This window comes from Kribbella sp. NPDC048837, from assembly GCF_055586945.1.
The window spans coordinates 278,725-335,881 of sequence record NZ_JBVJHF010000009.1 but is presented as its reverse complement, the minus strand read 5'-3'; the positions used below and the strand labels follow the sequence as shown (position 1 = coordinate 335,881).

The 57,157-nt window shown below is 69.5% G+C and carries 53 protein-coding genes (2 of these 53 running past the window's edge); 23 read left to right on the top strand and 30 right to left on the bottom strand.

Annotation, left to right across the window (positions count from 1 at the left end):
• The 6 genes from ACZ6O0_RS36300 to ACZ6O0_RS36275 form a co-directional block, all read right to left on the bottom strand.
• A protein-coding gene (locus ACZ6O0_RS36300; protein ID WP_465769576.1) for a TetR/AcrR family transcriptional regulator crosses the window boundary here: on the bottom strand, positions 1-577 show its 5' portion. The gene continues 167 nt to the left of window position 1, outside the view; only the first 577 of its 744 coding nucleotides appear in the window; the start codon lies at positions 575-577; its stop codon lies beyond the left edge, outside the window.
• A gap of 9 nt (positions 578-586) precedes the next feature.
• On the bottom strand, positions 587-2,233 hold the full coding sequence (locus tag ACZ6O0_RS36295) for a (2,3-dihydroxybenzoyl)adenylate synthase (protein ID WP_465769575.1): 1,647 nt from the start codon (positions 2,231-2,233) through the stop codon (positions 587-589).
• The gene (locus ACZ6O0_RS36290; RefSeq protein WP_465769574.1) at positions 2,230-3,771 is read right to left on the bottom strand and encodes an FAD-dependent monooxygenase; all 1,542 of its coding nucleotides are present in this window, start codon (positions 3,769-3,771) and stop codon (positions 2,230-2,232) included. The genes ACZ6O0_RS36295 and ACZ6O0_RS36290 overlap by 4 nt, the downstream gene beginning before the upstream one ends.
• Entirely contained in the window at positions 3,768-6,083 is a 2,316-nt protein-coding gene (locus tag ACZ6O0_RS36285) for a hydantoinase B/oxoprolinase family protein (RefSeq protein WP_465769573.1), read from the bottom strand. Before ACZ6O0_RS36285 ends, ACZ6O0_RS36290 begins: the two co-directional genes overlap by 4 nt.
• A 2-nt stretch (positions 6,084-6,085) precedes the next feature.
• On the bottom strand, positions 6,086-8,197 hold the full coding sequence (locus ACZ6O0_RS36280; protein ID WP_465769572.1) for a hydantoinase/oxoprolinase family protein: 2,112 nt from the start codon (positions 8,195-8,197) through the stop codon (positions 6,086-6,088).
• A gap of 83 nt (positions 8,198-8,280) precedes the next feature.
• On the bottom strand, positions 8,281-9,663 hold the full coding sequence (locus tag ACZ6O0_RS36275; protein WP_465769571.1) for an FAD-dependent monooxygenase: 1,383 nt from the start codon (positions 9,661-9,663) through the stop codon (positions 8,281-8,283).
• Positions 9,664-9,727: 64 nt separating this feature from the next.
• On the opposite strand from ACZ6O0_RS36275, the gene ACZ6O0_RS36270 reads away from it, so the two are divergent.
• Genes ACZ6O0_RS36270 through ACZ6O0_RS36260 form a run of 3 tightly spaced genes read left to right on the top strand, consistent with a single transcriptional unit; the run spans position 9,728 to position 12,165 of the window.
• A complete protein-coding gene (locus ACZ6O0_RS36270) occupies positions 9,728-10,357 on the top strand; it encodes a TetR/AcrR family transcriptional regulator (RefSeq protein ID WP_465769570.1) in 630 nt (209 codons plus the stop codon).
• A 20-nt stretch (positions 10,358-10,377) separates the two neighbouring features.
• Positions 10,378-11,145: an SDR family NAD(P)-dependent oxidoreductase gene (locus tag ACZ6O0_RS36265; RefSeq protein WP_465769569.1), complete on the top strand. Its 768-nt coding sequence runs from the start codon at positions 10,378-10,380 to the stop codon at positions 11,143-11,145.
• 15 nt (positions 11,146-11,160) lie between these two features.
• Entirely contained in the window at positions 11,161-12,165 is a 1,005-nt protein-coding gene (locus ACZ6O0_RS36260; protein ID WP_465769568.1) for a Gfo/Idh/MocA family protein, read from the top strand.
• On the opposite strand, the gene ACZ6O0_RS36255 is transcribed toward ACZ6O0_RS36260, so the two are convergent.
• Both ACZ6O0_RS36255 and ACZ6O0_RS36250 read right to left on the bottom strand, forming a co-directional pair.
• Positions 12,162-12,950 carry an XdhC family protein gene (locus tag ACZ6O0_RS36255; protein ID WP_465769567.1) on the bottom strand — a complete coding sequence of 263 codons (789 nt, stop codon included), beginning with the start codon at positions 12,948-12,950 and terminating at the stop codon, positions 12,162-12,164. The two genes, ACZ6O0_RS36260 and ACZ6O0_RS36255, sit on opposite strands and share 4 nt — an antisense overlap.
• On the bottom strand, positions 12,947-13,261 hold the full coding sequence (locus ACZ6O0_RS36250; RefSeq protein WP_465769566.1) for an XdhC family protein: 315 nt from the start codon (positions 13,259-13,261) through the stop codon (positions 12,947-12,949). Before ACZ6O0_RS36250 ends, ACZ6O0_RS36255 begins: the two co-directional genes overlap by 4 nt.
• Before the next feature lie 172 nt (positions 13,262-13,433).
• On the opposite strand from ACZ6O0_RS36250, the gene ACZ6O0_RS36245 reads away from it, so the two are divergent.
• Genes ACZ6O0_RS36245 through ACZ6O0_RS36210 form a run of 8 tightly spaced genes read left to right on the top strand, consistent with a single transcriptional unit; the run spans position 13,434 to position 21,467 of the window.
• Positions 13,434-14,324, top strand: coding sequence for an FAD binding domain-containing protein (locus ACZ6O0_RS36245; protein ID WP_465769565.1), 891 nt, complete (start codon positions 13,434-13,436; stop codon positions 14,322-14,324).
• Positions 14,325-14,326: 2 nt separating this feature from the next.
• Positions 14,327-14,845: a (2Fe-2S)-binding protein gene (locus tag ACZ6O0_RS36240; protein WP_465769564.1), complete on the top strand. Its 519-nt coding sequence runs from the start codon at positions 14,327-14,329 to the stop codon at positions 14,843-14,845.
• Positions 14,842-17,235, top strand: coding sequence for an aerobic carbon-monoxide dehydrogenase large subunit (locus ACZ6O0_RS36235; RefSeq protein WP_465769563.1), 2,394 nt, complete (start codon positions 14,842-14,844; stop codon positions 17,233-17,235). The genes ACZ6O0_RS36240 and ACZ6O0_RS36235 overlap by 4 nt, the downstream gene beginning before the upstream one ends.
• A gap of 7 nt (positions 17,236-17,242) precedes the next feature.
• Positions 17,243-18,130: an XdhC family protein gene (locus ACZ6O0_RS36230; protein ID WP_465769562.1), complete on the top strand. Its 888-nt coding sequence runs from the start codon at positions 17,243-17,245 to the stop codon at positions 18,128-18,130.
• A gap of 5 nt (positions 18,131-18,135) precedes the next feature.
• Entirely contained in the window at positions 18,136-18,702 is a 567-nt protein-coding gene (locus ACZ6O0_RS36225) for a nucleotidyltransferase family protein (protein WP_465769741.1), read from the top strand.
• Positions 18,699-19,577, top strand: a complete 879-nt coding sequence (locus tag ACZ6O0_RS36220) for an AAA family ATPase (RefSeq protein ID WP_465769561.1) — start codon at positions 18,699-18,701, stop codon at positions 19,575-19,577. Before ACZ6O0_RS36225 ends, ACZ6O0_RS36220 begins: the two co-directional genes overlap by 4 nt.
• The gene (locus ACZ6O0_RS36215) at positions 19,574-20,293 is read left to right on the top strand and encodes an SRPBCC family protein (protein WP_465769560.1); all 720 of its coding nucleotides are present in this window, start codon (positions 19,574-19,576) and stop codon (positions 20,291-20,293) included. The genes ACZ6O0_RS36220 and ACZ6O0_RS36215 overlap by 4 nt, the downstream gene beginning before the upstream one ends.
• Positions 20,283-21,467, top strand: coding sequence for a vWA domain-containing protein (locus tag ACZ6O0_RS36210; RefSeq protein WP_465769559.1), 1,185 nt, complete (start codon positions 20,283-20,285; stop codon positions 21,465-21,467). Before ACZ6O0_RS36215 ends, ACZ6O0_RS36210 begins: the two co-directional genes overlap by 11 nt.
• On the opposite strand, the gene ACZ6O0_RS36205 is transcribed toward ACZ6O0_RS36210, so the two are convergent.
• Complete coding sequence (locus tag ACZ6O0_RS36205; RefSeq protein WP_465769558.1) at positions 21,451-22,404, bottom strand: LysR family transcriptional regulator; 954 nt, start codon at positions 22,402-22,404, stop codon at positions 21,451-21,453. The two genes, ACZ6O0_RS36210 and ACZ6O0_RS36205, sit on opposite strands and share 17 nt — an antisense overlap.
• Positions 22,405-22,644: 240 nt before the next feature.
• Between ACZ6O0_RS36205 and ACZ6O0_RS36200 the strand changes: the two genes are divergently transcribed.
• A complete protein-coding gene (locus tag ACZ6O0_RS36200) occupies positions 22,645-23,019 on the top strand; it encodes a hypothetical protein (RefSeq protein ID WP_465769557.1) in 375 nt (124 codons plus the stop codon).
• 46 nt (positions 23,020-23,065) lie between these two features.
• Here the strand turns inward: ACZ6O0_RS36200 and ACZ6O0_RS36195 are convergent, their stop codons facing one another.
• Positions 23,066-23,644 carry a CGNR zinc finger domain-containing protein gene (locus tag ACZ6O0_RS36195; RefSeq protein ID WP_465769556.1) on the bottom strand — a complete coding sequence of 193 codons (579 nt, stop codon included), beginning with the start codon at positions 23,642-23,644 and terminating at the stop codon, positions 23,066-23,068.
• 99 nt (positions 23,645-23,743) lie between these two features.
• On the opposite strand from ACZ6O0_RS36195, the gene ACZ6O0_RS36190 reads away from it, so the two are divergent.
• The 5 genes from ACZ6O0_RS36190 (at position 23,744) to ACZ6O0_RS36170 (ending at position 29,564) form a co-directional block, all read left to right on the top strand.
• A complete protein-coding gene (locus ACZ6O0_RS36190) occupies positions 23,744-24,649 on the top strand; it encodes a pyridoxamine 5'-phosphate oxidase family protein (RefSeq protein WP_465769555.1) in 906 nt (301 codons plus the stop codon).
• Between the two features lie 173 nt (positions 24,650-24,822).
• Positions 24,823-25,680 carry an alkaline phosphatase family protein gene (locus ACZ6O0_RS36185; RefSeq protein ID WP_465769554.1) on the top strand — a complete coding sequence of 286 codons (858 nt, stop codon included), beginning with the start codon at positions 24,823-24,825 and terminating at the stop codon, positions 25,678-25,680.
• A 64-nt stretch (positions 25,681-25,744) separates the two neighbouring features.
• On the top strand, positions 25,745-27,001 hold the full coding sequence (locus ACZ6O0_RS36180; protein ID WP_465769553.1) for an MFS transporter: 1,257 nt from the start codon (positions 25,745-25,747) through the stop codon (positions 26,999-27,001).
• Positions 26,998-27,981 (top strand): TolB family protein, encoded by a 984-nt coding sequence (locus ACZ6O0_RS36175; RefSeq protein WP_465769552.1) that lies wholly within the window; start codon positions 26,998-27,000, stop codon positions 27,979-27,981. The genes ACZ6O0_RS36180 and ACZ6O0_RS36175 overlap by 4 nt, the downstream gene beginning before the upstream one ends.
• Positions 27,982-28,043: 62 nt before the next feature.
• Positions 28,044-29,564, top strand: coding sequence for a carboxylesterase/lipase family protein (locus ACZ6O0_RS36170; RefSeq protein ID WP_465769551.1), 1,521 nt, complete (start codon positions 28,044-28,046; stop codon positions 29,562-29,564).
• Positions 29,565-29,578: 14 nt separating this feature from the next.
• Here ACZ6O0_RS36170 and ACZ6O0_RS36165 read toward each other — a convergent pair whose 3' ends face one another.
• Entirely contained in the window at positions 29,579-29,956 is a 378-nt protein-coding gene (locus tag ACZ6O0_RS36165; RefSeq protein WP_465769550.1) for a hypothetical protein, read from the bottom strand.
• 234 nt (positions 29,957-30,190) lie between these two features.
• Between ACZ6O0_RS36165 and ACZ6O0_RS36160 the strand changes: the two genes are divergently transcribed.
• Complete coding sequence (locus tag ACZ6O0_RS36160; protein ID WP_465769549.1) at positions 30,191-31,651, top strand: alpha/beta fold hydrolase; 1,461 nt, start codon at positions 30,191-30,193, stop codon at positions 31,649-31,651.
• A 4-nt stretch (positions 31,652-31,655) separates the two neighbouring features.
• Here ACZ6O0_RS36160 and ACZ6O0_RS36155 read toward each other — a convergent pair whose 3' ends face one another.
• The 16 genes from ACZ6O0_RS36155 to ACZ6O0_RS36080 form a co-directional block, all read right to left on the bottom strand.
• A complete protein-coding gene (locus tag ACZ6O0_RS36155) occupies positions 31,656-32,246 on the bottom strand; it encodes a hypothetical protein (RefSeq protein WP_465769548.1) in 591 nt (196 codons plus the stop codon).
• Positions 32,246-33,280, bottom strand: coding sequence for a PASTA domain-containing protein (locus ACZ6O0_RS36150; RefSeq protein WP_465769547.1), 1,035 nt, complete (start codon positions 33,278-33,280; stop codon positions 32,246-32,248). Before ACZ6O0_RS36150 ends, ACZ6O0_RS36155 begins: the two co-directional genes overlap by 1 nt.
• Before the next feature lie 104 nt (positions 33,281-33,384).
• Positions 33,385-34,845 (bottom strand): NAD-dependent succinate-semialdehyde dehydrogenase, encoded by a 1,461-nt coding sequence (locus ACZ6O0_RS36145; RefSeq protein WP_465769546.1) that lies wholly within the window; start codon positions 34,843-34,845, stop codon positions 33,385-33,387.
• Positions 34,842-35,654 carry a 2-oxo acid dehydrogenase subunit E2 gene (locus ACZ6O0_RS36140; protein ID WP_465769740.1) on the bottom strand — a complete coding sequence of 271 codons (813 nt, stop codon included), beginning with the start codon at positions 35,652-35,654 and terminating at the stop codon, positions 34,842-34,844. The genes ACZ6O0_RS36145 and ACZ6O0_RS36140 overlap by 4 nt, the downstream gene beginning before the upstream one ends.
• Before the next feature lie 5 nt (positions 35,655-35,659).
• Positions 35,660-36,637, bottom strand: a complete 978-nt coding sequence (locus ACZ6O0_RS36135; protein ID WP_465769545.1) for an alpha-ketoacid dehydrogenase subunit beta — start codon at positions 36,635-36,637, stop codon at positions 35,660-35,662.
• Positions 36,625-37,689 (bottom strand): thiamine pyrophosphate-dependent dehydrogenase E1 component subunit alpha, encoded by a 1,065-nt coding sequence (locus ACZ6O0_RS36130; protein ID WP_465769544.1) that lies wholly within the window; start codon positions 37,687-37,689, stop codon positions 36,625-36,627. Before ACZ6O0_RS36130 ends, ACZ6O0_RS36135 begins: the two co-directional genes overlap by 13 nt.
• Positions 37,686-39,062, bottom strand: a complete 1,377-nt coding sequence (locus ACZ6O0_RS36125; RefSeq protein ID WP_465769543.1) for a M24 family metallopeptidase — start codon at positions 39,060-39,062, stop codon at positions 37,686-37,688. The genes ACZ6O0_RS36130 and ACZ6O0_RS36125 overlap by 4 nt, the downstream gene beginning before the upstream one ends.
• Before the next feature lies 1 nt (position 39,063).
• On the bottom strand, positions 39,064-39,957 hold the full coding sequence (locus tag ACZ6O0_RS36120; RefSeq protein ID WP_465769542.1) for an NAD(P)-dependent oxidoreductase: 894 nt from the start codon (positions 39,955-39,957) through the stop codon (positions 39,064-39,066).
• On the bottom strand, positions 39,954-41,012 hold the full coding sequence (locus ACZ6O0_RS36115; protein WP_465769541.1) for a zinc-dependent alcohol dehydrogenase: 1,059 nt from the start codon (positions 41,010-41,012) through the stop codon (positions 39,954-39,956). Before ACZ6O0_RS36115 ends, ACZ6O0_RS36120 begins: the two co-directional genes overlap by 4 nt.
• Positions 41,009-41,989, bottom strand: coding sequence for a zinc-dependent alcohol dehydrogenase (locus tag ACZ6O0_RS36110; RefSeq protein ID WP_465769540.1), 981 nt, complete (start codon positions 41,987-41,989; stop codon positions 41,009-41,011). Before ACZ6O0_RS36110 ends, ACZ6O0_RS36115 begins: the two co-directional genes overlap by 4 nt.
• Positions 41,986-43,068 carry an SDR family oxidoreductase gene (locus ACZ6O0_RS36105; RefSeq protein ID WP_465769539.1) on the bottom strand — a complete coding sequence of 361 codons (1,083 nt, stop codon included), beginning with the start codon at positions 43,066-43,068 and terminating at the stop codon, positions 41,986-41,988. Before ACZ6O0_RS36105 ends, ACZ6O0_RS36110 begins: the two co-directional genes overlap by 4 nt.
• Complete coding sequence (locus ACZ6O0_RS36100; protein WP_465769538.1) at positions 43,061-43,507, bottom strand: VOC family protein; 447 nt, start codon at positions 43,505-43,507, stop codon at positions 43,061-43,063. Before ACZ6O0_RS36100 ends, ACZ6O0_RS36105 begins: the two co-directional genes overlap by 8 nt.
• A 20-nt stretch (positions 43,508-43,527) precedes the next feature.
• Positions 43,528-44,592, bottom strand: a complete 1,065-nt coding sequence (locus tag ACZ6O0_RS36095) for an alcohol dehydrogenase catalytic domain-containing protein (protein WP_465769537.1) — start codon at positions 44,590-44,592, stop codon at positions 43,528-43,530.
• Between the two features lie 43 nt (positions 44,593-44,635).
• Positions 44,636-47,179 carry an ATP-binding cassette domain-containing protein gene (locus ACZ6O0_RS36090; protein ID WP_465769536.1) on the bottom strand — a complete coding sequence of 848 codons (2,544 nt, stop codon included), beginning with the start codon at positions 47,177-47,179 and terminating at the stop codon, positions 44,636-44,638.
• 29 nt (positions 47,180-47,208) lie between these two features.
• Positions 47,209-48,315, bottom strand: coding sequence for a substrate-binding domain-containing protein (locus ACZ6O0_RS36085; RefSeq protein WP_465769535.1), 1,107 nt, complete (start codon positions 48,313-48,315; stop codon positions 47,209-47,211).
• On the bottom strand, positions 48,312-49,307 hold the full coding sequence (locus tag ACZ6O0_RS36080) for an ABC transporter permease (protein WP_465769534.1): 996 nt from the start codon (positions 49,305-49,307) through the stop codon (positions 48,312-48,314). Before ACZ6O0_RS36080 ends, ACZ6O0_RS36085 begins: the two co-directional genes overlap by 4 nt.
• A 156-nt stretch (positions 49,308-49,463) precedes the next feature.
• Between ACZ6O0_RS36080 and eboE the strand changes: the two genes are divergently transcribed.
• From eboE to ACZ6O0_RS36055, 5 genes are all read left to right on the top strand, one after another.
• Positions 49,464-50,687, top strand: a complete 1,224-nt coding sequence (gene eboE, locus ACZ6O0_RS36075; protein ID WP_465769533.1) for a metabolite traffic protein EboE — start codon at positions 49,464-49,466, stop codon at positions 50,685-50,687.
• Positions 50,688-50,704: 17 nt separating this feature from the next.
• Positions 50,705-51,490 carry an SDR family NAD(P)-dependent oxidoreductase gene (locus tag ACZ6O0_RS36070; RefSeq protein WP_465769532.1) on the top strand — a complete coding sequence of 262 codons (786 nt, stop codon included), beginning with the start codon at positions 50,705-50,707 and terminating at the stop codon, positions 51,488-51,490.
• Entirely contained in the window at positions 51,487-52,191 is a 705-nt protein-coding gene (locus ACZ6O0_RS36065; protein ID WP_465769531.1) for a helix-turn-helix domain-containing protein, read from the top strand. Before ACZ6O0_RS36070 ends, ACZ6O0_RS36065 begins: the two co-directional genes overlap by 4 nt.
• Positions 52,192-52,317: 126 nt before the next feature.
• Complete coding sequence (locus ACZ6O0_RS36060; protein ID WP_465769530.1) at positions 52,318-52,713, top strand: hypothetical protein; 396 nt, start codon at positions 52,318-52,320, stop codon at positions 52,711-52,713.
• A 9-nt stretch (positions 52,714-52,722) separates the two neighbouring features.
• Positions 52,723-54,687: a LamG domain-containing protein gene (locus tag ACZ6O0_RS36055; RefSeq protein ID WP_465769529.1), complete on the top strand. Its 1,965-nt coding sequence runs from the start codon at positions 52,723-52,725 to the stop codon at positions 54,685-54,687.
• Here the strand turns inward: ACZ6O0_RS36055 and ACZ6O0_RS36050 are convergent.
• The 3 genes from ACZ6O0_RS36050 to ACZ6O0_RS36040 form a co-directional block, all read right to left on the bottom strand.
• Positions 54,684-55,490, bottom strand: a complete 807-nt coding sequence (locus tag ACZ6O0_RS36050) for an aldo/keto reductase (RefSeq protein ID WP_465769528.1) — start codon at positions 55,488-55,490, stop codon at positions 54,684-54,686. The genes ACZ6O0_RS36055 and ACZ6O0_RS36050 overlap by 4 nt on opposite strands.
• Before the next feature lie 65 nt (positions 55,491-55,555).
• Positions 55,556-56,521, bottom strand: coding sequence for a hypothetical protein (locus ACZ6O0_RS36045; RefSeq protein ID WP_465769527.1), 966 nt, complete (start codon positions 56,519-56,521; stop codon positions 55,556-55,558).
• 199 nt (positions 56,522-56,720) lie between these two features.
• Positions 56,721-57,157: the 3' portion of an alpha/beta fold hydrolase gene (locus tag ACZ6O0_RS36040; RefSeq protein WP_465769526.1), read on the bottom strand. 424 nt of this gene lie beyond the right edge of the window; the window shows 437 of its 861 coding nt (coding positions 425-861); its start codon lies off the right edge, out of view — the gene reads right to left on this strand; it ends in the stop codon at positions 56,721-56,723.

Genomic DNA, 57,157 nt, shown 5'->3' with positions numbered 1-57,157 from the left:
TACCAGGGTGATGCCACCACGCGACCCAGTTGCACTGGCCGATGACCGCCAGCGCGGCGATCCGGGCGTCGACCGGCCGGAACTCCCCGGACTCGACGCCGGACTCGATCACCGCGACGATCTCGTTGAGGACCTCGCGGCGGCTGCGGTCGTACGGCCCGACGAGCTCGTCCGGCAGGTCCGCCTCGGAGCGGATCAGCAGCTGGAACTTCGCCGGGTCACTCGCCTGCTGCAGCGCGATGGCGTGCGCGATCTGCCGGAGCTTGTCCGCGGCGCCCAGTCCGGTCCGCTCCCGGATCGCGCGCAGCGCCCGGGCAGGGCCCTCGGCGAGCTCGCTGACCAGCTTGGCGAGGATCTCGTCCTTGTTCTTGACGTAGTGGTAGAGCGCCGGCCGGGTCAGGCCGGTCGCGTCCGCGATGTCCTTCAGGCTCGTGCCGGAGAAGCCCCGCTCGGCGAACAGCCGGGTCGCCTCGGCGATGATCTGACTCTCCACGAGATCGCGGCGCGTGCTGCTCCGGCCCTTCTCGTCTCCGTTGGCGTCGACGGCCTTCTTCCGCGGCTGCCGTGTCGAGTTCATGCGGAGACTCTAACTGCCGGCATCCGGCGCGAGGGCCGCTGCGACACGCTTGCGCAACCACACCTTGTCGATCTTCCCGACCTTCGTCCTGGGGAGGTCGTCCAGCAGTTCGACCCGCTCGGGCCACTTGTACTTCGCCACCCCGAGCGACTCCAGGTACCGCTGGACGGCCGGCAGATCGACCGCGGCTCGTGCCACCAGGTACGCGCAGGACCGCTCCCCCAGCCGGACGTCCGGCATCGCGACGACCGCCGCCTGCTCGATGTCCGGATGCCTGATCAGCAGCAGCTCGATCTCCTCCGCGTTGATCTTCTCGCCGCCGCGATTGATCACGTCCTTGATCCGGCCCTCGATCAGCAGCTGCGACTCGCCGTCGTACTCGGCCCAGCGCGCCAGATCGCCGGTGCGGTAGAACCCGTCCGCGGTGAAGGCCTGTGCGTTGTGTTCACCGGCCGCGTAGTAGCCGGGAATCGTGTACGGCCCGCGGCAGCACAGCTCGCCGACTTCGCCGTACGGCGCCTCGACCTCGGTGCCGGGCAGCAGGATGCGAATCTCGTCGAGCTCGCTCAGCGGGGTGCCGACCGTCCGCAGGCGCGCCTCGCGGGGATCGTCGAGACGACTCATCACGAACAGTCCCTCGCCCATGCCGAACAGCTGCCCCGACCAGATTCCTCGACGCTCCAGCTCGTCGAACAAGGCCTCGGGAACCTTGGTCCCGGAGAGCAGGACCTGACGCAGGGTCGGCAACCGGTCGAGGAAAGCGGACTGTCCGAGTGCGCCGAAGTGGCCGTGCCCGATGAGCGCGGTATCGATACGCGCGCTGGACAGCAGGGACAGGGAGTCGACGGCGCTGGACGTACCCAGCACAAGGGTGGCCCCACAACTGTGGGCGGCATGGACCGCACAGGTGATGCCCGCGTTGTGGATGACCGGGATCAGATGCCCCACCCGCGTCCCGACTCCCCAGCCGAGGCGCCGCGCGTAGGCGGCGGCGTTGTACCAGTACTCGGCATGCCGGCGCGGGATGAGTTTCGGTACGCCGGTAGTCCCGCCGGACAACTGCAGCGCCGCAAGGTCGTCCGGCCCGACCGCACGCTGTGCTTCGTCGATCCGGGAGCGAACCGCGTCGTCACTCAGGCCGGCACCGAGGCTCTCGAGGCTGACCCCGGCGCCCGTCGCTCCGATGGTGATCACGTACCGCAGACTCGGATGGTCCTCGGCGATCTCCCGCGCGAACGCGACCAGATCGAAGGGCAGACCCGCCTCGACGAGGTGGGCTGTCGCCGAGGACTGCCGGCTGATCTCGGCGATCTCGTGCGCCCGATGCGCGGCGAGGGTGGCGACGGGGACCAGGGCCGCCTTGAGGCAGGCGTACCAGGCGACGACGGTCTCCAGCCGATTGGTTGCCTGGAACAAGATACGGTCGCCTGGTCGAAGACCGAGCTCGAGCAGACCTGCGCCGATCCGGTCCGTGGTCGCGTCGAGTTCGGCGTACGTCAGAGTGCCTTGCTCGGTGACGAGGGCCGGTTCAGAGGGGTGTCGTCGTGCGACCGCGGTGAACTCTGGTGCGATGGACCTGGTCCCCCAGAGGCCGGCCGCCCGGTAGCGCTCGGCGAGGTCGGGCCGGAACGGCGGCACCAGTTCGTGAGTGATCATGCGGCACCGGCGATCAGGTCTACGACATCGATGCGCTCACTGACGAGCGCGCCGACGGCGAGATCGGTGTAGCGCTCGGGCAGCTGCGTCACGACGAGCGTACCCACCTCGCGCCGGATGCGCTCCGCGACGTCGAACATCGTGAGTACGGAGCCCGGATCGTCCGTGGTGGTGAGGATGACGCCGGACATCGCCGGATCCGTGGCCGCGTCCGACACCGACTTGACGAGGGTGTCGGCGTCCGTCCCCCAAGGATCGGTCACCGTGACTCGGACCGGGAGCAGCCCTGGGATCTCCGACGCCCGAACGCGCCGGGACGCAAGGCTGTGTGTCGGTTGCCGCAGCACCCATTCGGTACGGTCCGCGTCGTCGACAGCGGCGACATCGCAGCGGCCGTACTGCGCCAGCGCGGCGCGGACGACGTCGGGTGCGGTGATCGCGAAGCGGTCGACAGAGACCTTCCCGGCCCGGGTCATGTAGGAGAGGAGTAACTGCTCGACCGGCAGGTCGAGCCTGGTGGGGTACGAGTCCCACCAGCTCATGCTGCGCGCAGCAGTTTCCTGCAGGTGCTCGACGATCGGCCGCCGCGTCGCCTCGTACCGAACCAATGCCTCGCCGAGGTCGGTCGACTCCGCGATGGCGGTGTCCAGAGCGATTCCGCCTTCCATGGCGAGCTTCGTCCCGGATCCGATCGAGTAGTGCGCGGTGTGGGCCGCGTCGCCGAGGAGTACGACGTTGCCGTCGTACCAGCGTTCGCAGCTGACGGTCCGGAACCGGAGCCAGCGGGTCCGGTTCCCGATCAGTCGATGCCCGTGCAGATGCTGCCGGAAGGCGTCGCTCAGGTACTCCAGAGCATCCGTGTCGTTCGCATCTACAGGCAACCGGTCGGTGGTGACGTCGAAGCCGGCCCGGCGCCACGTCTCCTCATCGGTCTCGATCAGGAAGGTGCTCCGGTCCCGCGCATACGGATAGGCGTGGGCGACGAAGGTGCCGTACTCGGTCCGGACCGGCGTGAACACGGCCGCCGGCAGTGCGACATCCGTCCCGGCCCACAGGTACAGACCCTTGTGGACGTCGACGCGCGCACCGAAGACGTCCGCGCGAGCCTCGCGCGTCCCACTGCTGACTCCGTCCGCGGCGATCACAAGGTCGGCGTCCGACTCGGCTGCGTCGGCGCGAGCGCCGTACCGGAACTCGACGCCCGCGGCCTCCGCGTGCCGTCGCAGGACATCGAGCAGAGTCGACCGGCCGATCGCGATCAGGTTGTCCAGTGCCAGGCTCACCTGCCGGTCACCGACCGCCATCGACATCTCGTGCGGCCAGGAACGAGCAACGATCGCCGCGAACGTCGCGGGGTCGGCGGCCTCCAGGTTGCGCTGGGTCCGCGTGGCAAGTCCGACGCCGAAGCCGAAGGTGCTCGCTGGTTCGGACTGTTCGAAGACCCGGACCCTGCTCCCGGGATGCCTGAGCTTGAGCAGGCGGGCGACGTACAGTCCGCCCGGTCCGCCACCCAGGACATCCACCGTGCCGAGCTTCACTGCTGCCTACCCGCGAGCGCGAAGCGGCTCAGCTCCGAGACGTGGTCGGCATGATCCCGGGGAACGACCACGGAGTGGACCGCTGTCCAGCACGACGGACAGCACAGCTGCCGGAAGACCACGTCGTCATCGACGTACGTCGACGGATCGGAGGTGATCTGCGGACCCGCATCGGTCGACGGTCCCTCGAAGACCGCCAGCTCCAATCGCGAACTCGTGGACAGGTCCGCCAGTTGATGACCGCAGTGTGCACAGCCGACCTTGTTGCCGGCGACAACGAGGTTGTCGTCCAACCGCCGCGCGTCCGCCACGTCGACGCGCACTGCCTCGTCGACCTGCGGTGCGCCCGACTGCTGCCGCCGCTGCTCGCGCATCCGCGCCCGCAACTCGGCGGTCTCCTCCTGGTCGACCACACCCTCGTGCAGCACGACGCCGTACACCTCGGCGGCCGCCGCGGGCGAGACCTTCTGCTCGCGTACGTCGTAGGCGACAGCGACCGGATCGCGGTGCAGGGGGTCGCCGTACCCGCCGCCGCCTTGCCAGCTGAGGTACAGCACTTCGCCCGGAGCGAGATAGGACTGCGCATAGCAGTTGCCGAGCTCGACCTGGTCGCCGAACTCCTCCAGCGACTGCGGGATCCGGCCCTGCGCGAGCAACCCGTGGACATCGATGCCCCGGGCAACCGCATCCAGGCCGGTGTTCCCGGGGTAGCCACCCGCGAGCCCGTTGTTCTGGGAGACCGCCTTGCCGGCGGACGCGAGGACGAGCCCCGCGGGGTTGTTCGAGCCGTACAACGTGACGGCCACCGAGGCGCTGACACCGCCGCGCTGCCGGCCGGGACCACCCGAATCAGGTTCCTCCCGCCGCCACAACGTGAGCAACGGATAGAGGAACTCCGTCATCTCGACATCGGGGATCCGGCCCATCGGGATGCAGAACAGGCCGCCGGTGTCCATGCCGTCCGTCTGCGGGCGAGCGCCGAAGCCGCCCGCCATTGGTTCCATCATCACGTTCAGGAAGGGCATCGGTACGTCGCCACGTTCGTCCAGACCCGCCACGACCGCGGTGTCCCACGTGCCGCAGCAGGCGGCCTGGACGCTCTTGCCCAGGTCGACCGATTGGTCGAGGAGCTGCGACAGGCACTCGGCGACCAGCGTGCCGGTGAGCCAAGCCGGTCCGATCGGCCCGCGGCTCACGGCGGCCGGGAAGGTCGCGTTGTTGATCGTGCCCTCCTCCGCGATCAGATCGAAGCAGCGCATCAGACCGCCCGCGGACCAGGGGATGTCGTGCGCGAGGATCGGGAGCAGCGCGAGCATCACGCCGCCGCGCATCCCGGCGTACGTGCAGTTGATCACGCCGCTCTGCGGATCGGTGCCGTGGAAGTCGAAGGTCAGGTGGTCGCCCGCCTTGGTCATCGCGACGGTGATCTTGTGTACGCCGCGATCGCCCTCGTGCGACTGGTCCTGGTACCCGGTGGCGCGCCAGGTGCCGTCGGGCAGGTCGGTCAGCTTGTGCCGCAGCCGGCTCTCGGCATCGGCCATCATCCGCTTCATGACCGCCTTCACCGTGTCCGCGCCGTACTGGTCGATGACATCGAGGAGGCGCTTGCGGCCGACCGAGTTCGAGCCGATCTTGGCGCGCAGGTCGAGGTTCACCAGCATCGGTACGCGCGATCGCCGGACCCAGGCATCGGCGACGTCGTTCTGCAACTCGAAGTCGCGCACGACCTTCACCGGGGGTGTCGGCAACGCCTCGGCGAAGACGTCCTGTGCCGCCGGGGAGAACGAGCCGAGGCCGACTCCGCCCAGGTCCGGCTCGTGGCAGATCGCACTCGTCCAGGCGAACAGCTTGCCGTCGACGAAGACCGGCTGGAACACGATGACGTCACTCTGGTGCAGCCCACCGCCGACCCACGGGTCGTTGCAGAGGAACATGTCGCCTTCGCGGATGCCCGGGTTCTCGGCCCGGTGCTGCAGGGTCCAGTAGATCGCCAGGTCCACCGCACCGACCAGCATCGTGTTGTAGAGACCGACCTGGACTTCCTGGCCCAGCTCGTCGCAGATCGCGAAGTCGAAGTCGTTCGCATCGGTGACGATCGGCGAACCCGACATCCGCTTCAGCGCCTCGCCCATCTCCTCGGTGACCGACCACAGCCGGTGCCGGATCACCTCATAGGTGAGGGGATCGAGGTTGTCGATCTGCTCCTGGCCGACGCTGTGCACCGGGAGCGCCGCGGGCAGCGCGGAAGCGAGAACGGCCGGGTCGACGGGACGGCTGGAGAAGTACTCCGAGCCGGGAATCTGCATGACCATGCTCAGGACCTCCGCTGGGTGTCGATCGTCAGGTTGCCGAGGTGGTCGACCACTCCGGCCATGTCCGGAGGTACGACGACAGTCGTGGTGGGCACCTCGATCACGGCCGGTCCGGTGATCACGTGGCCGGCCTTCAGCGCGCGATAGTCGTAGACCGGTGTCTCGACGTATCCGACGCGGGCGTCGAGGCAGACCTTCCGAGTGGAGCGCAGCGCGGCGATGGGATCCCGCCCGTCCGCGTCGGCGAGCTTCGGCAAGGTGGGCGAGAACGGCAGCATCCCGGTACCCCGGACCCGGAACGTGATCGCCTGGATCCCGGCGGCACCGAAGCCCGTGCCTTCGCCGTACAACTCGGCGTACCGCTTCTCGAAGGCAGCGAGCGTGTCGGCCATCGTGGTCGCGTCGAGCGGCCCGCTCGGCACCTCGACCGAGACCTCCGCGAGTTGTGCGGTGTAGCGGAGATCGAGCGACCGGACGTACTCGATCTGCTCGTACTTCAGCCCTTGCCGGCCGAGCGCGGACTCGACCTGGTCCTGGAGGACGGCGAAGTTCCGCGCGGCGCGCGTGGCATCGAACGGCATCGGCCCCGGGTCGGACAGCTCCGACGCGAGCACGACATCCGACGAGGCCAGACCATAGGCGGAGAACGCCGACGCGACCGGCCCCAGTGGTACGACGACCTCGCGCACGCCGACCTCAGCGGCATAGGACGCGCAGTACGCCGGACCGGCGCCACCGAAGGCGTAGAGCACGAACGACCGCGGATCGTGGCCGGCCTCGACCACCGTCTTGCGCAGCAGGTCACCGGTCTGGGCGTTCTGGATCGCGTAGATCGCGGCCGCGGCATCCTCCACGCTGAGCCCCAGTGGCGCGGCGATCTTGTCGCGGATCGCGCGCCGGGCCGCGTCGAGGTTCAGTGCCTTGCGTCCGCCCAGCAGCCCGCTCTCCGGGAGGACGCCCAGGACCAGATTGGCATCGGTGTTGGTCGGCTCGGTCCCGCCCGCGTCATAACACGCGGGCCCCGGCACGGACTGGGCGCTCCGCGGCCCGACCTGCAAGTTGCCACCGGCATCGATCCAGGCGATCGCGCCACCACCCGCACCGATCGCGTGCACCTCGAGCGTGGGCACGTTGACGGGGTGGTGGTTGATGATCGTGGTGCTGGCCCGGACCGGTTCGCCGTCCACGATCAGTCCGACCAAGAACGTCGTACCGCCGACATCCGTGGTGATGATGTTGCGATGACCCAGCTGGCGGCCGAGCGACACCGCGCCGACGACGCCACCGGTCAGGACGGATCCGACCGTACTGATTGCGCTCGACGGGGCCTCGCTCGCGGCGATCGCACCGCCGTTGCTCTGCATCACCAGCAGCGGACCGGCGAGTCCCGCCTCGCGTAACCGGCCCTCCAGGGCACCCAGGTAGTCGCGCAACCCGGGACCGATCTGCGAACTCATGATGGTGGTCGCGTTCCGGGCGAACTCACGGATCCGCGGACTGACCTCCGAGCTCAGCGCGACGAAGACGTCCGGGTCGAGCTCGTGGATCAGTTCCCGGATCCGTTGCTCGTGCACCGGATTCTTGAACGACCACAACAGCGAGACCGCGATCGACCGGATCCCCTCGCCCAGCAGGCTCGTCACCGCGGTACGGACCGATTCCTCGTCGAGAGGTACGACGACCTTGCCGTCGCGATCGACCCGCTCGACGACCTCCAGCGCGTGCCGCTTCGGGATCAGGCCGTGGTTCTTGCCCTGACCGAGCACGTTCTGCAGCTCGTCGGGTGAGGAACCGAGATAGCGGCCCTCCACGTTCATGATGAAGATCGAGTCGCGGTGCCCGATCGTGGTGAGGAACCCGACGGGCGGCACGTTGCCCGTCACCAGGGCGTTCAGCGACGACGTCGTACCGTGCGCGACATGGTGGGTCCGGGCGAGCATCCCGCCGACCGGCTCACCGAGCTGCTCGGCCAGCACCACCAGCGCGTCCATCACCCCGCGCGAGTAGTCCGAGGGCGTGGACGGTGCCTTCGCCGCAACGATCGTCCCCGCATCGTCATCCAGCACCGCATCCGTGAACGTCCCACCGACATCCACCCCGATGACATACCCCATGGTCTCCTCGCTTCCTCGCTGAGAAGACCACCGTAGATGGGTCCTGACATGAACGTCAATAGTTCGACATTGCCGTCAATCTCCTACAGGTGCGGGCCGAACCAGTTTGTTAGGGCAGCGGGGATTTGTGTGGGGTCCGCGCAGCAGAGCACGCCGTCCGGGCGGATCAGGAGGGATTCGTGTTCGCCGTCGGGCTTGGCGTGGACGACCTGGACGGACCAGGTGGGTGGCCAGGGGTGGTTGGTGAAGTCGAGGAGGAGGGGGTGGCCGGGGTGGAGGAGCGTGGAGAGGCGGGTGGGGCAGTCGGGGGTGATCAGGTCGAGGTCGGGGATTCGGTCGGGGGCGTCCAGGCCGGACATCAGGCCGGCGAGGTAGCGGTTGGCGTCGGGGAGACGCATGAGGTCGGTGAAGATCTCGCGGAGTTCGACGACGTCGTCGCTCGGGCCGGGGAGGGCGAAGACGCGTTGCGCCGCGGTGTGGCGCAGTACGCGCGCAGCCATGGGATGCCGCTCGGTCTGGTAGGTGTCGAGGACGTCGGCCGTGCCGTGCACCGCGGCGGCGAGTTTCCAGCCGAGGTTGAAGGCGTCCTGGACACCGAGGTTGAGGCCCTGCCCACCGAACGGCGGGTGGATGTGCGCGGCGTCCCCGGCGAAGAAGATCCGCCCATGGCGGTAGGACTCCAGTTGCCGGGTCGCGTCGCCGAACTCCGATGAGTTGAGGACCTCCGCGAGCCTGGTCTCCTCGCCGTACAAGGCGGTGAGCGCGGACTGCGTCTCGTCCGGGGAGGCGACTCCGTCCCAGCCGAAGGTGAACCGGTACTTGCCCTCGCCGACCGGCACGAGCATGCCCCAGTAGTCGTCACCCTGCTTGGTCATCGTGCTGAAGTGACCGGCGATGGTCGGCACCTGGTCGGACACCGAGGACAGTCGTACGTCGGTGAGCACCGCGCGGAACGTACCCGGCCGGCCGGGGAACGGTACGTCGAGGAGCCGGCGGACCGTACTGTGCGCACCGTCGCATGCCACGAGATAGCGGGCCCGCAACGTGTCCCCGCCGGCGGTGACGGTCACGCCATCGTGGTCCTGTTCGACCCCGCCGACCTCGACGCCACGACGTACGCCAGCTCCGCGGGCGACAGCGGCGTACTCGAGTTCTTCTTCGACGATCCACTGCGGGACCGAGATCGGGTACGGGTGCCGGGTGTTCCACGGCGACGCGTCGAGCGGGACCGGGAGTCCGGCGAAGTGGCCGCCGACCTGCTCGCGCGGGAGTTCGCGGGCCTTGATCGGGCCGAGCAGTCCGCGCATGTCCAGCACCTCGGCCGTGCGGGCCTGCAGCGCGCCACCCTTCGTCTGCTCGATCCGCGCGTCCAGCCGCTCGAGGACGGTCACGCCGACTCCGGCGAGCGCTAGCTCGTAGGCCAGCATCAGGCCGGTCGGTCCGGCTCCCGCGATCAGCACATCCATGAGAACTCCCCTCAGTGCAAAAGTAGACTGAGTGCAGAATAGCACTCGGTGCTAGCATCCCGGCATGGCGTTGCGTGAGCGGAAGAAGACCCGCACCCGGGAGGCGATCTCGACGGCGGCCATCGAGCTGTTCGTCGAGCACGGTTTCGACCAGGTGTCGATCACCCAGGTCGCGGAGGCCGCGGACGTCTCCCGGCGGACCCTCTTCGCGTACTTCCCGACCAAGGAGGACCTCGTCGTCCACCGCTTCGCCGACCACGAAGGCGAGGCCGCCCGGGTCGTCCGCGCCCGTCCCGCCGATCGGTCACCACTGACCGCTGTCCACGAGCACTTCGTCGACCGTCTCCGCGCCCACGATCCGGTCACCGGCCTCACCGACCGCCCCGACGTACTCGCCCTCTACCGGCTGCTCCGCAGCACGCCGGCACTGATGGCCCGCATGCTGCAGTTCAACGAGACCTCCGAGCGGGAGCTGGCCGCCGCCCTCCACGAGACCGCCGCCACGCCCGAACTCACCGCCCGCCTGGCGGCCGCCCAGATCAACGCTGTCCAATGGACCCTGGCGATCACCAACTACGATCGCTGCGCATCCGGCATCACAGCTCCCAACGCCCTCCCCGCGGCCGTCAAAGCCGCCAACCAAGGCTTCGCTCTCCTCTCCACCGGCCTGGCCCCACTCTGGCCGGCCCCCTGACCATGAACGGAAAGGACGCCATGAACGCGATGCAGAAGTTCTCCCTCGAGGGCAAGGTCGCTCTCGTCACCGGCGGCAACCGGGGCCTCGGCCGCGCGATGGCCGAAGCGCTCGGCGATGCGGGTGCGGCGGTCGCGGTCACCGCGCGAACTCTCGCCGCGGCCCGGGCCGCCGCCGACGAGCTGACCGCGCTCGGCATCCGTGCGTACGGCGTACAGCTCGAGGTGTCCGATGTCGAGGACGTCGAACGCGCGGTCGAGCAGGTGAGCACCGAGTTCGGCGAGATCGACGTGTTGCTGAACAACGCCGGCATCGGCGTGGCCGGCCGGGCCTTCGAGACACCCGATGACGCCTGGCACGAGGTGTTCTCCGTGAACGTCGACGGCGTCTGGTACTGCAGTCGCGCGGTCGGACGCCGGATGGCGGAGCGGGGCGGTGGCACGATCGTCAACGTCGGTTCGATGTCGGCCGAGATCGTCAACCAGCCGCGGTGGCAGGCGTCGTACCTGTCGTCCAAGGCCGCCGTCCATCAGTTGACCAAGGCGCTGGCGGCCGAGTGGGCGCCGCACGGGATCCGCGTGAACGCGATGGCGCCGGGGTATTTCCTCACGGAGATGTCGCCCGTCGACCAGCCGGAGTACAAGGAGTGGTGCGTCGATCCCGCCGCCATGAAGCGCTACGGGCTGCCGCCGGAGCTGGGGCCGGTGGCGATCTTCCTGGCGAGCGAGGCGTCCAGCTTCATGACCGGCTCGATCGTCAAGGTCGACGGCGGCTTCACGCTGTTCTGAGCTGAAAGGCTTTTCATGGTAACCATTGGCATCGTCGGCGCCGGACTGCGCGGAAGGCTGTTCGCCGAAGCTCTCGAGGCACAGCCGGACGTCACGGTCGTCGGCCTCGCGGAGCCCTCGGCCAAGGTGGCCGAGGAGGCGAGGAGCGCCACCGGCCTCCCTGTCACCGCGTCGCATCTCGAGTTGCTCGAGGCATTCGATCCGGACGCCGTGATCGTGGCGACGCCGGACTTCGCCCACCGTCAGATCGCCGTCGACGTGGCCGCAGCCGGTAAGCATCTGCTGATCGAGAAGCCGGTCGCCACCAACCTGGACGACGCCCATGCCATCGCTGCGGCGGTTCATCGCTCGGGCGTTCGATGCCTCGTCGGCTTCGAGAACCGCTGGAACCCGCACGTGGTGCAGGCCAAGGCGGCGATGGCGTCCGTCGGCGAGCCGATCACGGCATCAGCCACCCTGAGCAACTCCTACTTCGTACCGACGACCATGCTGTCGTGGGCGGCTCAGTCGTCGCCGGCCTGGTTCCTCATGCCGCACACCGTCGACCTCGTCCTGTGGCTCACCGGCCGGAAGCCCGTGTCGGTGAGTGCGGTCGGATCGCGTGGTGTCCTCGCCAAGCGCGGCATCGACACGTGGGACGTCGTACACGCCCTGGTCAGCTTCGACGACGGCTCGACCGCGACACTCTCCTCCGCCTGGACCCTCCCCGACGCCGGCGACGGCATCGTCGACTTCCGCTTCCAGGTGATCGGCACCGAAGGCTCGGTGACCGCCGATCTCTCCCATCAGGGCCTCACCGTGGTGACCGACAAGCACCGCTCCGCCTGGCCCGTCTCCGGCCGGATCGGCCGATCCCAGGTCGGCCCCGCCGTATGGATGGTCCAGGACTTCGCCGCCGGCCTCATCGACGGCGCCGACCTCGGCCCAGGCATCGACCACGGCGTCCTGGTCACCGAACTCATCTGCGCCATCGAGAACTCGATCACCACCGGAGAGAGGGTGAACCTGACGAAGGACTAGTGGTGGATCGGGGTGGTGAGGTGGGTCAGGGGGCGGATGAGGTCGAGGCCGGCGCGGTGGGCGATGATCTCGGCGCAGATCGAGATCGCGGTCTCCTCGGGGGTGAGGGCGCCGATGTCCAGGCCGATCGGCGCGTGCAGGCGGTCGAGGGATTCCGGCGGAACGCCCTCGGCGCGGAGGCGTTCCAGGCGGTCGCGGTGGGTGTTGCGGCTGCCCATGACGCCGAGGTAGCCGACCTCCGTGGCGAGCGCGGCGACGATCGCGGGTACGTCGAACTTCGCGTCATGGGTGAGGACGCACACCGCGTCCCGGGTGGTCAGGCTCGGCCCGATCCGGGCGAGGAACCGCTGGGGCCAGTCCACGACGACCTCGTCGGCCTGCGGGAAGCGCGCCCGGGTGGCGAAGATGGGCCGCGCGTCGCACACCGTCACGGAGTACTTGAGCAAGGTGGCGGCTTGGGACAGCGCGGCGGCGAAGTCGACGGCACCGAAGATGATCATCCGCCTCGGTGCCGTGAACGACTCGACGAACACCGTGAGATCGGTCTGCGCCGGCTCGCCGTGGCGTCCGTAGTGCCGCACACCGGTCAGGCCCGCCGCGAGCGCACCGAGCGCGTCCCGGCTGACGCGCTCGTCCAGCGCCTCGTCGCCGAGGCTTCCGAATTGTTCACCCTCGGCCGTGATCAGCAGCTTGGCTCCGGTCCCGGGTCCGTCGATCACGGTGACGAGGACGACGGGCCGCCGGGTGCGCAGTGCCTCGGCGAGTTCGGCGTACACGTTCCTCACCAGTCGAGCGGCTCGACGAACACGTGGATCGTGCCGCCGCAGGTGAGACCGACGGCGAACGCCTCGCTGTCGGAGTACCCGAACGTGTGGACCGAACGCTGACCAGTCGTGAAGACCTCCTCGGCCGCGGTGACCAGGGCGCCCTCGATACAGCCGCCCGAGACCGACCCGGTGACCTCCAGACGGTCGTTGACCGCCATCGCCGCGCCGGGTCCGCGCGGACCCGACCCTTCCAGGTCCACGACTCGCGCGAGGACGACGGCCCGGCCGTCGGCCCGCCACCGGTCGATGTCGTCGAGCAGATCGCGCATCCCGCCTCCTTCCGGTACGTCGAAACTAGCCCGGACGGACCCCGAACGAGGCCGCGAGCGATTGTCCGGGGCAAGTCCCGCCTGGGCACCTAAGCGATGCCTTAGGTAGTCGTTGACAGTAGGCCTGCGGAGCGGTGACATCGAGGTGTCAGCGTCGACGAAGGGGCCCGTCATGCAGGTTCCAGCACCATTCGAGTACGAGCGCGCCACCAGTGTTGACAACGCCGTCGAGCTGCTCGACCGGCTGGGAAGCTCGGCCCGGCTGGTCGCCGGCGGGCACAGCCTGCTGCCGATGATGAAGCTCCGGCTGGCCAACTTCGAGTACCTGATCGACATCAACGACCTGCACGACGAGCTCGGCCGGATCACGGTCACGCCGGACGAAGTGCGGGTGGGGGCGATGACCCGGCATCGCGAACTGCTCGAGTCCGCCGAGCTGGCCCGGCTGTTCCCGATCTTCGCCGACGCCGAGCGGGTGATCGCCGATCCGGTTGTCCGCAACCGTGGCACCATCGGCGGCTCGCTGTGCCAGGCGGATCCGTCCGAAGACCTCTCGGCGGTCTGTACGACGCTCGACGCCAGTTGCGTGATCCGAGGAACGTCCGGTGTGCGCGTCGTGACCATGGACGAGTTCTACCGGGGCCCGTACGAGACGGCCGTCGGCGACGGCGAGATCCTCACCGAGGTGCGGTTCCCGATCCGTCCGGGCGGCTCCAGCGCGTACTACAAGGTCGAACGCCGCGCGGGCGACTGGGCCGTCGTCTCCGCCGGCGCCGCGGTGTGGATCTCCGACGGCTTGATCGCCGACGCCCGGGTCGGTCTGGCCGCGGTGGGACCGAACACGACCGGCATCCCGGCGATCTCCGAGGCCTTGCGCGGACACGCGCCGTCCGAGGACCTGTTCCGCCGGGCCGGTCAGCTCGCCGCCGCGGCGAGTGAGCCAGTGACCGACATGCGCGGCAGCGCGGAGTACAAGCGGCACCTGGCCGCCGAGCTCACCACACGAGCTCTCCGCACGGCAGTCCAGCGGTACGCCGAACGCTCCGGGGAAGAGAGGCGCTGACCATGCAGGTGACGATGACCGTGAACGGCGAGGAAGTCTCGGCCGAGATCGAGGGCCGCACGCTGCTCGTGCACTTCCTCCGGGACCACCTGCGGCTGACCGGGACGCACTGGGGCTGTGACACCAGCAACTGTGGGACCTGCGTGGTCTGGATGGACGACGAGCCGGTGAAGTCGTGCACCGTCCTGGCCGCGATGGCCGGCGGGCACGACGTACGGACCGTCGAAGGACTGGAGACCGAGGACGGACTCGATCCGGTCCAGCAAGGCTTCATGCAGTGCCATGGTCTGCAGTGCGGCTTCTGTACGCCGGGGATGATGATGACCGCCCGGGCACTGCTCGACCGCAACCCCGATCCCTCCGAGCAGGAGATCCGCGAGGCGATCTCGGGGCAGATCTGCCGCTGCACCGGCTACGCGACCATCGTCCGGTCGATCCGCTGGGCGGCCACCCATCCGGACGGCGCACAACCCGCCGACGCCGCGGCGTCCGAGCCCGAGCCCGCCGGGAGCCCCGCATGACCACCACACCGACCCGTCCCACCGAGACGTTCGACGACAACGACCAGAAGCCGCTCGGTCACGGCCGGATGCTGCGCAAGGAGGACCCGCGGTTCATCCGCGGCCTGGGCAAGTACGTCGACGACATCCAGCTGCCCGGCATGCTGCATCTCGCCGTCCTGCGCTCGCCGCTGGCGCACGCGCGGATCGTCAGCATCGACGTCACCGCCGCACAGGCCCACCCGAAGGTGAAGGCCGTCATCACCGGCGCCGATCTCGCGGCCAAGGGTCTGGCCTGGATGCCGACGCTGTCGAACGACGTACAGGCCGTGCTGGCCACCGACAAGGTGCGGTTCCAGGGCCAGGAGGTCGCGGTCGTCGTCGCCGAGGACCGCTACTCGGCCCGCGACGCGCTCGAACTCATCGACGTCGAGTACGACGCGTTGCCGCCGGTTGTGGACGCGAGGACCGCGTTGGCCCCGGACGCGCCGGTGATCCGTGACGACCTGGACGGCAAGACCGACAACCACTGTTTCGACTGGGAGACCGGGGACGCCGCGGCCACCGAGGAGGTCATGTCGCGGGCCGACGTGGTGGTGACCGAGGACATCGTCTACCCCCGCGTCCACCCGGCCCCGATGGAGACCTGCGGCTGCGTCGCGGACTTCGACCGCGTCGACGGCAAGCTGACGCTCTGGACGACGAGCCAGGCGCCGCACGCCCACCGGACCGTCTACGCACTCGTCTCCGGTCTGCCGGAGCACAAGATCCGGGTGATCGCTCCCGACATCGGCGGCGGTTTCGGCAACAAGGTGCCGATCTACCCCGGCTACGTCTGCGCGATCGTCGCGTCCCTCGTGCTCGGCAAGCCGGTCAAGTGGATGGAGGACCGCTCGGAGAACCTGATCAGCACCGGCTTCGCCCGCGACTACATCATGCGCGGTGAGATCGCGGCGACGCGGGAAGGCAAGATCCTCGCGATCCGGACCAACGTGCTCGCCGATCACGGCGCGTTCAACGGCACGGCGGCCCCGGTGAAGTACCCGGCCGGCTTCTTCGGTGTGTTCACCGGCAGCTACGACCTCGAGGCGGCGTACTGCAAGATGACCGCCGTCTACACCAACAAGGCACCGGGTGGTGTCGCGTACGCCTGCTCGTTCCGGATCACCGAGGCGGTCTACCTGGTCGAGCGGCTGGTCGACTGTCTCGCGTACGACCTGCAGATGGACCCGGTCGAACTGCGGCTGCGCAACTTCATCCGGCCCGAACAGTTCCCGTACCAGAGCAAGACCGGCTGGGTGTACGACTCCGGCGACTACGAGAAGACGATGCGGTTGTCGATGGAACTGGCCGGGTACGACGACCTCCGCCGCGAGCAGGCCGAACGGCTGGCCCGGGGCGAGCTGATGGGGATCGGCGTCTCGTTCTTCACCGAGGCGGTCGGTGCCGGGCCACGCAAGGACATGGACATCCTCGGCCTCGGGATGGCCGACGGCTGTGAGCTGCGGGTCCACCCGACCGGGAAGGCCGTGGTCCGGTTGTCGGTGAAGACCCAGGGCCAGGGCCACGAGACGACGTTCGCGCAGATCGTCGCCGAGGAGATCGGCATTCCGCCCGACGACATCGAGGTGGTGCACGGCGACACCGACAACACGCCGTTCGGGCTCGGTACGTACGGCAGCCGTTCCACCCCGGTCTCCGGTGCGGCAGCCGCCCTGGTCGCGCGCAAGGTGCGGGACAAGGCCCGGATCATCGCCTCCGGGATGCTCGAGGTCTCGGTCGCGGACCTGGAGTGGACGAAGGGTTCGTTCCATGTGAAGGGCGACCCGGGGACCGCCGTCACCATCCAGGACATCGCGATGCGCGCGCACGGCGCGGGCGACCTGCCCGACGGCATCGAGGGCGGCCTCGAAGCACAGATCTGCTACAACCCGGAGAACCTCACCTACCCGTACGGCGCCTACATCTGCGTCGTCGACATCGATCCCGGCACGGCCGAGGTCAAGGTACGGCGCTTCGTCGCGGTGGACGACTGTGGGACGCGGATCAACCCGATGATCATCGAGGGCCAGATCCACGGCGGACTCACCGACGGCGTCGGCATGGCCCTGATGGAGATGATCGCCTTCGACGAGGACGGCAACTGCCTCGGCGGATCGCTGATGGACTACCTGATCCCGACCGCGCTGGAGGTCCCGGACTGGGAGACCGGGTACACCGTGACCCCGTCACCGCATCACCCGATCGGCGCGAAGGGCATCGGTGAATCCGCCACCGTCGGGTCGCCGGCCGCGGTCGTCAACGCCGTCGTGGACGCGCTCAAGCCGTTCGAGATCCGGCACGCCGACATGCCGCTCACGCCGTCGCGCGTCTGGGATGCCATGCAGGGCCACCCGCGGCCCCCGGTGTGAGGTGCCGATGAAGACAGTGGTCGCAGGGCGGATCGCCGAGCTCACCGGTGCGCGCGTACCGTTCGTGCACGCCACCGTCGTCCGCGCGGAGCACCCGACGTCGGCGCGGCCCGGTGACGACGCGATCGTGCTCGCGGACGGCTCGGTGGAGGGGTTCGTCGGTGGTGTCTGCGCCGAGGGATCGGTGGTGTCGGCCGCACTCACCAGCCTCACCGACGGGCGCGCCGTCCTGCTGCGGGTGCTCCCCTCCGAGTCGGATGCCTTCCCGGACGTGCCCGGCGCCGTGGTTGCGACCAATCCCTGCCTGAGCGGCGGCGCGCTGGAGATCTTCCTGCAGCCACAGATCCCGCCGCCGTTGCTCGCCATCTCGGGATCGACTCCGATCGCCGAGGCGATCGCCGCGGTCGGGGCCGCGGCCGGCTTCGCCATCGATCGGCTCGAGGGCACCGAGCCGCCGTCGCCGGGCACGCTGGCGGTCGTGGTGGCCGGGCTCGGCCGGGGCGAAACCGAGCCACTGCGGGCCGCGCTCGACGCCGGTGTCGGCTTCGTCGGATTGGTTGCCAGTAGCAAGCGTGGTCGCGCGGTGCTGGCCGAGCTCGGCCTGACCGACGAGGAGACCGCGCGGGTCCGGACCCCGGCCGGCCTGGATCTGGGCGCCGAGACACCTGGGGAGATCGCGCTCTCCGTTCTCGCGGACATCGTGCGCTCGGCGCGGCAGGAGGGTCTCGTCCCGGCGCCCGGACAGCGGGCAGTGACCGCGCAGGCCGTGGATCCGGTCTGCGGCATGTCCGTGGTGATCACACCGGACACGCCGCAACTGGAGGTCGACGGCACCACCTACTGGTTCTGCGGCACCGGCTGCCGTGAGGCGTACGCCGCGCAGGTCGCGGGTTGAGCGGCATGTTCGTCACCGGACTCGTGCTCGCGGCGGGAGGGTCGCAGCGGTTGGGTCAACCGAAGCAACTCCTGCCCTATCGCGGCATGACCTTGCTGGACGCCGTACTGCGGACCGCGCGGGCGTGCGCGTTCGACCAGTTGCTCGTCACCCTCGGGGGTGCCGCCGAGCAGGTCCGGGAGGTGGTCGACCTGACGGGGACCGAGGTCGTGCTCAATCCGTCCTACGGCACCGGCTGCTCGTCGTCGATCGTCACCGCACTCGGCGCGATCGATGTCCGCTCGGCCGGCGTCGTACTCCTGCTGGGCGATCAACCCGGAGTCAGCGCTCAGTCGGCCCGGGCGGTGATCCGACCGGAGGCGCCGATCGCTGTCTGCCGGTACCGCGACGGCATCGGTCATCCCTTCTGGTTCGCGCGGTCGGTGTTTCCCGAGCTGGCGAACCTGCATGGGGACAAGGGGATCTGGCGGCTGATCGAGTCGGGTCGTCATGCGGTCATCGAGGTTCCGGTCGACGCGGAAGTACCGGCCGACGTGGACACCTGGGCCGACTACGAAAGCCTGCTCGGATGACGGCGCCGTTCCGGGATCCCGAGGAGGTCGTCACGCGGTTCGACGAGGCCGGGCACCTGCTCGACGACGGCACCGCGACGGCGCTCTACCTCGCCACGACCCTCCCCCGGCCGCTCTTGCTCGAAGGTGAGCCAGGGGTCGGTAAGACGACGTCGGCGCTCACGCTGGCGACGGTCCTCGGCACGTCGCTGATCCGGTTGCAGTGCTACGAAGGGCTCACCGCGCGAGAAGCCTTGTACGAGTGGAACTACCAGCGTCAGCTGCTCGCGATCCGGCTGGCCGAATCCCGGCACGACCGGCTCGAGGACGCCGACCTGTTCACCGCCGAGTTCTTGATCGAGCGGCCGATCCTGCGCAGCGTGACGGCGACCGGACCGGTGCCACCGGTGCTGCTGCTCGACGAGATCGACCGGGCCGACGACGAGTTCGAGGCGCTGCTGCTGGAGTTCCTCGGCGAGGCGTCGGTGACGATCCCCGAGCTGGGGACGTTCGCCTCCGCGCGGCCGCCGTACGTCGTCCTCACCTCGAACCGCAGCCGCGAGCTGCACGACGCGCTCCGGCGCCGGTGTCTCTACCACTGGATCGAGTTCCCGTCTCCCGAGCGCGCGGTCCGGATCGTCCGGCGCCGGATCCCGGCAGCCGCCGAACCGCTGGTCCGCAGCGTCACCGACTTCGTCGGGCGGGCACGGCAGCTGGATCTCGACAAACCGCCGGGGCTGGCCGAGACGATCGACTGGGTGGCCGCGCTGAGCGCCCTCGGTGTCAGCTCGCTCGGCCGCGACGACGCGCTCCGGACCCTGTCGGCGATCGCCAAGTCGCCCGACGACGTGGATGCCATGACCGAACTGTTCGAACCGAGCGAGGGCACAGCATGAAGATCACCCACGAGTTCACCGTGAGCGTACCGCCGGCCGAGGCCTGGGCGGTGCTGACCGACCTCGAGGCGATCGCGCCGTGTATGCCGGGCGCGAGCCTGACCGGGTTCGACGGCGAGACCTACCAGGGCAAGGTCCGGGTCAAGCTCGGACCGGTGATCAGCGACTTCGGCGGCACCGCCCGGTTCACCACGAAGGACGATGCGACGCACCACGCGGTGATCGATGCCAAGGGCAAAGACTCTCGCGGGGCCGGGAACGCGTCCGCCCGGATCACCGCGGACCTCAGGCCCGATCCGGCCGGCACCGTGGTGAGTGTCGACACAGACCTGACCATCTCCGGCAAGGTCGCCCAGTTCGGCAGCAGCATGATCAAGCAGGTCTCCGAAAAACTCCTCGGCGAGTTCACCACCTGCCTGGAGGCCAAGCTGGCGGCGGGCGCGCTGGGCTCAGGGGCAGAACAAGCGACCGCACCGGCTCCGGCGCAGCACTCCGCGGCGAGCGACGGGCAGGCACCCGAGCATGCAGCCGGCCAAGCGGCCGGCACGGTGGCGGCGGATCAGGCAGAACCCTCGGCCGCGGCTCCGGGCAGCGCCGAGGAGCCGGCTCCGCTCGATCTTATGCAGCTGGCAGGTGGGTCGGTGGCTCGACGAGTGGTGCCTGTGCTCGTGGGCGTCGTGGTCGTGGGTGTGGTGATCTACTTCCTTGTCCGATGAGGCTGCCCTCTTCCGCGCGGTGGACCGCGCGGCCTTCGCCGTGGCGTTCTCGGAACGGCTGCGGCGAGCAGGAGCTGCCGTCGATCTCACCGCGACGGAGATCTTCACCGAGGCCCTGACCGTGATCCCGGCTCCCGACCGGCGCCGGTTGTACTGGCTCGGGCGGGTCACCCTGGTTCGCCGCCGGCAGGATCTCGACAAGTACGACGCCGTGTTCGCCGCCGTCTTCACCGACGCGATCATCCCGGTCGACCCGCAGGCCCGGCGCCGGCCACTCGACTCCCCCCTTGCGCGAGCTGCCGGCCACACCTCGTCACCGACGTCGGCGGCTCAGGACGGCGCAGGGCTGCCGTGGATCACCATGCCCGCGGCCACCGGCCGCGCCGACGACGCGAACACCGGTCTCGCCGTACCCGAACGGCTTCCGAGCGCACTGGCCGGGCTGCACGACACCCCGTTCGATGCGCTCGACCCGGTGCAGTTGGCGGAGGTCGGTGCCTGGCTCGAAAGCGCCCGCGAGCACTGGCCGACTCGTCGTACCCGCCGCTTCGCGACGCGCAGCCGCGGGACGATGATCGATCTGCGGGCCACGATGGCACGCTCACGCAGTACCGGCTGGGAGCCCACCGAGCTGGTTCGTACCGGGCCCGTCCACAAGCCCCGGCGACTGGTCATGCTGTGCGATGTCAGCCAGTCGATGCAGGCCTTCATCACGCCGTACCTGCATCTGATGCGCGCGGCAACGATCAGCGCCGACGCGGAGGTGTTCGCGTTCGGGACCACGTTGACCCGGCTCACCGCCGTACTCGCGCATCGCGACGTCACCGTGGCCGTCGACCAGGCGACACACCTGGTCGCGGACCGCTTCGGCGGGACCCGGATCGCCACCAACCTGGGCACGCTGCTGAAGTCGAGGTACGGCGCACTCGTCCGTGGTGCGGTGGTGATCATCGCCTCCGACGGCTGGGACAGCGACGACCCCGGGCAGCTGGCGCGGACCATGGCACGACTGGCCCGGCGCGCCCATCGAGTGATCTGGCTGAACCCACGCGTCGCCGTACCCGGCTACCAGCCGCTCACCGGCGCTCTGGTCGCCGCGCTCCCCTACTGCGACGCACTGCTGCCCGGCAACACCCTCGACGCCCTAGCCGAGGTGGTCAACTCCACAAGGTGACGTGGATCGACGGCCGGAAATGCCCGATTGTCACCCCTGCTCCCCGCAGCATCGCCTGGGTGGCGCGCGGCGTGGTGATGAACCGAGTCAACTCGGCGGCGGCGGGTACGACGGCATGCGCGGGCAGCGTCATCGCGCTCCAGACCCCGCTCATCGTCAGTCCACGACCGGTGACGATCGTCAGCCGGCCACTCGACACGTCACCGGCGGCCGCGGACGAGAGTGCGACCGCGACTCCCCCGTCACGCTTGGCCTCCTCGATCGCGGCCGCGTGACTCTGGAAGATCCGTTGCCGCGACTCCGGAACCTCCAGCTTGCGCAGCATCGCCGCGACCGCGCCGTCCGTGACCGCCGAGGGCCCCAGCAACCAGGTCTGCTCCCGCAGCAACGCCGGCCGGGCCGGGCCGATCGCCGCGGGATGCGCACTGCCGGCGACGACGACCAGGCGGTAGTTGAGGAACGGAATCCGCCGGATCGACTCCGGCAGGTCCGGCGGAACAGGGCCTAGGGCAACGTCCACCGAGCGTTCGGACAGCAGGGCCGCGAACTCGCGCGGATGGTGCACGCTCAGCTCGACGTCCAGGTCGTCGGCCCGGCCGGCGAACAACTCGATCAGGCCCGGCGCGGCATGTTCCGCGAACAACGTCGAGGACGCGATCCGCATCAGCCGCCGGCCGCGACCGGCCTGACTCACCTCCTGGATCGTTCGGTTCTGCAGTCCGAGTAGTTCGACGGCGCGGCTGGCCAGCCGCAGTCCGCCGGGAGTGAAAGCGAGGCCCGACGCGGTCCGGGTGAACAGCTGGTCCCCGAGCTCCTTGCGCAGTTGGGCGACGTGCAGCGAGACAGCTGCCTCGGTGACCTGGAGTTCGACGGCAGCGGCCTTCACCGAACCGAGGCGGACAACGGCAGAGAACGCGCGGAGCTGAGTAGGCGTCATCGTGTCGCCATCGTAGAGCCGCACTCCAGCCGGTGTCGTCAGGCTGGCGTGGACCGCCAGTACCCGTAGAGGCCGCCACCCCGCAACACCCGGAGCAGCTCCGGGTTCTAGATGCGGTCCTTGGGGATCTGGCGGTCGTTGACCAGGAGACGGCGCGCGCCGCTGGCGAGCTCGGACTCCTCGGGGATCGCCCGAAAGTCCGGCCACCAGTAGGTTTCCGCAACCGACGGCGCGGCGACGATGACCCTGCGTGTCAGGTCCGGCGAGGAGAGGGGACAGCATGGGGACCGCACTCTCGAGTCGGTCATCGGCCGCTTCCACGAACTCGCGCGGTCTTTGGCTGCTACCCCCGACCTGCAGGACTCCGAGGCGGACCTGACCTCGGCGCTCGCCCGGCTCGACCACCAGTCCTCGCTCGAGGTGGTGGCGCTCTCCGGCGGCACTCCGACGCACGCGTACGTCGCGAACCCGGCGTACTGGCCCAGCCTCCGCCTCCTCGCCGACGCCCTGTCCACCATCACCGGATGGTCCAGGGTCCCCGCCGTACGCACCGGCAACGTCCTCCCCTGGAACCCGGAACCACCCCTGACCACGAAGCAGCCGCCACCTTCGTGAACACCTTGGCCGCCCGCTAACCGTTGCTCTACGCAACGACAGTCCGTCAGCGCGTGGCCTTGCGGATGGATTGGTAGTGGCGGGCGGCTCGGGTTCGGTTGCCGCAGGAGATGGAGCACCACTCGCGGCGGGGGTGGGTTTTGGCGAAGTAGAGGACGCAGCCGGGGGCGTAGCAGGCGCGGAGGGTTGTGCCCTCGTCGGTGACGAGGTGCTGGGTCTCGCGGGCGACGTGGGCGAGGGCTGTGGTGATCGGGGAAGCGGTGGGAGCGGCCGCCAGGTGGAGGCCGTGCTTGGTGAGGTGGAGTTGGGTCGGCGGGAGTTTGGTGGCCGCGGTGTTGAGCGTGCCGACTGCTTGCTCGACGGTCATCGAGGACGTGGCCGGGCGTTCGTCGGCGGTGACGTAGGCGGCGAGGCGGCGTACGGCGTCGCGGAGGTGGACGGCGCGGCGGAACTCGGCCGGCGTGGCCTCGGCGCCCTGACGGTCGAGGCCGACCGCGTCCAGCCAGGCATCGACGTCGGCCGGTTCGGTGAAGTCGTCGTGCCGGCCGGCGGTGTCGGCCCAGATCGTGGCGGTCAGGCGGATCGGGGTCGGCTCGTCGGGGAGCAACCAGGCGCGTGCGGGCACGGGAGAAACATTATCACGGATAAACCGGCTTGCATCCGTTAGAAGAATCGGCTACAACTTCTAACGGATAGGTAGTTGTTCATCCGTGAGGGAGATCACATGGGCGACGTGGGCTTTCATGCCGGGGAGCTGGCGGTGCAGCGCAAGGCCGGCACGGGGCAGGAGGCGGCGCGGTTGTCGCCGATGCTCGAGCCGGTGCAACTGTCGCGCGGGATCGCCGGCTTCCTGGCCGATCGGACCTTCCTGGTCATCACGGGTCGCGACGGTGGTGGCCGGCTGTGGACGTCACCGCTGACGGGGCCGGCCGGGTTCATCGAGGTGCGATCGGCGACCGAGGTCGCCGTCCACGCGTCGCCGGTCGAGGGCGACCCGCTGCACGGGATCGCGGCGGGGCAGAAGATCGGGATGACGGCGATCGAGTTCGCCGCGCGACGGCGGGTGCGGCTCAACGGGACGCTGACCGCGGCCGGCGGGTCGCTGGTCGTCGAGATCGAGCAGGCGTTCGGCAACTGCCCGCAGTACATCCAGCAGCGGCTCCTCGCGCCCGACGACGCCCGCCCGGGCAAGGCCGACGTACGGCGTGACACGACGCTCGCCCCGGAGGACGTCGAGCTGATCCGCCACGCGGACACGTTCTTCCTCGGGACGATCAACCCCGAGCGCGGCGCCGACACCTCACACCGCGGCGGCCCACCCGGCTTCGTCCGCGTCGACGACAGGGGCCTGTGGTGGCCGGACTACCAGGGCAACAACCTCTTCAACAGCTTCGGCAACCTGGAGGTCAACCCCGAGGCCGCGCTGCTCTTCTTCGACTTCCCCACCGGCCGCACCCTCCACCTCTCCGGCACCACCTCCATCGAATGGGGCCCCAAGGGCCGCCCCGGCGACGACGCCAACACCGGCCGCATCGCCCGCTTCACCCCGGCACACCTCGTCGCCGCCCAGCTCCTCCCCGCCCACGAGCTAGCCCACGCCCCCTACCCCCGCAACCCGCCCCTCAGCTAGGACGGCCCACCGTCACGGTGTGCGAGCGGGTGGTTCTTCTCGGCGATCGTTCGGTGTTCACCTCTCGCACATCTGGGGTGCTCGCGGGGTTGGGTGGGGGGCGGTCGGGGGCTCGCAGAATTGGCGCGGCCCTGACGGCGATCGGGGCCGGCCCATCCTTGTGAGGAGGATTCGTGATACGGAAGCGCATTGCGGTCGCGGTGGTGGCGGCCGCGGCTCTGATCGGTTCGGCGACGGCGGTGATCAGTACTGCCACCTCGCCGACCGCGCAAGCGGCGACGAGCGTGCCGGCGTTCGATCACATCGTGCTGGTGAAGTTCGAGAACCACGCGTACTCGCAGATCAACGGCAGCTCCAGCGCCCCCTACTTCAACAGCCTGGCCGCCCAGGGCGCGAAGTTCACCCAGGCGTACGGCGTCACCCACCCCAGCGAGCCCAACTACCTGGCGATCTTCTCCGGGTCGACCCAGGGCGTCACCGACGACAGCTGCCCGCACACCTACAGCGGCAACAACCTCGGCAAGCAGCTGATCGCCGCGGGCAAGACCTTCAAGGGCTACTCCGAGAGCATGCCCTCCGACGGGTACACCGGCTGCTCGAGCGGCCAGTACAGGCGCAAGCACAACGGCTGGGTCAACTTCACCAGCGTGCCCGCGGCCAGCAACGTCCGGTTCAGCACCTTCCCGAGCTCGGCGAACTACGCCAGCCTTCCCACCGTGTCGTACGTGACCCCGAACATGTGCAACGACATGCACGACTGCTCGGTCGGCACCGGTGACACCTGGCTGAAGAACAACCTGGACGCGTACGCGCAGTGGGCCAAGACGCACAACAGCCTGCTGATCGTCACGTTCGACGAGGACAACGGCGGTTCGTCGAACCACATCTTCACCACGTTCGTCGGCGCCCACACCCAGGTCGGCTCGTTCTCCAACCAGATCAACCACTACAACGTGCTGAGCACCATCGAGAGCGCGTACGGGCTCTCCCACCTCAACTCGGCGTCAGAGATCACCAACGTCTGGAACTGACCCCGATCCGCTCGCGGGCGTACGTCGTACGTCCGCGAGCGGACTCACTCCCCGGAGGTGGCCCATGTACCTGTCCACGATCGACCAGCCGCACGCCGGCAAACCGCTCCGCCGGCGGGCGATGCTGCTGGTGAGCGGCAACGTCTTCGCGCTCGGCGCGGTCAGCCTGGTCACCGACATCTCCTCGGAGATGGTGACCGCGGTGCTTCCGGTATACCTCGTGCTCGGCCTGCACCTGAGCCCTGCCCTGTACGGCGTGATCGACGGCACATACACCGGTGCGACCGCTGTGCTCCGGCTGGTCGGTGGGTACGTCGCCGACCGAGCTCGCCGCCGCAAGCTCATCGCAGGGCTCGGCTACGGACTGTCGGCCGCGGCTAAACTGGGATTGCTTGCCGCGGGCAACGCTGTCGGCGCACTCGGCGCGGTGATCGCGATCGACCGGACCGGCAAGGGTTTGCGGACGGCGCCACGCGACGCGCTGATCACCCTGTCGACGCCGCCGCAGCTGTACGGCCGGGCGTTCGGCGTCCACCGGATGATGGACACCATCGGGGCCTTCACCGGGCCGCTGGTCGCACTCGGCATCCTGGCCGCCACCGGCCAGGCGTACGACGCAGTGTTCGTGGCGAGCTTCTGCATCGCCGCCTTCGGAGTACTCGTGCTCGTGCTGTTCGTGCGGGACCACCGCGACGAACAGCCGGCCAAGGGAACGGTGACGCCCTCCGCGTTGCGCGGCCTGCTGCGGATGGCGCCCGTACGGCGGCTGGTGCTCGCTGCGGGACTGGCCGGGATGGTGACCATCGGCGACGGCTTCGTCTACCTGCTGCTGCAGCGGCGGGAGGAGCTGAGCATCGGCTGGTTCCCGTTGCTTGCCGTGGGCACCAATCTCTCCTACCTGGTGCTGGCCGCGCCGCTGGGTGTGCTGGCCGACAAGATCGGCCGGCTGAAGGTCGTGCTCGGCGGCTACACCGCGCTCCTTTTGGTATACCTCCTGCTGTTCGGACCGTTCGGCGGCTGGCCGCTGCTCGTGGTGGTGCTCGCGCTGTACGGCGTCTTCTACGCATCCACCGACGGTGTGTTGATCGCCCTGGCGGGACCGGCGCTGCCAACCGCCTTGCGCACAACGGGAATCGCGCTGATCCAGACCGGCCAAGCGTTGGCATACCTCCTCTCGTCGGTGCTGTTCGGACTGGCGTGGACCGTGTGGGGACCGGCGAGCGCGACCCGGATCGCTGCGGCCCTGGTCGCGGTGGCGATGCTCGTGGTGGCCCTGCTGCTCCGTGGTATACCAAACACGTCCACAGAGGAGCAGGCGTGACGCGGCGCGTGCTGGTCGCCGTACTCGGGGCGTTGCTGCTGACCGCGGTCGCCATCGGGTACGGCGCGGTCGCGGTGACACGTGAGCACACACCGGTGGCCGCCGCGGCCAATGGGCTGAGCCTCGCGGCCGGGCCGCGGATCCTGTTCCGCAGTACTGAGCCCGACAGCAAGGGTCACCTGGCGGTGGTGGCCAAGGACCATCCGGACGGGCCACGCTCGGTGTCAACACTGAGCTGCCTGCGGGTGTACGCCGCCGGAGGAACCGGCGTGTGTCTGCGCCAGGACGGCGCGCTCAGCACCTTCCAGGCCGCGATCCTCGACCAGAATCTCCAGGTGGAGAAGGCGATCCCGCTCGTCGGCGTCCCGAACCGTACGCGCGTCTCCGCGGACGGGCGCATGGTGGCCTGGACCGTGTTCGTCGCCGGCGACTCCTACAATCACGGACGGTTCTCCACCCGCGCCGGGCTGATCGACCTGAAGAGCGAGGAGACGCTCGACTCGCTCGAGTTCCTCTCCGTCACGCTCGACGGCCACCCCTACACCGCAGCCGACCTGAACTTCTGGGGCATCACGTTCGCCGCCGACGACAACCACTTCTACGCCACGATGTCCACCGCCGGGCACCGCTACCTCGTGGAAGGCGACGTCGCCGCCAAGACCGTACGCACGATCGCACAGAACGTGGAATGCCCGTCGCTGTCCCCCGACGGCAAGCGCATCGCCTTCAAATCAGCGATCGACGGCGACCCCACCAAGGGCTGGCACCTGTCGGTCCTCGACCTGGCATCCGGCGTCCGCACCCCGCTCGCCGAAACCCGCAGTGTCGACGACCAACCCTCCTGGCTGGACCCCAACACCATCGGCTACGCCATCCCCCGAGGCACCGACGACGCCGACATCTGGACAGTCCCCGCCGACGGCACCGGCACCTCACACCTCCTCATCCCCCACGCCGAGTCCCCCGCCGCCCTGCAGTAATTGGCTTGCTTGACGGATCGCGTGCGTTGGATGCTCGGCGCGGGTAGGGAGAGGAAGGCGACGTGGCCAGCAACGGGTCGTCGGAAGTTCGCACGGTGGCGGGCGTACTGCGCGGCAGCCGGGAGGCCGGCCTCGCAGTCTTTCGCGGGATTCGGTACGCCGAGCCGCCGGTCGGCGTACTCCGGTTCGCGGCACCGCAGCCGGTGCGCGGCTGGGACGGCGTACGCCCGGCGGTCGCGTTCGGACCACCGCCACCGCAGTCCGGCTTGCTCGGGACCTCCCAGGACATCGCCGGCGACGATTGGTTGACGCTGAACGTCTGGACGCCAGAGCTCGACCCGGCGGCAGGGCTCCCGGTGATGGTGTGGATCCCTGGCGGCGGTTATGTCACGGGGAACTCCAGCCTCCCGGAGTACAACGGCGGGCGCCTGGCCCGGAGCGGAGTCGTGGTCCTGACCATCAACTACCGCCTCGGGATCGAGGGCTTCGCCCAGCTCGAAGGAGCGCCCGCCAACCGCGGTCTGCTCGACCAGGTCGCGGCCTTGCAGTGGGTGCGCGACAACATCCGGGACTTCGGCGGCGACCCGGACCGGGTCACGGTCTTCGGGGAGTCGGCCGGCGGCGGATCGGTCGCCGCGCTGCTCGCCATGCCGCGCGCCGCCGGGCTCTTCCACCGAGCGATCGCACAGAGCGTGCCGGGCACGTTCTTCTCCCCCGAGTTGGCCGCTGACATCGCCTCCGCCTGCGCAGCCGAGCTGGGCCTGCGGCCGACAGTGTCCGACCTGTCAGCGGTGCCCCCGGACCGGCTGCACGCCGCGGGCGACGCGATCTCCGCCACAACGATCCAATGGCGGGAGCGCTGGGGTCAGATCACCCACCGGCCGATCCCCTTCGCACCGGTCGTCGACGGCGACGTCCTACCGGCAACCCCTTGGCAGGCACTGGCCGACGGCGCCGCCCGGGACATCGCACTGCTGGTCGGTCACACCCGCGACGAACACCGGCTGTTCAGCCTGATCGACGGCGTCCTCGGCCAGGTCACCCCCGAGCAGACCGAGACCGCTCTGCAGATGCTCGCCCCCGGCCCGGACGGCGTACGCCGCTACCGCGAGGCGTTCCCGTCCGCGTCCGACGAGGAACTGTACGAACTGGTCAACGAGGACTGGCTGTTCCGCATGCCGAGCCTCCACCTCGCCGACGCGCAGCTCACCGGCGGCGGTCAGGCCCACCTCTACGAACTGACCTGGCCCGCCCCCGGACTGGGCGGCGGCCTCGGCGCCTGCCACGGCCTCGACATACCTCTCGTCTTCGGCAACCTGACCAGCGGACAACCCGCAGTACTCATCGGCGACCCGCCTTCCCCGGACGCGGAAGACCTCTCCGCCCAGTTCCGCCGAGCCTGGACGGACTTCGCCACCCGCGGCACCCCAGGCTGGCCCCCGTACGACGCCACCCACCGCCTCACCCAACTCTTCGACGCCCCGCCAGCGGTCACCACCTACCCAGAGGAAACGTCCCGCCTCCTCTGGCAGCACCACACCTTCCTGCCTCTCCCCCTTACCGCACATCCGCGCGGCGTCTAGAGCAACGGCATCATTCAGCGCCGGAGGTCATCCTCACCTGGGGCTGAGCGCAGCCCCAGGGAAACCGCGAGCCGGGACAGTCGCACAGTGATCCAGGCTCGTCGCCACATCCCCAGACCGACCAGGACGACGGCAGCGCCGAAGCCCACGTACGTCGCCGCGTCCGGACTGATTCCGAGCAATCCCTGAGCCGGCCACGCCAGTCCGATCCCGGTAATGAAGGCGACTCCAATACTGAACCCGACAACGTAGCGCGAACGAGTGCCCGGCTCGGGCCAGAGATAACACACGACAAGCACAAGAACCAGCAAGCTGGTACCAGTGTTGATGGGCTCCCAGGCGCCCTCCTCATTCAGTGCTTGAACCCCAACCGCGATCACTGCGATCAGCAACGCAGCAGGATCAACTCTCATGCCTTCCATAACTCCCCCTGACGTAGTGACTTCGCCATCCCCACGTCCTTCATCTCCGATCAACCACACCGCGTTACGCAATGGACGTCGAGACTAGGTTGCCTTGGGCAAGTATGGGTCAAGCGATCGCTGGAACGGTCTTCCCGGGGTCCTTGTCTTGACAGTGTTCGGCGGGGCGAGGAGGGTCGGGGGAAGTGCGATGGGGGTGTCGCGATGAAGATTCGCAGTCTGTTGATGGTGGCCGTGCTCGGGGTGGGTTCGACGGCGTTCGTATCGGCCGCGGAGTCCGAGAGCGCGGCGTCACCGCCGTACCGGATCGCCTTCTCGCCGTGTCCGGGGTCGACGGTGGTGGAGTGCGGCACGCTGCGGGTGCCCGCGGACTGGTCGGATCCGAAGGGCGCGAAGATCACCGTGGCCGTGGCTCGCCGTCCGGCCGATGACCCCGCACACAAGATCGGCACGCTGTTCTACAACCCGGGCGGCCCGGGAGACCCCGCGACGGACAACGTCATCGCGGCCGACACCTTCTTCTCCGCCACGCTGCGGGCTCGCTTCGACATCGTCGGGGTCGATCCGCGAGGCGTCGGCGGGAGTACGCCGATCACCTGCGGTGTGCCGGCGTTGACCCCCGAATACCAGTTCTTCCCCCGCACGCAGCAAGAGTTCGACGCAATGGTCGCCCACAACCGCGCGGTCGCGAAGAGCTGCCTGCAGCAGACCGGACCGCTGTTCGCACACGCGGACACCGTCAGCGTTGCCCGCGACCACGAGGCAGTGCGCATCGCCCTCGGCGCCTCGAAGGTGAACTGGCTGGGGCTGTCCTACGGCACGCAGCTCGGAGCGCAGTACGCCCAGCTGTATCCCAACCGCACCCGAGCCATGGTCCTGGACGCGGCCCTCGACCACAGCGGCCCGGAGGTGCAACTGACCGCCGACGGGATCAAGACCGTCGAGGAGGCGTTCGACCGGTTCGCCGAATGGTGTGACACCGCCCCCGATTGCGTGCTCCGGGGCCAGGATGTCGGCGCCCTCTACGACAACCTCGTCAAGAGCGCCGACGCGAACCCGATCCCGGTCGAGGGAGCCCTGCGCCCTGTCACCGGTGACGACATCCGGATGAACACTCCGAACTGGCTCGCCGCGAAGACCCCCAACGTTCTGGCGGGCGAGCTGTCGTGGCCCGTGTTCTCCGAAGTTCTCCGGCGAGCCGTCGCCGGGGACGCCCAGTACTTCGCCTTCCCACCACCCGGGGGCCCGAACGACTTCCTCTTCTCCCGGATCGCGAACCACTGCGGTGACTACGAGGCCGACATCCACACCTTCGCCGAGATGCAGCAGCGGATCGAGATGGGTCGGCAGCTGGCACCGCACCTCCAGGGTGGTTCGGAGTTCTGGCAGGGCGGACTATGCATCGGCTATCCCTTCAAGGTCGCCAACCCGCAGCGCAGCCTGAATGTGAAGGGCGTGCCCACCCTGATCGTCCATGCCACGCACGACCCGTCCGTCTCGTACCAGTGGGCCTTCGGCCTGGCCGCCCAGATCCGCGGCAGCAGCGTGCTGTCCCGCATCGGTGACGGGCACACGTCGTACTACACCTCGGACTGCGCCCGGAACGCGACGGACCAGTTCCTCCTCACCAAACAGTCGACCGCGGCGCCGGTCTGCACCACCTAGCGGCCTAAGCCGCGACGGCGTTCCTGATCAGGGGGCGGGGTGACTGCAGGCCGACGATCGTGTCCAGGTTGGTCGTACGCCGGGCCGCTGCCAGTCGTACGCCGTCGAGGCTCAGCGTCGCCCTCATCACGCACTCGCCGCCGCTCAGCGTCGCCAGCCTGCCGGCCCGGACGACCGCTTCCAGACCGTCCACCTCGACGGCGATCTCGAGGACGAACCTGAAGCAGTGGACCAGCGTGCCGTTCACCGCCAGGTCGACGTGCGGTGAGTACGTGGACTGGATGCTGTGCGACGGCAGCCGGACGATCTCCTCGCTCTCGTCGCCGGTGAGCGTACGGCGGGCAGCCTCGGCCAGCTTCGCGTCCTTCTGCCAGGCGGCGATCAGGACATCGCCGAGATCCAGGTCCAGCAGACCGTCCATCGCGGTGGCGACCTGGCGGTCGACCATGACGGACGCCGAGCCGGACAGCCGGCGGACCGACCGCAGCGCGGTCCGGGTGGAGTCGTGCTCGCTGATCGCCTGTCCCAGCGCCTCCGCACGCTGGGACCCGGCGCCGAACAGGAGCACGTTCGCGGTCAATCGAGCTTCGGTCATCAGTCAGTCCCCCTGAGAATGTGGATGCCTGCGTCGGCGTGCGTCTCGATCCGCACGACCGGTACGGGTGGCGGCGGTTCGGATTCCGTGATCGCCGCATCGACCGGTGGAGCCGGTGGCACGACGACCTTGAGCTTGTTGCGGACCCAGCGCTTGTCCAGCCAGCGCCGCAGGACGAGGTACGTGACGGCGCAGAACGCCAGTACGACGAGTGCCAGCAAACCCCCACGCAACCAGGGGAACGGCTCGGCCGAGCTGGCGTCAGCGGTCGGACCGCTGACCGGATCGGGAACCGGGGCCACCGGAGTGGCGACGACCGCCGGCTCGACGGTGATGCGTACGGCGTGGCCGATACCGACCATCGAACCGGTCGCCGGGGACTGCCCGACGATGACATCTCCGTCACCGGCCGTCACCCGCAGCACCAGCCCGACGGCGGCCGCCTTGGCCTCGGCGTCGGCGACCTTCATCCCGACCACCCTGGGAACGCGCACCAACTGCGGCGCAGCCGTCTCGGAAGGAGTGACGGAGGGCGAAACGACCTCTGACGGGCTGGTCGACGGCGACACGACCGTCGACGGGGTGACCGACGGCGGGGCGACCGGCGCCTCGGCGCGCCTCACCTCGAACACGTCGTCGTCCGTCAGCTTCGCGTTGGTCACACACCGGGACACGATCGAGTACTTCTGCGCCGTCGCCTCTTCAGGCACGGCGAACGTCACCTCGACCGATCCACTGGCGGAGACCACGGCCGACCCGACCGCCTCCTCGAAGCCCTCGAAGAAGATCTGGACCCGGCCGCCGCCGGCCTGCGAACCACTCGCGCCGACCGCCCGGCATTCGGCGTACCCCCGGAGAGTGGCGGTGACCTGCGTCCCCGGCGGGCCCTCGGACCGATCGAGCCGGAGCGTGTCCGCATCGTCACTCACCGCACGAGCCGTCCCGGTAGCGGTCAGCGCGAAGGCGAGCACCAGAGCACTCGCCAGGGCACCGACGCGCCAGCGGGCCCCCGCGGCCGCACGCGCACCGTCCATGTCCGTACCTTCTTCAAGCCCGCAACCGTTCTGCGGAACGGTTCCACCCGAGGTGCGGACTCACTGGTACGGAGCGACGGCCCGCCCGCTTGATACGCCTGAATTCATCCGGGCAGGCCGACGTACTTCGTTGCGAGGAACTCGTTGATTCCTTCCGGGCCTCCCTCGCGCCCGAAGCCGGAGTGCTTGACCCCGCCGAACGGGGCCGCGGCGTTCGAGATCACGCCCCGGTTCAGGCCGACCATGCCGGTGTCCAGTTCCTCGGCCAGGCGGAGGGCGGTGGTGAGGTCGCGGGTGTAGGCGTAGGCGACCAGTCCGTACTCCGTGTCGTTGGCGAGGCGGATCGCCTCGTCGGTGGTGGCGAAGCGGGTGATGGGTGCCACGGGGCCGAAGATCTCCTCGCGCAGGCACGCCGCGTCCGGTGCCACGCCGGTGAGCACGGTCGGTCGGTAGAACCAGCCGGGTGGGCTGGTCGGTCCGCCGCCGGTGAGGACCTTCGCACCGCCGTCGACGGCGTCCTGGACGAGTTCGCTGACCTTGTCCCGGGCGGGTTCGTCGATGAGCGGCCCGACCTGGACGCCCGGCTCGGTGCCGCGCCCGACCCGGAGCGACCCCATCCGGTCGGCGAGCCGGCCGGCGAAGTCATCGGCGACGGACTCGTGGACGAGGAACCGGTTGGCGGCCGTACACGCCTCGCCCATGTTGCGCATCTTCGCCACCATCGCTCCCTCGACCGCGGCGTCGAGGTCGGCGTCGGCGAGCACCAGGAACGGCGCGTTGCCGCCGAGCTCCATCGAGACGCGCAGCAGTTGGGTGGCCGACTGCTCGACGAGCCGGCGGCCGACGGCGGTGGATCCGGTGAACGTGAGCTTGCGGAGCCGGGGATCGCGGATGAGCGGTTCCATCACCTCGCCGCTGCGGGACGCGGTGACCACGTTCAGTACGCCGTCCGGGAGCCCCGCCTCCCGCATCAACGCGGCGAACGCGTACATCGACAACGGAGTCTGCGCGGCCGGTTTGACGACCATCGTGCAGCCGGCGGCGACCGCGGGACCGACCTTGCGCGTGCCCATGGCCAGCGGGAAGTTCCACGGTGTGATCATCAGGCTCGGCCCGACCGGCTCCTTCATGGTCAGAAGCCGGCTGTTCCCATCCGGTGCCACCGACCAGCGGCCGGCGATACGGACGGCCTCCTCGCTGTACCAGCGCAGGAACTCGGCGGCGTACGCGACCTCAGCCCGGGCGTCGGCCAGCGGTTTGCCCATCTCCAGCGTCATCAACAGGGCAAGGGAATCCGCCCGGGCCGTCATCAACTCGAAGGCCCGCCGCAGGATCTCGCCGCGCTCCCGCGGAGCGGTCCGCGCCCAGTCGGCCCGAGCTGCGACCGCCGCATCGAGCGCGGCCAACGCATCGGAGGCGTCCGCATCCGCGACTTCCGCGAGTACGTCGCCGGTCGCCGGATCGTGGACCTCCAGCGTGCCGCGTGAACCGGGTACGACGTCACCGCCGATCCACAGCCCGGTCGGTACGGCGGAGACCACGGTCCGTTCGTGCGTGCTGGTCATGCAACCTCCTGGATGCCGGGGTTCTCGAGCCGGGCCTTGACCGACGTGAGGTAGCGCGCGGCATCGGCGCCATCAACCAGCCGGTGGTCGTAGGTGAGGGACAGGTAGGCCATCGACCGGATCCCGATCAGCTCGTCGCCGTTCCCGTTGGACAGCACGACGGGACGGCGTACGACGGCGCCGAGGCCGAGGATGGCCGATTGCGGCGCGTTGAGGATCGGGGTGTCGAACAGCGCGCCACGGCTGCCGGTGTTGGTGATCGTGAACGACCCACCGGCGAAGTCGTCGGGCGTCGCCGTACCGTTCCGGGCGCGGGCCGCGAGGTCGGCGATCCGGCGGGCGAGCGCGCCGACGGTCAGGTCGCCGGCGTCCCGGATCACCGGAACCACCAGCCCCTCGTCGGTGTCCACCGCGATCCCGAGCCCGACGGAGGCCGGATAGGTGATCGTTCCAGCGGCGAGGTCCAACTCGGCGTTGATCACCGGATGCTCGCCGAGCATTCGTACGGCGGCCTCGGCGACGAACGGCAGCACGGACAACGCACCGCGGACCGCGACCACGTGAGTGAGGTCGACCTCCACGACCGTGGTGAGCTGCGCCGACTCCTGCAACGACCGATGCATCCGCTCGGCGATCACCCTGCGCCGCCGCGACAGCCGCTCGACCCTCCCCGGCGTCGTGGCGAAAGTCGAGGCCTGCTCCCCGGCGAGGGTTGTAGCCGCAGCCTGCTCCCCGGCGAGCGGTGTGGCCGCGGCGTGCTCGCGCGCGAGGCGGCGGGCCCGGGGGCTGACGCGATGCCGGGGTGCCATCACGCTCACGTCTGCATCGCCTTCTCGATCTCGGTGGCGATCCGGTCGACCGACGGGATGACGAGGTCCTCCAGCGAGTCGGCCGACGGCAGCGGCACGTGCGGGCTGGTGATCCGGACGACCGGCCCGTCGAGATCCCAGAAGCCCTCGTCGCTGACGATCGACGCGATCTCGGCACCCCAGCCGAGCGCGCGCGGGTTCTCCTCGACGGTGAACAACCGCCCGGTCCGCCCGACCGACTCCAGGATCGTCCGGGCGTCGAGCGGGATCAGCGACCGGACGTCGATGACCTCGCAGCTGATCCCGCGTTCCGCGAGTCGGTCCGCGGCCTCGAGCGCCCTGGGCACCATCAGCCCGAGCGCGGCGATGGTCGCGTCGGTCCCGGCCCGCCGTACCTTGGCCGCGCCGAGGACGTCCTCGATGATCCCGTCGGGCACCTCGCCCTTGCTGGCGTAGAGACCCTTGTGCTCGAAGAACAGCACCGGATCGTCACTGCGTACGGCGGCCGCCATCAGCCCGACCACGTCCTCCGGGCACGACGGGGTGACCACCTTGATCCCGGGCACCGCCATCGCCCAGTTCTCGATCGACTGCGAGTGCTGCGCGCCGAACCGGAGCGCTCCCCCGTTGCCGCTCTTCACCACCAACGGGATGGTGACCTGCCCGTTGGTCATGTAGCGGGTCTTCGCCATCTGGTTCACCACCAGGTCCCAGCAGACCGCGAAGAAGTCGGAGAACATGATCTCCGCGATCGGGCGCAGCCCGGTCATCGCGGCACCCATCGCCGCGCCGAGGATGGCCTGCTCGGAGATCGGGGTGTCGATCACCCGGCGCGGGCCGAACTGGTCGAGCAGCCCGGCGGTGGTCTTGAAGACGCCGCCGGAGCCGGCCACGTCCTCGCCGACGAGGACCACGCGCTCGTCGCGCCGCATCTCCTGGGCGATGCCGCGGGCGACCGCCTCCCGATAGGTCAGTTGCGCCACGAGTGTCCTCCGTCTGCCCATACGTCGGTGTATGCCGATGCCGGGTCCGGCACCGGCCCGTTCTTGGCCGCCTCGGTCGCCGCGTTCACGGCCTCGCCGACCTGCCGGTCGATCTCGTCCAGCTCCGCGGCGGCGAACCCGAGCCGGCCGAGGCGGCCGCGGTAGACCTTGAGCGGGTCGTGATCCAGCCACGCCTCGAGTTCCCCGGACGGCTTGTACTTGCCCGGATCGGCCCGCGAATGACCGCCGTGCCGGTAGGTCAGCGCCTCGACGAGCACCGGCCCCTGCCCGGAGCGGGCGTGCGCGAACGCCTCGCCGGCCACGAGGTAGCACGCGTCCGCGTCATTGCCGTCGACAACGATCGGCTCGAGCCCGTACGCGCCGGCCCGGTCCGCCGCCGGACGCCGTACGGCGGTGATGTCGGAGATCGCCGTGTACTCCATGTACTGGTTGTTCTCGCACACGAAGACGACCGGCAGCTTGAAGACCGCCGCGTAGTTCAGCGCCTCGTGGAACGCACCGATGTTGGTGGTGCCGTCACCGAAGAAGCAGACCGCGACCTGGCCGCTGTCCCGGTACTGCGCGGACCACGCGGCGCCGTTCGCGATGGTCAGGTGCGCACCGATGATCGCGTACGAACCCATCACCCCGTGCTCGACGCTGGTGAGGTGCATCGATCCACCCTTGCCGCCGAGCAGTCCGTTGGAGCGGCCGAGGAGTTCGGCGAGGACGCCTTCCATCGGGACGCCGCGGGCGAGCGTGTGCGCGTGGCCGCGGTACGTCGCGAACGTGTAGTCGTCGGCGCGCATCGCCGTACCGAATCCGGTCGCGACCGCCTCCATCCCGAGGGACAGGTGGGTGGTGCCCTTGACCAGGTTCTGCATGAACAGGTCGTACGCACGCTTCTCGAACTGGCGCATCTCCTGCAGCCGCCGGTACATCAGCAGCCGGGTGTCCCGGTCGATCGCGGCGTCGTCGTACCCGGTGTGGGTGCCGGCCGGCAGCACGATGTCGTGCTCGCCGTACGCGTGCCGTTCGAGTGGCAGCGTCATACCAGTTCTCCGTTGAAGACGGCCGTGTTCAGGTGCGACTGCGACTCACGGCGGGTCGGCAGCATCCCGCCGGTGGTGTAGTACCGCTTGCCGGCGACCAGCAGGTCCTCGGCGGGGAACTTCGTGATCACCTCGCAGCCGTCGGCGGTGACGACGAGCTCCTCCTCGATCCGGGCCGCGGACCAGCCGTCCTTGGCCGGCCAGTAGGTCTCGAGGGCGAAGACCATGCCCTCCTCGAGGACCTCGGGGTGGTCGAGGGAGACGAGCCGGCTGAAGATCGGCTTCTCCCAGATCGACAGCCCGACGCCGTGCCCGTACTGCAGCGCGAACGCGGCCTCCTCGTCGGCGAAGCCGAACTCCTGCGCGGTCGGCCAGACCGAGACGATGTCGGCGGTGGTCGAACCGGGCTTCACCAAGGCGATCGCCTGGTCCATGTACTCGCGGCAGATCTTGTAGGCGTCGTGCTGAGCCGGGGACGCGCTGCCGACCGCGAAGGTCCGGTAGTAGCACGTCCGGTAGCCCAGGTAACTGTGCAGGATGTCGAAGAACGCCGGGTCGCCCGGCCGGATGATCCGGTCGGAGTACACGTGCGGGTGCGGCGCGCACCGCTCGCCGCTGATCGCGTTCACGCCCTCGACGAACTCCGACCCCATGTCGTAGAGCGCCTTGCTGACCAGGCCGACCGTCTCGTTCTCCCGGACCCCGGGCCGGAGGAACTCGTAGAGCTGGTCGTACGCGGCGTCGACCATCGAAGCGGCCTGGGCGAGCAGCCCGATCTCGTCCGGCGTCTTGATCCGCCGGGCCTCGAGGAAGACCTGCTGGCCGTCGACGACCTGGATGCCGGCCTGCTGCAGCGCCGCGAGGATGGGCAGCTCGATCACGTCGACGCCGAGCGGTTCACCGAGCAACCCGTGCTGCTCGAGCTCGACCTTGATCTTGCGGGCGACCTCCTCGGCGATACCGGCACCAGGGTGGAAGGCGCCGCGCAGCGTGGAGATCCCCGCGCGGGCTCCGCCCTGCGGCCTGGTCGCCCCGTGATGCGGTCCGTGGACCGCGTCGGCCGACTCAGGCCCGGCGTGGTCGAGCCAGGGGTTGTAGAGCTGGTGGTGCTTCGCCGCCGACCCGAAGTCCCAGATGACCGGCTCGGCGTCCCGCACGAGGAGCGCGAACCGGATCAGCTTGTCGTTCGCCCAGGTACCGATGTGGGTCGCGGTCATGTAGCGGATATTGGGGAAGTCGAACGCGAGGATCGCGCCGAGCGAGGAGCGGTTCAGCTCGTCCTGGAGCTTGGCCAGCCGCTCGGTGCGCAGCCGGTCGAGGTCGATCCGCTGCTCCCAGTCGACGCCGTTCGTTCCATAGGTGTGGATACCCACGTCAGTTCCTTTCTGTTCGGCCGGGCGGATCGGCCGTGGCCGCGAACCAGGCCGTCAGCGCGGCCATGTCCCGGTCACCGAGTCCGTCGTCCAGCGCATGCCGGTGCAGTTCCAGGGCCCGCCGTACGACGGACTCCCGCAGGCCGGCGTCATCGGCGGCGCGGGCTGCGAGTCCGAGGTCCTTGGTGGCGGTGCGGAGGTCGAAGGCGACCGCCGTCCCCTCGGGGTCGCTGAAGGCTGGTCTCTTGTAGTCGAGGAAGCGATTCCAGAGCACGCCGGCCGCGAGGACGTCGAAGAGCGCGGCGGTCGGGACTCCGGCGGCGCGAGCGGTGACAAGGCACTCGGCCAGGGCTGTGCTGAACGTGTGCAGCAGTGCGTTGATCGACACCTTGGCGGCAGCGCCGGCACCGGTCGGTCCGACGTGCACGACCGTGCCGAGGGCATCGAGCACCGGGCGGACCCGCTCGATCGTGGCAGCGTCCCCGCCGGCCATCAGTCCGAGCTTGCCTTCGCGGGCGACGACCGTACTGCCGCTGACCGGGCAGTCGACGAAGCCGACGCCCGCGGCCGCGCACAGCTCAGCGGCCTCTCGGGCAGCACGCACGCCGGTGGTCGAGCAGTCCACCACCATCAGGCCCGCGTGGGCACCGGGCAGCAGGTCCGCCAGCGTCCGGAGTACGGCGTCGCCGTCGGTGAGCATGGTGATCACGACGTCCGCGTCCTTGACGGCGAGCGCGGGAGTGTCGGCCACCTCGGCGCCGGTCTGCTCGGCGACTGCCAGGGCGCGCGCCGCGGTCCGGTTCCAGACGGTCACCGCGAATCCCTGCCGGGTCAGGGCAGCGACCATCTCGGCGCCCATCCGGCCGATGCCGCAGAATCCGATCCGCAGTGTCATGACATCCCCTGCGGATCGACAACGAACTTGCCTCGGGCAACGCCGGCGACCATCGGTGTGAAGGCCTCCTCGAGCACCCGGTCCAGAGGTACGACGCGTTCGACCAGCAACGACGCCAGGTCACGCTCGGCCAGCAACGCCAGCGCGGCCGGCAGATTCCGGTCGCACACATGGGCCACGGTGGTCATCACGTCGATCTCACGGAGGATGAGATCGGTGGCGACGAACGAGACCTGGCCCTTGGGCAGGCCGACCAGCAGAACCGTCCCGCCGCGCCGGGTGAGCCGCTGCACGCGCGTCAGCCCGTCGGGGACGCCGCTGGCCTCCACGGTGACGTCGGCCAACGCGGAACCGGTCAGCTCGCGGACGACGTCGAGCGGGTCCGTCGACGACGAGTCGACCGTCACCTCGGCGCCGAGCTTCGCGGCGGTCCCGAGCCTGCCCGCATCGATGTCCACGGCAACGATCACTCCGGCACCGGCAGCCTTCAGACCGGCGATGACGAAGGATCCGATCGCGCCGGCGCCGTGCACGACCACCACGTCGCCGGGGCGGACCCGGCTGCGATCGACGGCATGCAGCCCGACCGCCAGCGGCTGGGCGAGCGCGGCGTTGTCGTCGGCAACATGTGGCGCGATCGGGTGCAGCATCGTCTCGGGGACGGTGACCCGCTCGGTGAGTCCACCGTCGGCGGACAGGCCGTACGTCCAGTAGGACTGACAGAGGTTGGTCTGGCCGCGCTCGCACCACGAGCACTGCCCGCACCAGACACCGGCTCCCGCCGCGACCCGGTCCCCGACGGCGAAGCGCTCGCCCGCACTCTCGACAACCCCGATGAACTCGTGCCCGAGCACCACCGGCCCGAACACCCCGGAGTTGGGATGCCTGGTCTTCAGCGGAGTCATCATCGGGCCGGCCGTGTACTCACTGACATCGGTGCCGCACAGCCCGACCCGGGTGACGCGCAGCCGCACCTCACCCCGGCCGGGGGCCGGTGGTTCGGGACGTTCCTCGATGCGGACGTCCCCGGCGGCGTGCAGGACCACGGCTCTCACGCGGCACCGCCGTTCTCGATGTGCACCTTGACGTTGTCCGCGGTCCGGCGGGCCGCGGCGTACGCCTCGGGTGCGCGGTCGAGCGGATAGCTGCTGGTGATCATCGGAGTGAGGTCGAGACCCGTCCGGGCCAGGAAGCGCAGGGTCTCCGGCCAGACGCCGGGCGACCCGATCGTGCCCCGGATCTGCAACTGCTTGGACTGGATCAGCCCGAGCTTCGCTGTGGCGCTGCGACCGACGTCGATACCGATGTTGACCAGCCGGCCGTTGAATCCGGCGACCTCCAGGGTCGCGGCCATCGCGGCCGGCTGGCCGGACGCCTCCATGACGACATCGGCGCCCCGGCCCGCGGTCAGCTCCTGCACCTGATCGACGAAGTCGTCCGACGTCGGGTCGAGCACCTCCTCAGCGCCGAGCCGGCGAGCCAGGTCGCCGCGGGTCTTGTCGGGCTCGGCCGCGACAACCCGGGCGCCCAGGGTGGCGGCGACCGCCACGCAGCTCAGCCCGATCGGGCCCGCGCCGAAGACCAGGACGGTGTCGCTCGCGTTGACGTTGCCCGCCCGCATCGCCGCGAAGTACGCGCAACTGAAGGGCTCCACGAGCGCCGCCTGGCTGTCGGTCAGCTCGTCCGGCACCTTGTGCAACCACTCCGGACGGACGACGAAGTACTCGGCGGCGGCCCCGGAGATCGAGAAGCCGAAGTGCTCCTGGCCGATCACGCACTCGCCCAGCACCCGGTCGCCCGGCTTGAACCCGGTCACCTCCCAGCCGATGTCCGCGACCACTCCGGACCACTCGTGCCCGGGGACGATCGGGTACCCGAACGGGATGATGTAGCGCCCCTCGAGCAGCTCGAAGTCGGAGTGGCAGATCCCCACCGACCGCAGCGCGACCAGGATCTCGCCGGCGCCGATGGACGGTACGTCGACCTCGGCCAGCGCCAGCGTGCCGACGCCCTGGAACTGGACTGCCTTCATGCCTGGCCCACCTCCGCCGGAATGACGCGTTCGGCCCGCAGCCGGTCGAACAGGTCGAGGAACGACCGGCCGCTGTCCTGGGTCCGGGTGAAGCCCGCTTCCCGGCTCTTGCTCATCGCGGCATGGGTCTCGACCGTCCGGCCGAGATCGCTGTCGGTGTGCCACCAGGACACGAGACGGTCGATGTCGGGCTCGACGAGTCCGTCCCGGTCGGCGATCCGTCGCCAGGTCGCCGCGGCGTCCCCCATCCGGTCGTCGAGTGGCGTCGGGTGTCCCGGGTACGGCGCCGGTTCGACACCGAGACCGGCTGCGACGATCTCCCACATCTGCCGCCAGTGGAAGGTGTCGCCGTTGGTGACGTTGAACGCCTCGTTGGCCGCCGCGGGGGTGGTCGCGGCCCACACCAGGTGTTCGGCCAGCAGCCGGGCATCGGTGATGTCCGTGGTGCCGTCGTACTGCTCGGGTGACCCCGGGAACGCGAACGGGATCCCGGTCTCGCGGGCGAGCGTGCCGTAGACGGCCAGGGTCACGCCCATGTTCATCGCGTTGCCGAGGGTGTAGCCGATGACGGTGTGCGGGCGGTGCACGGTCCAGCTGAAGCCGAACCGCTCGGCCGCCTCCCAGAGGATGTCTTCCTGGGTGTAGTAGAAGTTCTCGTGCGCCAGCCGCGGCTGGCTCTCGTGGAACGGCGGCTTGGCCGGGTTCTGAGCATAGGCCTCGAACGGGCCGAGGTAGTGCTTGAGCCCGGTCACCAGGCAGACGTGCTCGAGCGTGCCGGTCCGGCCGGCGGTCTCGAGGACGTTGCGCAGCATCGCCCCGTTGACCTCGATGTTGCGAGCCTCGGTCTCCTGTCGCGACCACGTGCAGTAGAAGAGATGCGTGGCCCGCACCTCGTGGGCTACCGCAGCGATCGAGACCGGGTCGGAGATGTCCGCGCTGACGTTGCGCACTCCGTCGGTGTCCATGCCCTGCTTGCGGGACACCCCGGTGACGTCCCAGCCGGACCGGGCCAGCTGCTCCGCGGCGTTGCGGCCGGTGAGCCCGGTGGCACCGACGACCAGCGCCCGGCGCTCACTCATGGTTGCCCTGGAACAGCTCGAGCGTCACGCCGTTGGGGTCCTTGAAGTAGACGAAGGCACAACCCTCGAGCGGCCCGTCGTCGATGTGCAGCGGCGGCGCCAGGAATTCCACGCCCTTGGCCCGCAGGTCGTCGTACGCCGCCTGCAGATCGGGCACGTCGATGCAGACATGGGCGCTGCCCACGTCGGCGTTGGAGCGGTCGAAGGTGTCCTCCCGCTCGTTGTCGTAGTGCAGCAGCTCGACCACGCAGCTGCCGAAGCGCAGGAACGCGAACCGCAGCTTCGCGTCCGGTACGCCGACCGCCGCGGACAGCTCCGGACCGGAGCCGTGGGCAACGAACTCGGGTTGCAGCCCGAACATCCGCTCGTACCAGGCCAGGGAGGCCTCGAGGTCGCGGACCGTGATGCCGACGTGGTGCATGTCGCCGAACGAACTCATCGTCGTCTCCTTCGTCAAGGTCAGGAAGCCGAGCGGACCAGGACCTTGAGCTGGTCGCCCTGCGGATCGATCAACGGGTCGAAGCCCTTGGTCACGACGTCGGCCAGCCCGATCTCGGCGGTGACCACCCGGCCGACCGGGTAGGTGCCGGAGGCAACCATGCGGATGATCCGCGGCCAGTCGGTCATCCACCAGCACCAGCTGCCGTACAGGGTGAGGTCCTTGGCCGACAGGGCCATCGCGTCGAGGGTGGCGGGCTTGGTGTGCAACCCGGTCTGGACGATCGCCGCGCGTTTGCGGGTCTGCTCCACACACGAGGTCAGGCCGGGAGTGCTGCCGGAGCACTCGATCGCGAGATCGACGCCGTCGCCGTCGGTGAGCTGCCCGACCACCTCGTCGAGCTCCCCGGTGGCCGGATCCACCACCGGGCCGATGTCGAGCGAGGCGGCCAGCGCGTAGCGGTTCTTGTTCGGCTCGGAGATGATCACGGTCGAGGCCCCGACCGCACTGGCGTACAGGGCGGACAGGATGCCGATCGGTCCCGCGCCGGTGACCAGGACGATGTCGCCGCCGGTCACCCCGGCGCGCTCGACGCCGTACGCCGCGACCGCCGCGGGCTCGACGACCGCTCCCTCGAGATCGGAGACCTCGTCGGGGAGCTTGGCGACCTGGTACTCCTTCACCACGGCGTACTCGGCGAGGCCACCGGTCTCCGCGCTGAGGCCGGTGCAGGCGAACTGCACGCACAGGTGGCCCTGACCGCGCCGGCAGTAGCGGCACCGACCGCAGACGATCGCCGGCATGATCGAGACCCGGTCCCCGACGCTCACCCCGCGGACCGCGGCACCCACCGCGGCCACCCGGGCGGAGAACTCGTGCCCGAGGGTCTGCGGCAGAGTCACGCCGGTCAGCGGGTGCGGAGTCGTCGGGGTGACGATCGGTCCGACGGCGTACTCGTGCAGGTCCGTCCCGCAGATACCGCAGTACAGGACCTCGACCAGTACGTCGTCGGGCTCCCGCACCTCGGGCTGGGCGACATCCTCCACCCGGATGTCCTGTTTCCCGTAGTAACGCGCTGCTCGCACGGCAGTGTCCTTTCGTAGTCGACGAGGAAGTTCCCCCGTGCGGTCAGTGTGCGACGCCCTCGGCCTTGCGGCCGCTACCCCGGACCTGGCTGTAGACAAGGGCCGCGATCACGATCAGGGCGCCCTGGAAGAGGTACTGCCAGGTCTGGGTGAGGCCGAGGAACGTGGTCGCGTTGAGGAGTTGCACGATCAGGCCGGCGCCCAGCAGCGTGCCGACGAAGGTGCCACGACCGCCGAGCAGGCTGGTTCCGCCGAGCACGACGGCGGTGATGCTGGTGAGCGTGTAGCCGACGCCCTGGGCCGGATCGCCGATCCCGAGCTGGGCGAGCAGGACGAGGGCCCCCAGGAAGGTGAAGAGCGACACGACGACGTACCCGGTGACGACCGTCCGGGTGGTCCGTACGCCGAGCCGCCGGGCGGACTCCTCGTCCGAGCCCACCGCCCGGATGTTCAGGCCCCAGCGGCGGGTGCGGAGCAGGAACTCCATCGCGAAGGTGACGAGGACCAGGACGACGAAGGCCAGCGGGACCGGGCCGATCGTCGTCGTGATCAGGTCGGTCGCCGTCCGGCTGATCAGACCGCCGGGCTTGTCCCGCAACAGGAAACTGAAGCCCTGCAGGGCGATGTACGTCGCCAGTGTCGCGGCGACCGGGGTGAACCTGCCGAATCTGATCAGCGAACCGTTGACCACACCCGCGAGTGCGGCCAGCGCGGCCATCAGGGCCAGTCCGAGGACCACCGCCGTACCGGAATGCCCCTCGGTGAGGAAGAAGGAGCCGACCACGACGAGGAATCCCGCGAGTGGGCCGACGGACAAGTCGATGCCCGCGGTCATCAGGGCGACCGTCTGGCCGAGCGCGATGAACCCGAGCGCGCTGACCAGCAACATGACCGAGGTGACGTTGAACGGCAGCAGGTAGCGATCGTTGCGGGAGTAGATGTACGCGCCGAGGCAGAGCATCACCGCGGCCAGGATCAGGACGGGGGCGTAGTCGCCCTCGAGCTTGCGGCGCCAGCGTGGACTGAGTCTGCGGCCGGCCCGTTCGCTCTCGGTGCGAGTGTGGGTGGTCGACTCGACCGCGGCACGGATCATCCGCTCCTCGGTCACCTCGGCGCCGGCCAGCGACGCCACGACGTGACCGCGAGAGACCACGATGACCCGGTCGCAGAGTCCTTCGAGCTCCTTGGCGTCCGACGACGCGACGACGACCGGGACCCCGCTGCTGGAGACCTCCCGCAGGATGCGGTAGATCTCGGCGCGGGCGCCGACGTCCACGCCCTGGGTCGGCTCGTCGGCGAGCAGGATCGCCGGCTTCGACAGCAGCGACCGGGCCAGCACGACCTTCTGCTGGTTGCCGCCCGAGAGACTGGTCACCGGAGACTCCAGACTCGCGGTCTTCACCGCCAGTCCGGCCACCTCGGCACCGACCAGCTCGACCTCGCGCCGGCGGTTGACGAACCGGCCGGGTCCGAGCCGGTCGAGGGCGCTCAGCGCGGTGTTCTCGCGCACCGACAGCGACATCATCAGTCCCTCGTGATGCCGGTCGGCCGGCAGGTACGCCGAGGAGCGCAGCAGCTGCCGGTGGCTGAGCCGCGCTCCGTCGATGATCACCTCGCCACCGTGTGCGTCGAGACCGGCGAGGGCCCGGAGCAGGTCGCTCTGGCCGTTGCCGACGACACCGGCGACACCGATGATCTCGCCGCGCCGCGCGGTGAACGAGACGCCGGAGAACCGGTCGCCCGACAACCCTTCGACGGTCAGCACCGGCTCCTCGTCGTCGGCACCGAGCTGCTTGGCGGGGAAGGTGTACTCCAGTTGCCGGCCGACGATCATGGCCAGCAACTCCTCGTCGGTGACCTCGCCGACCACGGCGGTCCCGCGGTGATGACCGTCGCGGAGAACGGTCACCCGGTCGGCGAGCTCACGGACCTCGGCGAGGCGGTGCGTGATGTAGACGACGGCGGTGTCCTCCGCGGCGGCCGAGCGGATCAGGTCGAACAGCAGCCCGACCGATTCCTGGCCGAGTGGTGCCGTCGGCTCGTCGAGGATGAGCAACCGCGGCTTCATCGCCATCGCCTTCGCCAGCTCGAGCAGATGCTTCTGCGCGATGCTCAGATGACCGACGCGATCCTCCAGGTGCGCGGTGCACCCGACCCGTTCCAGCAGTGCTCGCATCGCGGCGCGCCGGTCGGAGCCGTCGAGGAAGCGCGCGGGCACCGCGACCGCGATGTTCTCCGCGACGGTGAGGTCGGGCAGGACCGCGGGGTGCTGGTGCACGATCGCGATCCCCAGCTCGGTCGCCCGGCCGGGCGTGAGCTCGTCGACGACCTCGCCGAGGACCGCGATGGTGCCCCGGTCGGGTGCGACGGTGCCGGCGGCGACGCCCATCAGGGTGGACTTGCCGGCACCGTTCTCACCGAGCAGTGCGTGAACCTCGCCGGGGCGGACCTCGAGCGACACCTCGGTCAGCGCGGCGACCGCGGCGTACGACTTGGAGATGCCGCGCAGCGCCAGGGTGGGCTGCGTCGTCTTGTCGCCGGCGCCCGTCGTCCGGGCAGCTCCTGTCTCCTGCGTCAAGTTGATCACCACAGCGTCCTTCGGGTCAGGGGGTCGGGTCACTTGAGGAGCTTGGCCTGGTCCTCACCGGACATCTCGGCGGACAGATAGACGTCGTCGGGCAGGTCGGACTTGCACTGCACCGGCTTGTCCTTGGACGTCGAGTCCTCGAACACCACCGACGGGAACGTCGCGGACGCGGGCACCTGACCACCGGTGGCGCGGGCGACCGCCTGCTGGACGGCCAGCCGCGAGTGGTCGTTCTGGGTCGAGACCGTGAACAGCTTGAACTCGGGGTTCTTGGCCTTGTGCTTGTCCCAGAAGCAGGACAGCACGTTGCCGTCGGACGCGGCGATCGCCGGGATGGACCGGCCGCTCTGCTCGAACACCGGCAGCGCGCCCACCAGGGACGGGCCGAAGTCGGAGACGATCACGTCGATGTCGGAGTTCTGCGAGATCGCCGCGGTCAGCACCTTCTGGGTCTCGGCGGGATCCCAGTTGGTGACCTCGAACGGCTGCTCGCCGATGAACTTGTACTTGCCGGTGGCATCGAGCACCGAGTGCAGGCCCTCGGCCTCCTTGCGGCCCTGGCTGTTCCCGGGCGGGCCGGACAGGAACAGCACGTTGCCGCCGTCCGGCAGGATCTTCTTGATCCAGTCGCCCCAGTTCTTGCCGGCGTCGGCGAAGTTCGTGTCGACGAACACGTCGTAGTCCTCGCCGGCCTTGCCCCCCGGGTCGACCCGGTACGGCACGGTGACGACGCCGGCCTTGTAGGCGCTGCGGATCGCCGGCAGCACGGCCTCGCCCGCGTCGGGGAAGACGACCAGCGCGTTCACACCCTTCGCGACCATCCCCTGGATGTCGGCGATGGCCTTCTGCGTGTCGCCCTGGCCGTCGGCGTACTCGAAGCTGGTGACGCTGGGGCACTTGGCGGCCTCGGCCTTGGCGGACGCGGTGGTGACGAGACGCCAGCTGTTGCCGCCGAAGCCGTCGGTCATGCCGAGGACGGCCTTCTTGCTCCCACACCAGGAGGGGACATCGCCGCCGGCGGCCGCATTGGTTGACGTGTTGGCGGAGCCGGAGCCGCCGCAGCCCGCGAGGGCGAGGCCGACGGCTCCGGTGCCGAGCAAGGCGATCAGGCGTGCGCGGCGAACGGATCGGATCATGACAGGGTTTCCTTCCGGGAACTTGCCGTACTGAGGGGCAGCTGAGGGGTGGACGTGAGCCGGCGGCGTACGGCGGCCCAGTCGACGCTGTACAGGGCGACGCCCACGGTGAGGGCGGCCGCTTCGACCAGAGTTCGGATGGCGAACGAGACCCCGAGCGCGAGCACGAACTGCTCGAGCTGGGAGAGGAAGACCGCGGCGACGGCGGTCGCGACCAGGAAGCCCCGGCCGCCGAGCAACGACGTACCGCCGAGCACCACCGCGGCGACCGACGGCAGGAGATAGGTGTCGCCCTGGAACGCGGTGGGCTGGGCGATGATGCCGGCCAGCAGGACGCCCGCGAGCCAGTAGAGGATCTGGGCCCACACGTAGGCACCGGCGCGATACCAGGTGACCGGCAGTCCGGTGGCGGCCGCGGCGGTCGGGTTCGCGCCGATCGCCTCGAAGCGGCGCCCGCCGACGGTGGTCTTCATGACGACCGTCGCGACCGCGACCACGACGACCGCGATGTACACGGAGTTCGGGATGCCGAAGGTGACGCCTCCGGCCACGTCCCGCAGCAGAGCGGTCGTCCGGCGGGGCGAACCGCCGGAGATACCGAGGACGACGGCGTAGAGGAGCGCGTTGACACCGAGGGTCGCCACGATCGGGTTGAGCCTGCGCCGGCCGATCAGGACGCCGTTCAGGACACCGAAGCCGATCGCGACAACGAGCCCGAACAGCAACGCGCCCGGCAACTTGGCGTCGTCGCCGGCCGGCCGGTGCGTGGTGATCACCACGGCCAGCGAGACCGCGCCGGGGACCGACAGGTCGATCCCGCCTTGCTGCACCACCAGGGTCTGCCCGATGCCGACGATCGCGAGGACCGCGGCGAACGGCAGCATGCCGAGCAGCGCACTGTGGTCGACGCTCGTCGGCGCCAGGACCGCGCTGGCGACGACCAGCAGGACCAGTGCCGCGCTGACGGTCATCAGTCCCCGGGAGACGCGCATGCTTCCCACCTCACAATCACCAGCCAGATGTTTGGTGGGACTGTACATATGCCCTCTGATGTTCACAAGACCCTGTATTAGGTGACCTTAAGTGAACATTTTCCGAGAGATCCGGCGTATTGCGTTGCTCGCCTGTTCAGTGCTACTAATCACCGCATGAAGCTCAGCGACCGGCTCGGCCACCTCACCTACTCGACCCTCGTGCACCCCGGCGACACCTGGGCCGAGATGCGCGACAGCGTCGTACGCCATGTCCCGGAGGTGAAGCGGCGGGTGTCGCCGGACGCACCGATGGGTCTGTCACTCCGGCTGTCGGGCGCGTCCGTCGCGGTGCTGCTGGACGATCCGGCCGAGCGGGCGGACTTCCGCGGCTACCTGCGCGAGCAGGATCTCTACGTCTACACGGTCAACGCGTTCCCACACGGTCCCTTCAAGGGCCGGTCGGTGATGGAGCAGGTGTACGAGCCGGACTGGGCCACCGAGGACCGCACCCGCTACACGATGGGCGTCGCCGACGTCCTGGTGGACATCACCGACGCGGACGTGGAGCCGTCCATCCAGACCGCTCCACTCGCCTTCCGGCCGAACGTCGACGGACCGGCCTTCGTCGACCGCTTCACCACGAACCTGCTCCGCGTCGTCGCCTACCTGGTCGACATAGAACGCCGTACCGGCCGCAGGGTGAAGCTGGCCCTCGAGCCGGAGCCCTTCTGCTTCCTCGAGACGACCGAGGAAACCGTGCGCTACTTCGAGGAGCGGATCTTCTCCCGGGCCGGAACCGAGGAATTCTCGAAGCTCGCCGCGGTGCCGGCCTCGGCCGCGATCGGACTGGTCCGCCGGCATCTCGGCGTGGTCTTCGACATCGGGCACCAGTCGGTGGAGTTCGAGGACATCCCGGCCGCGCTGGAGTCCCTGGTCGCTGCCGGCATCCCGATCTTCAAGCTGCAGGAAGCCGCCGCGCTCTGGGTGCCCGAGGTCAGTGCGGACACCGTGCGCGCGCTCGAGCAGTTCACCGACACGATCTACCTGAGTCAGACCACCGAGCGGCGCGACGGACAGCTCACGCGGTTCCTCACCCTCGGCGACGCGATCGAGGCGTGGAACGCGGCCCCGGGTGGCCGGCGGGAGTGGCGGACACACTTCCACGTGCCGGTCTTCCTCGACGAGATCGGTGGCTTCCGAACCACCCGGTCGAGTATCGAGGCCGCCCTCGACCTGCATCGCCGTACGCCGCTCTCGGACCACCTGGAGATCGAGACCTACACCTGGGACGTGCTGCCGGAGCACCTGAAGACCGGTGACATCGACGAGTACGTCAGCCGCGAGATCGACTGGGTCCGCACCACCCTCGGGATGCGCGACCCGGTCGGCACACACTGAGAACGAGGGATCAGCGCATGTCTGGACGAGTAGCCGGCAAGAACATCGTCATCACCGGCGCGGGCAGCGGCATGGGACGGGTGTTCGCCCTCGGCCTGGCCGCCGAGGGCGCGACCGTGGGAGTGCTCGACCGCAGCGAGGAGGCCGCACAAGCGGTCGCCGCCGAGCTGTCCGCGGCCGGGCTGACCGGGATCCCGCTCACGGCCGACGTCAGCCGGCGCGACCAGGTGAGCGCGGCGTTCGACACCTTCGTCGAGCGGACCGGGCGGCTGGACGTCCTCTTCAACAACGCCGGGTTCAACGAGCCGATGCACCTGCTCGATGTGACCGAGAAGAACTGGCACGCCATCATGGACGTCAACGCGCTCGGCACATTGATCGGCATCCAGGAGGGGGCTCGCAGGATGATGCCCCTCGGGGAGGGCAAGATCGTCAACACGTCCTCCATCGCGGGCCGGCAGGGTTTTCCGTCCTTCGCGCCGTACTGCGCGAGCAAGTTCGCGGTGAACGCGTTGACGCAGGCGGCCGCGCGGGCACTGGCGGAGCACAACATCACCTGCAACGCCTTCGCCCCGGGGGTGGTGGACACGCCGCTCTGGACGAAACTGGACGAGGATCTGATGCACATCGGCGACGCGGAGCGGCCGGGCCAGGCGATGGCCGACTTCGCCGCGGACATCCTGCGCGGCCGGGTCGCCACCGGCGAGGACATCCTGGGGACGGCGCTGTACCTGGCCTCGGCCGACTCCGACTACCTGACCGGCCAGGTGATCATGATCGACGGAGGAATGGTGCTGGTGTGAGTACTTCCGAGAGCGCGACGGACACGACCGCGGTCAACCTCGGGCTCCAGTTGCGGACGGCCCGGCAGAAGTCGGGGAAGACGCTGCGCGAACTGGCCCGGCAGCTCGGCGTCTCGCCGTCGTTCCTGTCCCAGATCGAGAACGGCAAGTCGCAGCCGTCGGTGGCGACGCTTTACTCGATGGCGCAGACCCTCGGCGTCTCCATCGACCACCTCTTCGAGAGCGAGGAGATCCCGGACGCTCCGGCCGAGGACGTACCGGCGGAGGACGCGCCGGTGGCCGCGGAGGAACCCGGTACCGTCCGGCGCTCGGACCTGGGATCGCTGGAACGGGTCTGGGACGACACCGGCAGCACCGGCCGGCTGTCGGTCACCTCGCCGGGGAACCGCACCCGCCTGGTGATGGACACCGGGGTCGTCTGGGAACAGCTGGCCACGAACACGGCCCACCAGCTGGACTTCATCGAGATCGTCTATCCGCCGGGCTCCAGCTCGACCAACGACGAACGCATGCTGCGCCACGACGGCTTCGAGTACGGCTACCTGCTCGAGGGCGAGCTCGAGGTGACGTTCGGCTTCGAGACGTTCCTGCTGCACGCCGGTGAGGCGCTCGGCCTGAACTCGTCGGTCCCCCACCTGTTCCGCAACCTGGGCACCACCCCGGCCAGGGGAATCTGGTTCGTCCACCACGACCACAACTGATCTGCCGGGCACTTCAAACGCCGGAGGGCTATCGCGGCCGGGGTTCGCACCGTACGCTCGACGGCTATATCCGGGCTTGCCGTGGGGGCGGCCGGACATCGCGCTGCAGCGCTGGGGGGACTAACGATGCAGATTCAGGGCAGTCTGACCATTGACGGCGTACTGGTCGTGCCGGTCGAGGCGTACACGTTCTCGGTGACCGGGACCGTCGCGGTCGCGACCGGGAAGTCGCGGATCTACCTGGAAGGCAACTACGTCGTCGAGACGGTCCGCGCCGCGGTCCACACGCCGCCGGCCGGGGCCGCGCTGGTCGTGGACGTGAACAAGAACGGCACCACCATCTACACCGACCAGGCGAACCGGCCGAGTATCGCGGCCGGCACGAACAGTGCCACCGGCAACAGTCCGGCCGTGACCACGCTGGCGGCCGGCGACTATCTCACCGTCGACGTCGACCAGGTCGGCTCGTCGACCGCCGGGGCCGAATTGACGGTGACCGTCCGGGTCCGCCGGGCCAGTTAGGGGGCGGCCGTGGCGCAGTCAGCGGGCTACACGTTCAATGCGGACACGGTCAGCGGTACGACGGTGCGCGACGTCGCGGGCTACTTCCTGCACGGCACCATCGTCGGATCCGCGACCCTGGTGGCGGCCAAGTACGGCAACGGCCTGAACTGCACCGGCGGCGCGCTGCACGTCGCCGTCCGGCCGCCGAAGGCCGGCGACTCCTTCTACCCGCTCAACACCGACGGCGGCCTGTCCGTCGCCGCGTGGGTCGAGCTCAACGACAACACCGCGGCAGCCCGGTGCATCGCGTCCGCCAGCAGCGGCGGCGCGCTGAACTGGGCCGTGTACGCCTCCAACGGCAGCGGCAACGTGGAGGCGAGGATCGCGGGTACGACGTACTCCACGAGCACGAGCATCCGCGACGGGGACCAGCACCACGTCCTCGTCGTGTACGACGCCACCCCGGCGACCGACACCGTGAAGATCGCCGTCGACGGTGTCCAGGTGCTGTCGGTCAACGCCGGCACGACCCTCGCCTACTCCGCGACCGAGGTCACCGTGGAGATCGGGCGGAACGCACTCACCGGCTCCGAGGCGCTCAACGGGATCGTCGACGACCTGCGCTGGTGGAACGATCCGGTCGAGGCGGCGTACTGGCCGACCCTGGTCGCCGCCGAGCAGATCGACCACCAGTTGGCGATCTACCCCTTCGACCACGACACCGCCGACGACTTCGGCAGCTACGGCCATGACCTCACGGTCGCTCCGTCCGCGAGCTTCACCGCCGGCCTGTACGGGCGCGCGCTCGTCTCCGGTACGGCGGCAGCCGGGGCGAGCGGCGTGGTCGGCTTCCCGAACTGCGACCGGCTCGCCATCTGTGGCTGGCTCCGGCTCGACACCGCGCCCGTCGGCTCGGCCGCGCCGATCCTTGCCATCGACAACAGCTCGAACAACGCCCGGGTCCGCGTGGTGGTGAACACCAACCGGACGGTCACCACGACCTGGACCACCATCGACGACGGGACCGTGTCGGTGACCAGTACGGCGGCTCTCACGGTCGGTCAGTGGACCCGGTTCCAGTTCGCGATCAACCCGACGTACGTGCAGGTCCGGGTGAACGACGATCAGGTGATCGAGAGCATCGGGGACGGCGTACCGCACGTGACGCCGGCCATCGACGGGCTGCACCGGCTGCACCTCGGCGGTGACGCGAGCGGCGGCGGCCAGGTCTCCTACGACTACGTGACCTTCACGAAGAACTTCCTCGCCGAGGTGACGTCCGGGTACTGGAGCGGCGCGCCGGTCGTCACGCCGTACCGGCCGGTCAATGTGGCGCGCGGCGTGTACCACTTCAACGAGGGCAGCGGGTCGGTCGTCGACGACAGGTCGCCGTCGGGGAACGACCTGACGGTGACGGCGGCCGGGTCGTGGGTGACGGGGATCGAGGGGTCCGCGCTCGGTGCCTCCGGGACCGGGCCTGGCGCGTCGCGGACCTCCTTCGCGTGGCCGGCATCGCCGCTGGGCTGGGCGTTCTCGGCGTGGGTCAAGTGCCGCTCGAGCAGCAGTGGCGCGCGGTTCCTGGTCCTGCGCAACAGCGGGGCCGAGGTCGCGCACGCGGGCCGGCTGGACGGGCTGTTCTGGGTCCGGCTCTTCGGTACGGGCGGAACCACGGGCATCGTCAGCTCGTCGCGGACGCCGATCACGGCCGAGACCTGGACCCACGTGGCGGCGTCGTGCGATCAGAAGTCGACCCAGATCTTCCTCAACGGGACCGTGTTCTCCGTCGAGCCGTACGCCGCGGGGACACCGCTGCAGCCGGACGCGTTGCACGTGGGTGGGGACAACCCGGATTCGTCGGTCGCGGACGTCGACGACCTGCGCCTGTTCGACACCCCGATCAGCGCGGCCAACGTCCGCTGGCTCTACGAGAACACCGGCCAGTTCTACGATCCCGACCCGGCCGCGTTCGCCGCCTGGGGGGTGCCGCTCTAGCGGGCTGCCAGATCCGCGGCGTACGCGGCTTCGAGGTCGTCGTCCCAGGGCTCGGACTCTGCGGCGAGCGAGTCGAGCACGGTCTCGGGGCGGGTCGCGCCCGAGACCACGGACAACACGGGCGACGAGCCCAGGAGAGCCCGCAGTTGCAGGCGTTGCACCGAAACCCCGCGCGCGTTCGCCACGGCGGCGAGATGGTGGGACCCGGCCGAGTGTCGCAGCGGCGAGTAGGCGAAGAACGGGACGTCGTTGACCTCGCACCACGCGAGCACGTCCGCCGACTCGCGGCCCAGCGCGCTGTGCTGGTTCTGCACCGCGTCGATCCGGGTGACCGCGGCCGCTCGCTCGAGCGCCGGTACGTCGACGTTCGACACGCCGATCCGGGCGACCTTGCCCTCGTCCCGCAGCGACGCGAGCGCGGAAACGCCTTCTTCCACGGGCTGTTCGGCGAGGTCGACCCGGTGCAGGTAGTAGAGATCGAGCTGTTCGCCGCCGAAGACCCGCAGGCTGGTCTCGACGTCGGCCCGGATCCGCGGCGCGCTGATGTCCGCGTCCCAGGTGGTTGCGCTGGTCCGTGAATGGCCGCCCTTGGTGCCGACGATCGCGCTCGTGCCACGGACGGCCTCCGCGGCCAGCTCCTCGCCGTACAGAGGGTTCTCGACGTGGGCGTACGCGCGGGCGGTGTCGATGATCGCCGCGCCCGCGGCGATACCGGCCCGGATCGTTGCCAGGTCGGCGGAGCGGTCGCGGGGATCGAAAGAGAGGGCTGCGACGCCGAGGGCGACCCGACCGACGAGTTTCACCGTGCTCCTAGTCTCACCGAGGGGACGCCGCTTGCTTGCGGCGTCCCCAGGGTAAGGCTATGCGGTCATTCGCCGACGAGCTGCTCGTAATGCGTCGTGAAGGACACGGCGTTGATGGCGTTCATCACCGCGGGGATCTTGCCGTAGAACGTAATCGCGGTCGCCGTGCCGTTCGCCTTGCTGAAGGCGTACTGGTAACCGGAGTCCGTGTCGTTGTCGACGCCGACCACCAGCGAGCCGCCGCGGGTCCCGCAGCCATAGACAACCAGGGACTCGTACGCCGAGAAGCCGGAGCTGCGGATCAGCTTGACGACGGGCTTGGCCGAGGCGGTCACCGGGATCCGGATCGTGTAGAGCGCGCCGGCGTTCGTGGTCATCAGCAACGTGTCGTACGTCGCCGACTCGCTGATCACGGTCATCGCCTTGAAGCCACGGAACCCGGCGAAGGAGCCGAGCGACTTGAAGCCGGTGCCGACGATCGCGTAGCGGTAGAGGCTGCCGTTGGTGTTCAGACCGTACAGGTAAGCGTGCCGGGGCGACGCGACGCTGTAGTTGGAGGTCGCGATGGACTTGAAGCTCGTCCAGCCGGTCCCGACCTTCTTGAAGGTGGACACCGGCGCGGTGGTCTCCGGGATGTACGTCGTGTGCCGGTACAGGTTCCCGCCCTGCAGGAGCAGGCCGTAGAAGTAGATCTGGGTGCCGGTCGCGTTCGCCGCCAGGTACCAGGTCGCGTTCGCACGGGTGCCGACGAAGTTGAACGGCTCGTACTGCTGGGCCGCCGGCGGCTTGCCGGGCGTGACGTCGGCCCACTCCACGGTGTTCGTCGCGGTCGGCCAGCCGACCGTCTGGATACAACCCGCCGTCGCGGCCGTAGCGGCCTTCGCCGACGGCTTCAGCATGGCGGTGGCCTTGGCCGACCACGCCGACGGCGCCGGGTCAGCCTGCCCACCAGCCACGGCCGGCCCAGCAGTCGCGGTAGCGGCCAACATCCCGACACCGGCCACGGCAAGCGCAAGGCGCTGCAGTTTCATCAATCGAGTCCCCCTCCAGGGCAAAGTGCACTCGTTCCCCGAGACCCGGCACTATAACCCGCCCCAGGGACCACCCAGCCCACTTTTGCCAGTACCTGCAACCGATCTACGACAGCGTGACGACGACCTTCCCTTGGGTGCGGCCGGATTCATCCCCGCCGCGCGGATCTGAACCAGGACGCCTTCATGATGAACGGGCTCACAGGAACCGGAGCGCGCGGCGGACGAAGTCGTCGTGGAACTGGAAGACCCCACCGTGTCCGGCGTCGGGGTAGATGACGAGCTCGCTGTTCGGCAGTCGCCGGTCGAGGTCGACGGTGTTCGAGGTCGGGACCATCTTGTCGTGGTCGCCGTTCGCGACGAGGACCGGTTGGTGGATGGTCGCCAGGTTCGAGGGTTCGGCCAGGCCCCAGCGGTGGATCGCCTTGAGCTGGGCGCGGAACGCGCGCACGGTGATGGCCTTGTCGCGGTCGTCGGTGCGCTCCTCCAGCCGGGCCAGGAACTCCTTGCCGGCGCGGATCCCGTTCGGGGTCCGGGTGAAGAACAGGAACTGTTTGGGGTCCTGCCGGGTGAGCAGTCCGCGCGCAGTGTCGAGATACGAGATACGGGTCACCTTGTCGATCCCTACGCCGCCGG

Coding starts and splice junctions, on each gene's coding strand:
- ACZ6O0_RS36265 (WP_465769569.1), top strand. CDS start 10,378: ATGAACGCGATGCAGAAGTTCTCCCTCGAGGGCAAGGTCGCTCTCGTC.
- eboE (WP_465769533.1), top strand. CDS start 49,464: ATGAAGCTCAGCGACCGGCTCGGCCACCTCACCTACTCGACCCTCGTG.
- ACZ6O0_RS36085 (WP_465769535.1), bottom strand. CDS start 48,315: ATGATCCGATCCGTTCGCCGCGCACGCCTGATCGCCTTGCTCGGCACC.
- ACZ6O0_RS36120 (WP_465769542.1), bottom strand. CDS start 39,957: ATGACACTGCGGATCGGATTCTGCGGCATCGGCCGGATGGGCGCCGAG.
- ACZ6O0_RS36110 (WP_465769540.1), bottom strand. CDS start 41,989: ATGAAGGCAGTCCAGTTCCAGGGCGTCGGCACGCTGGCGCTGGCCGAG.
- ACZ6O0_RS36205 (WP_465769558.1), bottom strand. CDS start 22,404: ATGACGCCTACTCAGCTCCGCGCGTTCTCTGCCGTTGTCCGCCTCGGT.
- ACZ6O0_RS36190 (WP_465769555.1), top strand. CDS start 23,744: ATGGGCGACGTGGGCTTTCATGCCGGGGAGCTGGCGGTGCAGCGCAAG.
- ACZ6O0_RS36045 (WP_465769527.1), bottom strand. CDS start 56,521: ATGAAACTGCAGCGCCTTGCGCTTGCCGTGGCCGGTGTCGGGATGTTG.
- ACZ6O0_RS36200 (WP_465769557.1), top strand. CDS start 22,645: ATGACCCTGCGTGTCAGGTCCGGCGAGGAGAGGGGACAGCATGGGGAC.
- ACZ6O0_RS36285 (WP_465769573.1), bottom strand. CDS start 6,083: ATGGTCATGCAGATTCCCGGCTCGGAGTACTTCTCCAGCCGTCCCGTC.
- ACZ6O0_RS36080 (WP_465769534.1), bottom strand. CDS start 49,307: ATGCGCGTCTCCCGGGGACTGATGACCGTCAGCGCGGCACTGGTCCTG.
- ACZ6O0_RS36145 (WP_465769546.1), bottom strand. CDS start 34,845: ATGACCAGCACGCACGAACGGACCGTGGTCTCCGCCGTACCGACCGGG.
- ACZ6O0_RS36130 (WP_465769544.1), bottom strand. CDS start 37,689: ATGACGCTGCCACTCGAACGGCACGCGTACGGCGAGCACGACATCGTG.
- ACZ6O0_RS36140 (WP_465769740.1), bottom strand. CDS start 35,654: ATGGCACCCCGGCATCGCGTCAGCCCCCGGGCCCGCCGCCTCGCGCGC.
- ACZ6O0_RS36250 (WP_465769566.1), bottom strand. CDS start 13,261: ATGCGCGATCTGCTCGACGACATCGACCGGTGGCGGGCCGACGGCCGG.
- ACZ6O0_RS36160 (WP_465769549.1), top strand. CDS start 30,191: ATGAAGATTCGCAGTCTGTTGATGGTGGCCGTGCTCGGGGTGGGTTCG.
- ACZ6O0_RS36100 (WP_465769538.1), bottom strand. CDS start 43,507: ATGAGTTCGTTCGGCGACATGCACCACGTCGGCATCACGGTCCGCGAC.
- ACZ6O0_RS36105 (WP_465769539.1), bottom strand. CDS start 43,068: ATGAGTGAGCGCCGGGCGCTGGTCGTCGGTGCCACCGGGCTCACCGGC.
- ACZ6O0_RS36275 (WP_465769571.1), bottom strand. CDS start 9,663: ATGGATGTGCTGATCGCGGGAGCCGGACCGACCGGCCTGATGCTGGCC.
- ACZ6O0_RS36280 (WP_465769572.1), bottom strand. CDS start 8,197: ATGGGGTATGTCATCGGGGTGGATGTCGGTGGGACGTTCACGGATGCG.
- ACZ6O0_RS36070 (WP_465769532.1), top strand. CDS start 50,705: ATGTCTGGACGAGTAGCCGGCAAGAACATCGTCATCACCGGCGCGGGC.
- ACZ6O0_RS36245 (WP_465769565.1), top strand. CDS start 13,434: ATGCAGGTTCCAGCACCATTCGAGTACGAGCGCGCCACCAGTGTTGAC.
- ACZ6O0_RS36295 (WP_465769575.1), bottom strand. CDS start 2,233: ATGATCACTCACGAACTGGTGCCGCCGTTCCGGCCCGACCTCGCCGAG.
- ACZ6O0_RS36230 (WP_465769562.1), top strand. CDS start 17,243: ATGAAGACAGTGGTCGCAGGGCGGATCGCCGAGCTCACCGGTGCGCGC.
- ACZ6O0_RS36150 (WP_465769547.1), bottom strand. CDS start 33,280: ATGGACGGTGCGCGTGCGGCCGCGGGGGCCCGCTGGCGCGTCGGTGCC.
- ACZ6O0_RS36260 (WP_465769568.1), top strand. CDS start 11,161: ATGGTAACCATTGGCATCGTCGGCGCCGGACTGCGCGGAAGGCTGTTC.
- ACZ6O0_RS36235 (WP_465769563.1), top strand. CDS start 14,842: ATGACCACCACACCGACCCGTCCCACCGAGACGTTCGACGACAACGAC.
- ACZ6O0_RS36270 (WP_465769570.1), top strand. CDS start 9,728: ATGGCGTTGCGTGAGCGGAAGAAGACCCGCACCCGGGAGGCGATCTCG.
- ACZ6O0_RS36180 (WP_465769553.1), top strand. CDS start 25,745: ATGTACCTGTCCACGATCGACCAGCCGCACGCCGGCAAACCGCTCCGC.
- ACZ6O0_RS36215 (WP_465769560.1), top strand. CDS start 19,574: ATGAAGATCACCCACGAGTTCACCGTGAGCGTACCGCCGGCCGAGGCC.
- ACZ6O0_RS36060 (WP_465769530.1), top strand. CDS start 52,318: ATGCAGATTCAGGGCAGTCTGACCATTGACGGCGTACTGGTCGTGCCG.
- ACZ6O0_RS36155 (WP_465769548.1), bottom strand. CDS start 32,246: ATGACCGAAGCTCGATTGACCGCGAACGTGCTCCTGTTCGGCGCCGGG.
- ACZ6O0_RS36220 (WP_465769561.1), top strand. CDS start 18,699: ATGACGGCGCCGTTCCGGGATCCCGAGGAGGTCGTCACGCGGTTCGAC.
- ACZ6O0_RS36240 (WP_465769564.1), top strand. CDS start 14,327: ATGCAGGTGACGATGACCGTGAACGGCGAGGAAGTCTCGGCCGAGATC.
- ACZ6O0_RS36225 (WP_465769741.1), top strand. CDS start 18,136: ATGTTCGTCACCGGACTCGTGCTCGCGGCGGGAGGGTCGCAGCGGTTG.